General features: G+C 72.4%; 47 protein-coding genes, 7 tRNA genes and 3 pseudogenes (1 of these 57 running past the window's edge). 39 read left to right on the top strand and 18 right to left on the bottom strand.

Translation table 11 applies throughout. From position 1 onward, the window contains the following. The 3 genes from cobT to ACIQ9E_RS13760 all read left to right on the top strand — a co-directional run. A protein-coding gene (gene cobT, locus ACIQ9E_RS13770; protein ID WP_403706470.1) for a nicotinate-nucleotide--dimethylbenzimidazole phosphoribosyltransferase crosses the window boundary here: on the top strand, nt 1-1,862 show its 3' portion. Its footprint begins 2,020 nt before the window's first position; 1,862 of the gene's 3,882 nt are visible here — the last part of the coding sequence; the start codon falls outside the window, past its left edge; it ends in the stop codon at nt 1,860-1,862. A gap of 511 nt (nt 1,863-2,373) precedes the next feature. Then, nucleotides 2,374-3,645 carry a uroporphyrinogen-III C-methyltransferase gene (gene cobA, locus ACIQ9E_RS13765; protein WP_403706468.1) on the top strand — a complete coding sequence of 424 codons (1,272 nt, stop codon included), beginning with the start codon at nt 2,374-2,376 and terminating at the stop codon, nt 3,643-3,645. Nucleotides 3,646-3,699: 54 nt separating this feature from the next. Further along, nucleotides 3,700-4,518, top strand: a complete 819-nt coding sequence (locus ACIQ9E_RS13760) for a TrmH family RNA methyltransferase (RefSeq protein ID WP_403706466.1) — start codon at nt 3,700-3,702, stop codon at nt 4,516-4,518. A gap of 128 nt (nt 4,519-4,646) precedes the next feature. Here the strand turns inward: ACIQ9E_RS13760 and helR are convergent, their stop codons facing one another. Both helR and ACIQ9E_RS13750 read right to left on the bottom strand, forming a co-directional pair. Beyond that, entirely contained in the window at nt 4,647-6,803 is a 2,157-nt protein-coding gene (gene helR, locus ACIQ9E_RS13755; RefSeq protein ID WP_403706464.1) for an RNA polymerase recycling motor ATPase HelR, read from the bottom strand. A gap of 453 nt (nt 6,804-7,256) precedes the next feature. After that, nucleotides 7,257-8,471, bottom strand: coding sequence for a serine/threonine-protein kinase (locus tag ACIQ9E_RS13750; RefSeq protein WP_403706462.1), 1,215 nt, complete (start codon nt 8,469-8,471; stop codon nt 7,257-7,259). Nucleotides 8,472-8,771: 300 nt separating this feature from the next. Between ACIQ9E_RS13750 and ACIQ9E_RS13745 the strand changes: the two are divergent. From ACIQ9E_RS13745 to ACIQ9E_RS13730, 4 genes and pseudogenes are all read left to right on the top strand, one after another. Beyond that, a pseudogene (locus ACIQ9E_RS13745) lies at nt 8,772-9,026 on the top strand (hypothetical protein); the annotation flags it as partial. 193 nt (nt 9,027-9,219) lie between these two features. Then, nucleotides 9,220-9,426: a hypothetical protein gene (locus ACIQ9E_RS13740; RefSeq protein ID WP_403706460.1), complete on the top strand. Its 207-nt coding sequence runs from the start codon at nt 9,220-9,222 to the stop codon at nt 9,424-9,426. Nucleotides 9,427-9,750: 324 nt separating this feature from the next. Then, complete coding sequence (locus ACIQ9E_RS13735; RefSeq protein ID WP_403706459.1) at nt 9,751-10,773, top strand: aminoglycoside phosphotransferase family protein; 1,023 nt, start codon at nt 9,751-9,753, stop codon at nt 10,771-10,773. 67 nt (nt 10,774-10,840) lie between these two features. Next, nucleotides 10,841-11,134, top strand: a complete 294-nt coding sequence (locus tag ACIQ9E_RS13730) for a zf-TFIIB domain-containing protein (RefSeq protein ID WP_403706457.1) — start codon at nt 10,841-10,843, stop codon at nt 11,132-11,134. 124 nt (nt 11,135-11,258) lie between these two features. Here ACIQ9E_RS13730 and ACIQ9E_RS13725 read toward each other — a convergent pair. The 5 genes from ACIQ9E_RS13725 to ACIQ9E_RS13705 all read right to left on the bottom strand — a co-directional run bounded on the left by ACIQ9E_RS13725 (nt 11,259) and on the right by ACIQ9E_RS13705 (nt 11,724). Then, nucleotides 11,259-11,330: transfer RNA gene (locus ACIQ9E_RS13725), tRNA-Val, on the bottom strand. Between the two features lie 45 nt (nt 11,331-11,375). Further along, a tRNA-Val gene (locus tag ACIQ9E_RS13720) sits at nt 11,376-11,447 on the bottom strand. A gap of 19 nt (nt 11,448-11,466) precedes the next feature. Beyond that, a tRNA-Val gene (locus ACIQ9E_RS13715) sits at nt 11,467-11,541 on the bottom strand. A gap of 1 nt (nt 11,542) precedes the next feature. Beyond that, nucleotides 11,543-11,616 (bottom strand) — tRNA-Cys (locus tag ACIQ9E_RS13710). Between the two features lie 35 nt (nt 11,617-11,651). Next, a tRNA-Gly gene (locus tag ACIQ9E_RS13705) sits at nt 11,652-11,724 on the bottom strand. 232 nt (nt 11,725-11,956) lie between these two features. On the opposite strand from ACIQ9E_RS13705, the gene ACIQ9E_RS13700 reads away from it, so the two are divergent. From ACIQ9E_RS13700 to ACIQ9E_RS13690, 3 genes are all read left to right on the top strand, one after another. After that, the gene (locus tag ACIQ9E_RS13700) at nt 11,957-13,078 is read left to right on the top strand and encodes a chorismate-binding protein (RefSeq protein ID WP_403706456.1); all 1,122 of its coding nucleotides are present in this window, start codon (nt 11,957-11,959) and stop codon (nt 13,076-13,078) included. After that, nucleotides 13,075-13,908, top strand: coding sequence for an aminotransferase class IV (locus ACIQ9E_RS13695; protein ID WP_403706454.1), 834 nt, complete (start codon nt 13,075-13,077; stop codon nt 13,906-13,908). The genes ACIQ9E_RS13700 and ACIQ9E_RS13695 overlap by 4 nt, the downstream gene beginning before the upstream one ends. 62 nt (nt 13,909-13,970) lie before the next feature. Beyond that, a complete protein-coding gene (locus ACIQ9E_RS13690) occupies nt 13,971-14,645 on the top strand; it encodes a GNAT family N-acetyltransferase (RefSeq protein ID WP_403706452.1) in 675 nt (224 codons plus the stop codon). 72 nt (nt 14,646-14,717) lie between these two features. On the opposite strand, the gene ACIQ9E_RS13685 is transcribed toward ACIQ9E_RS13690, so the two are convergent. Then, nucleotides 14,718-15,254 carry a DsbA family protein gene (locus ACIQ9E_RS13685; protein WP_403706450.1) on the bottom strand — a complete coding sequence of 179 codons (537 nt, stop codon included), beginning with the start codon at nt 15,252-15,254 and terminating at the stop codon, nt 14,718-14,720. Nucleotides 15,255-15,440: 186 nt separating this feature from the next. On the opposite strand from ACIQ9E_RS13685, the gene ACIQ9E_RS13680 reads away from it, so the two are divergent. Both ACIQ9E_RS13680 and ACIQ9E_RS13675 read left to right on the top strand, forming a co-directional pair. Next, entirely contained in the window at nt 15,441-15,920 is a 480-nt protein-coding gene (locus tag ACIQ9E_RS13680; protein ID WP_403706448.1) for a hypothetical protein, read from the top strand. 216 nt (nt 15,921-16,136) lie between these two features. Beyond that, nucleotides 16,137-16,307: a hypothetical protein gene (locus ACIQ9E_RS13675; RefSeq protein ID WP_403706446.1), complete on the top strand. Its 171-nt coding sequence runs from the start codon at nt 16,137-16,139 to the stop codon at nt 16,305-16,307. 83 nt (nt 16,308-16,390) lie between these two features. Here ACIQ9E_RS13675 and ACIQ9E_RS13670 read toward each other — a convergent pair whose 3' ends face one another. Both ACIQ9E_RS13670 and ACIQ9E_RS13665 read right to left on the bottom strand, forming a co-directional pair. Beyond that, entirely contained in the window at nt 16,391-16,954 is a 564-nt protein-coding gene (locus ACIQ9E_RS13670) for a CGNR zinc finger domain-containing protein (RefSeq protein ID WP_403706444.1), read from the bottom strand. Between the two features lie 189 nt (nt 16,955-17,143). Next, nucleotides 17,144-17,557 (bottom strand): SsgA family sporulation/cell division regulator, encoded by a 414-nt coding sequence (locus ACIQ9E_RS13665; protein WP_003959770.1) that lies wholly within the window; start codon nt 17,555-17,557, stop codon nt 17,144-17,146. 191 nt (nt 17,558-17,748) lie between these two features. On the opposite strand from ACIQ9E_RS13665, the gene ACIQ9E_RS13660 reads away from it, so the two are divergent. Together ACIQ9E_RS13660 and ACIQ9E_RS13655 are read left to right on the top strand one after the other, a co-directional pair. Next, nucleotides 17,749-18,273, top strand: coding sequence for a TIGR02611 family protein (locus ACIQ9E_RS13660; protein ID WP_403706442.1), 525 nt, complete (start codon nt 17,749-17,751; stop codon nt 18,271-18,273). 56 nt (nt 18,274-18,329) lie between these two features. Then, nucleotides 18,330-18,401, top strand: a tRNA-Val gene (locus ACIQ9E_RS13655). A 137-nt stretch (nt 18,402-18,538) separates the two neighbouring features. On the opposite strand, the gene ACIQ9E_RS13650 is transcribed toward ACIQ9E_RS13655, so the two are convergent. Next, nucleotides 18,539-21,010, bottom strand: a complete 2,472-nt coding sequence (locus ACIQ9E_RS13650) for an SCO7613 C-terminal domain-containing membrane protein (RefSeq protein WP_403706440.1) — start codon at nt 21,008-21,010, stop codon at nt 18,539-18,541. Nucleotides 21,011-21,131: 121 nt separating this feature from the next. On the opposite strand from ACIQ9E_RS13650, the gene ACIQ9E_RS13645 reads away from it, so the two are divergent. Together ACIQ9E_RS13645 and ACIQ9E_RS13640 are read left to right on the top strand one after the other, a co-directional pair. Continuing rightward, entirely contained in the window at nt 21,132-21,593 is a 462-nt protein-coding gene (locus tag ACIQ9E_RS13645) for an SRPBCC family protein (RefSeq protein ID WP_403706439.1), read from the top strand. A gap of 39 nt (nt 21,594-21,632) precedes the next feature. After that, nucleotides 21,633-21,704: transfer RNA gene (locus ACIQ9E_RS13640), tRNA-Val, on the top strand. An 83-nt stretch (nt 21,705-21,787) separates the two neighbouring features. Here the strand turns inward: ACIQ9E_RS13640 and ACIQ9E_RS13635 are convergent. Next, complete coding sequence (locus ACIQ9E_RS13635; protein ID WP_403706437.1) at nt 21,788-22,513, bottom strand: 3'-5' exonuclease; 726 nt, start codon at nt 22,511-22,513, stop codon at nt 21,788-21,790. Nucleotides 22,514-22,685: 172 nt separating this feature from the next. Between ACIQ9E_RS13635 and ACIQ9E_RS13630 the strand changes: the two are divergent. After that, nucleotides 22,686-23,060 (top strand): annotated as a pseudogene (locus ACIQ9E_RS13630) (hypothetical protein); the annotation flags it as partial. 524 nt (nt 23,061-23,584) lie between these two features. Then, nucleotides 23,585-25,561, top strand: coding sequence for a threonine--tRNA ligase (thrS, locus tag ACIQ9E_RS13625; RefSeq protein ID WP_403706435.1), 1,977 nt, complete (start codon nt 23,585-23,587; stop codon nt 25,559-25,561). A 23-nt stretch (nt 25,562-25,584) separates the two neighbouring features. Here thrS and ACIQ9E_RS13620 read toward each other — a convergent pair whose 3' ends face one another. Further along, a complete protein-coding gene (locus ACIQ9E_RS13620; protein ID WP_403706433.1) occupies nt 25,585-26,346 on the bottom strand; it encodes a potassium channel family protein in 762 nt (253 codons plus the stop codon). Nucleotides 26,347-26,411: 65 nt separating this feature from the next. Here ACIQ9E_RS13620 and ACIQ9E_RS13615 point away from each other — a divergent pair, with 65 nt between their 5' ends. Beyond that, on the top strand, nt 26,412-26,969 hold the full coding sequence (locus tag ACIQ9E_RS13615) for an HIT family protein (protein ID WP_403706431.1): 558 nt from the start codon (nt 26,412-26,414) through the stop codon (nt 26,967-26,969). Between the two features lie 94 nt (nt 26,970-27,063). On the opposite strand, the gene ACIQ9E_RS13610 is transcribed toward ACIQ9E_RS13615, so the two are convergent. Next, nucleotides 27,064-28,716 (bottom strand): hypothetical protein, encoded by a 1,653-nt coding sequence (locus tag ACIQ9E_RS13610; RefSeq protein ID WP_403706429.1) that lies wholly within the window; start codon nt 28,714-28,716, stop codon nt 27,064-27,066. A 282-nt stretch (nt 28,717-28,998) separates the two neighbouring features. Then, on the bottom strand, nt 28,999-31,212 hold the full coding sequence (locus tag ACIQ9E_RS13605) for an elongation factor G-like protein EF-G2 (RefSeq protein WP_403706427.1): 2,214 nt from the start codon (nt 31,210-31,212) through the stop codon (nt 28,999-29,001). A 439-nt stretch (nt 31,213-31,651) separates the two neighbouring features. Between ACIQ9E_RS13605 and pgsA the strand changes: the two genes are divergently transcribed. The 15 genes and pseudogenes from pgsA to ACIQ9E_RS13530 all read left to right on the top strand — a co-directional run bounded on the left by pgsA (nt 31,652) and on the right by ACIQ9E_RS13530 (nt 47,631). Further along, nucleotides 31,652-32,341: a phosphatidylinositol phosphate synthase gene (pgsA, locus tag ACIQ9E_RS13600; RefSeq protein WP_403706425.1), complete on the top strand. Its 690-nt coding sequence runs from the start codon at nt 31,652-31,654 to the stop codon at nt 32,339-32,341. Further along, nucleotides 32,338-33,246 (top strand): annotated as a pseudogene (locus tag ACIQ9E_RS13595) (phosphatidylinositol mannoside acyltransferase); the annotation flags it as partial. The gene pgsA and the pseudogene ACIQ9E_RS13595, both read left to right, overlap by 4 nt. Nucleotides 33,247-33,623: 377 nt before the next feature. Further along, nucleotides 33,624-34,841: a glycosyltransferase family 4 protein gene (locus ACIQ9E_RS13590; protein ID WP_403706424.1), complete on the top strand. Its 1,218-nt coding sequence runs from the start codon at nt 33,624-33,626 to the stop codon at nt 34,839-34,841. A gap of 245 nt (nt 34,842-35,086) precedes the next feature. Then, entirely contained in the window at nt 35,087-35,632 is a 546-nt protein-coding gene (locus ACIQ9E_RS13585) for a hypothetical protein (RefSeq protein WP_403706422.1), read from the top strand. Between the two features lie 191 nt (nt 35,633-35,823). Beyond that, nucleotides 35,824-36,744: a pyridoxal 5'-phosphate synthase lyase subunit PdxS gene (gene pdxS / locus ACIQ9E_RS13580; RefSeq protein ID WP_006350315.1), complete on the top strand. Its 921-nt coding sequence runs from the start codon at nt 35,824-35,826 to the stop codon at nt 36,742-36,744. Continuing rightward, the gene (pdxT, locus tag ACIQ9E_RS13575; RefSeq protein ID WP_403706420.1) at nt 36,744-37,331 is read left to right on the top strand and encodes a pyridoxal 5'-phosphate synthase glutaminase subunit PdxT; all 588 of its coding nucleotides are present in this window, start codon (nt 36,744-36,746) and stop codon (nt 37,329-37,331) included. Before pdxS ends, pdxT begins: the two co-directional genes overlap by 1 nt. A gap of 75 nt (nt 37,332-37,406) precedes the next feature. Next, on the top strand, nt 37,407-38,159 hold the full coding sequence (locus ACIQ9E_RS13570; protein ID WP_006350317.1) for a YebC/PmpR family DNA-binding transcriptional regulator: 753 nt from the start codon (nt 37,407-37,409) through the stop codon (nt 38,157-38,159). 120 nt (nt 38,160-38,279) lie between these two features. Beyond that, nucleotides 38,280-38,831: a crossover junction endodeoxyribonuclease RuvC gene (gene ruvC / locus ACIQ9E_RS13565; protein ID WP_403706825.1), complete on the top strand. Its 552-nt coding sequence runs from the start codon at nt 38,280-38,282 to the stop codon at nt 38,829-38,831. Then, the gene (gene ruvA / locus ACIQ9E_RS13560) at nt 38,828-39,442 is read left to right on the top strand and encodes a Holliday junction branch migration protein RuvA (protein WP_403706418.1); all 615 of its coding nucleotides are present in this window, start codon (nt 38,828-38,830) and stop codon (nt 39,440-39,442) included. The genes ruvC and ruvA overlap by 4 nt, the downstream gene beginning before the upstream one ends. Before the next feature lie 196 nt (nt 39,443-39,638). Further along, complete coding sequence (ruvB, locus tag ACIQ9E_RS13555; protein WP_403706823.1) at nt 39,639-40,667, top strand: Holliday junction branch migration DNA helicase RuvB; 1,029 nt, start codon at nt 39,639-39,641, stop codon at nt 40,665-40,667. Nucleotides 40,668-40,835: 168 nt separating this feature from the next. Then, a complete protein-coding gene (gene yajC / locus ACIQ9E_RS13550) occupies nt 40,836-41,330 on the top strand; it encodes a preprotein translocase subunit YajC (RefSeq protein WP_403706417.1) in 495 nt (164 codons plus the stop codon). Between the two features lie 144 nt (nt 41,331-41,474). Continuing rightward, a complete protein-coding gene (gene secD / locus ACIQ9E_RS13545) occupies nt 41,475-43,259 on the top strand; it encodes a protein translocase subunit SecD (RefSeq protein ID WP_403706415.1) in 1,785 nt (594 codons plus the stop codon). Between the two features lie 2 nt (nt 43,260-43,261). Beyond that, complete coding sequence (gene secF / locus ACIQ9E_RS13540) at nt 43,262-44,383, top strand: protein translocase subunit SecF (RefSeq protein WP_403706821.1); 1,122 nt, start codon at nt 43,262-43,264, stop codon at nt 44,381-44,383. Beyond that, nucleotides 44,380-44,931, top strand: a complete 552-nt coding sequence (locus ACIQ9E_RS13535; RefSeq protein ID WP_403706413.1) for an adenine phosphoribosyltransferase — start codon at nt 44,380-44,382, stop codon at nt 44,929-44,931. The genes secF and ACIQ9E_RS13535 overlap by 4 nt, the downstream gene beginning before the upstream one ends. Nucleotides 44,932-45,078: 147 nt before the next feature. Continuing rightward, entirely contained in the window at nt 45,079-47,631 is a 2,553-nt protein-coding gene (locus tag ACIQ9E_RS13530; protein WP_403706411.1) for a RelA/SpoT family protein, read from the top strand. Nucleotides 47,632-47,899: 268 nt separating this feature from the next. Here ACIQ9E_RS13530 and ACIQ9E_RS13525 read toward each other — a convergent pair whose 3' ends face one another. Next, nucleotides 47,900-49,129, bottom strand: coding sequence for a DUF349 domain-containing protein (locus ACIQ9E_RS13525; RefSeq protein ID WP_403706409.1), 1,230 nt, complete (start codon nt 49,127-49,129; stop codon nt 47,900-47,902). Nucleotides 49,130-49,329: 200 nt separating this feature from the next. Then, nucleotides 49,330-50,127: a peptidylprolyl isomerase gene (locus ACIQ9E_RS13520; protein WP_403706407.1), complete on the bottom strand. Its 798-nt coding sequence runs from the start codon at nt 50,125-50,127 to the stop codon at nt 49,330-49,332. Nucleotides 50,128-50,399: 272 nt separating this feature from the next. Here ACIQ9E_RS13520 and ACIQ9E_RS13515 point away from each other — a divergent pair, with 272 nt between their 5' ends. The 4 genes from ACIQ9E_RS13515 to ACIQ9E_RS13500 all read left to right on the top strand — a co-directional run bounded on the left by ACIQ9E_RS13515 (nt 50,400) and on the right by ACIQ9E_RS13500 (nt 54,929). Further along, a complete protein-coding gene (locus ACIQ9E_RS13515) occupies nt 50,400-51,107 on the top strand; it encodes an MBL fold metallo-hydrolase (protein WP_403706406.1) in 708 nt (235 codons plus the stop codon). 13 nt (nt 51,108-51,120) lie between these two features. Continuing rightward, complete coding sequence (hisS, locus tag ACIQ9E_RS13510; RefSeq protein WP_403706404.1) at nt 51,121-52,383, top strand: histidine--tRNA ligase; 1,263 nt, start codon at nt 51,121-51,123, stop codon at nt 52,381-52,383. Nucleotides 52,384-52,848: 465 nt separating this feature from the next. Beyond that, a complete protein-coding gene (locus ACIQ9E_RS13505) occupies nt 52,849-53,490 on the top strand; it encodes a vitamin K epoxide reductase family protein (protein ID WP_403706402.1) in 642 nt (213 codons plus the stop codon). A gap of 89 nt (nt 53,491-53,579) precedes the next feature. Further along, entirely contained in the window at nt 53,580-54,929 is a 1,350-nt protein-coding gene (locus ACIQ9E_RS13500; protein WP_389885100.1) for a replication-associated recombination protein A, read from the top strand. Nucleotides 54,930-54,963: 34 nt separating this feature from the next. On the opposite strand, the gene ACIQ9E_RS13495 is transcribed toward ACIQ9E_RS13500, so the two are convergent. Further along, nucleotides 54,964-55,671: a DUF2470 domain-containing protein gene (locus ACIQ9E_RS13495; RefSeq protein ID WP_403706819.1), complete on the bottom strand. Its 708-nt coding sequence runs from the start codon at nt 55,669-55,671 to the stop codon at nt 54,964-54,966. Nucleotides 55,672-55,862: 191 nt separating this feature from the next. Between ACIQ9E_RS13495 and rpsD the strand changes: the two genes are divergently transcribed. Continuing rightward, complete coding sequence (rpsD, locus tag ACIQ9E_RS13490) at nt 55,863-56,477, top strand: 30S ribosomal protein S4 (protein WP_006350333.1); 615 nt, start codon at nt 55,863-55,865, stop codon at nt 56,475-56,477. Nucleotides 56,478-56,589 lie beyond the last annotated feature (112 nt).

The raw sequence follows: 56,589 nt of genomic DNA, 5'->3' as shown, positions 1-56,589 counted from the left end.
AAGCAGCACCGGCGACGGCCGACGCCACCGTGGAGCCCCCGGCCGAAGCCGTGCCGGGGACCCCCGAAGCCGTAGCCGCCCCCGGGCCCGAGCCGCTGCCCGGCGCCGAGGCCCCCGCCGAGCCCGCGGGCCCGCCCGCGCCCGCGTACGACGACGCCGAGCGCGAAGCCGTCCTGAAGGTGATGCGCGAACGCCGCGATATCCGCAACGGCTTCCGCAGCGACCCCATCCCGCACGATGTACTGCTGCGCGTTCTGGAGGCCGCCCACACCGCCCCCAGCGTCGGCCACTCCCAGCCCTGGGACTTCGTCGTCATCCGCTCCGCCGAGACGCGCACCACCATGCACGAACTCGCCCAGCGCCAGCGCGACGCCTACGCCGAGTCCCTGCCCAAGGGACGTGCCAAGCAGTTCAAGGAACTCAAGATCGAGGCCATCCTCGACACCCCGGTGAACATCGTGGTGACCGCCGACCCGACGCGCGGCGGCCGCCACACCCTGGGCCGGCACACCCAGCCGCAGATGGCCCCGTACTCCTCCGCGCTCGCCGTCGAGAACCTCTGGCTGGCCGCCCGCGCCGAGGGGCTCGGTGTCGGCTGGGTCAGCTTCTTCGACGAGCGCGAGATGGTCCGCGCCCTCGGCCTGCCCGAACATCTGGAGATCGTGGCCTACCTCTGTGTCGGCTACGTCGACGAGTTCCCCGAGGAGCCCGAGCTGACGCAGGCGGGCTGGTCCAAGCGCCGCCCCCTGTCCTGGGTCGTCCACGAGGAGACGTACGGCCGCCGGGCGCTGCCCGGCGAGGAGCCGCACGACCTCCTCCAGGAGACGGTCGCCGCGATCCGCCCGCTGGACGCCAAGGCGCTCGGCGAGGCCTGGGAACGCCAGAAGCGGATGACCAAGCCCGCGGGCGCCCTCGGCATGCTGGAGATCATCTCCGCCCAGCTCAGCGGGTTGTCCCGGGTCTGCCCGCCGCCCGTCCCGGAGCCCGCCGCCGTCGCGATCTTCGCGGGTGACCACGGCGTCCACGCCCAGGGCGTGACGGCCTGGCCCCAGGAGGTCACCGGCCAGATGGTCGCCAACTTCCTCGGCGGCGGAGCGGTCTGCAACGCCTTCGCCAACCAGGTCGGGGCCGAGGTCTGCGTCATCGACGTCGGTGTCGCGACCGAACTGCCCGCGCAGCCCGGTCTGGTGCCCCGCAAGGTCCGCCCCGGCACCGCCGACTTCACCACCGGCCCCGCCCTCACCCGCGAGGAGGTCCTCGCGGCCGTCGAGGTCGGCGTCGAGACCGCCCGCGATCTGGTGGCCGCAGGCAACAAGGCCCTGCTCACCGGCGAGATGGGCATCGCCAACACCACCGTCTCCGCCGCGCTGATCAGCGTCTACACCGATACCGACCCGTCCGAGATCACCGGCCGTGGCACCGGTATCAACGACGAGATGCACGCCCGCAAGGTCGATGTCGTCCGGCGCGGACTCGAACTGCACGCGCCCGATCCGGAGGACCCGATCGGGGTCCTCGCCGCGATCGGCGGCCTGGAGCACGCCGCGCTCGTCGGTCTGATCCTCGGCGGCGCGTCCCTGCGCGTGCCCGTCGTACTCGACGGGGTCTCCGCGGGCGCCGCCGCCCTGGTCGCCCGTGCCATCGCCCCCGAGGCCATCGCCGCGTGCATCGCAGGCCACCGCGGCGCCGAGCCCGGCCATGTCGCCGCCCTCAACAAGCTCGGTCTGCGGCCCCTGATCGACCTCGACCTCCGGCTCGGCGAGGGCACCGGTGCCCTGCTGGCCCTGCCCGTCGTCCAGAGCGCGGCCCGGGCGATGCACGAGGTGGCGACGTTCGATTCGGCGGGAGTGACCGAGAAGTAGCGGTCCCGGGGCCGGAGCCGGGACACCCCCGGCTCCGGCCCCCGGAGCCATTCCGGGCAGCTCCGCCGGGCCCGGCCGCCCTGCGCGGGCCCGACAAGCCCAGGCCACCCCTCCGGAACCAGGGCCCGACAAGCCCAGGCCACCCTTCCGGATCCAGGGCCCGAGAGGCATCCGGCCACCCCCCTACGGGCCCAGGGGGCTGCTCACCACCGGCGGGGCGGACCCGCGCGCCCCGCGCCGGACGGGAGCCACCCGGCTTCTGCCGGCCCCGCCCCGGTGACCCGCCCCCCCGCGCCGGACGGGAGCCACCCGGCTCCTGCCGGCCCCGCCCCGGTGACCTGCCGCGATGTGTGACCTTCGGCGTACCGCGGAGGAATCGCCGCATCGTAAAGTGGGCCCTGAACCGCCCGAAGCGGGCCTGGAACCGCCCACCGGCGCCGCCTCAGTGCCGATGCGGTCCGGACGCCCCGCCCGCCCCGTCATCAGCAGTGCCCGAGGGAGTCGTACCCACATGTCCGAGCAGCCGCCCGCGCACCCGCACCCCGCCTACCCCGTGGGCCTGCGCCTCACCGGCCGCCGCGTCGTGGTCCTCGGCGGCGGCCAGGTCGCCCAGCGGCGACTGCCCTGGCTGATCGCCGCCGGAGCGGACATCACGCTCGTCTCCCCCTCGGCGACCCCCTCCGTCGAGGCCATGGTCGCCGCCGGCGAGCTGGGCTGGGAGCGCCGCCGCTACCGCGAGGGCGACCTCGAAGGCGCCTGGTACGTCGTCGTCGCCTCCTCCGACGCCGAGGCCAACGACCGTGCCTCCGCCGAGGCCGAACGGCTCCGCGTCTGGTGCGTACGCTCCGACGACGCCGACGCCGCCACCGCGCTGACCCCGGCGACCGGCCGCTCCGCGGGCGTCACGGTCGCCGTGCTGACCACCGACGTCCACTGCCGCGACCCCCGCCGCTCGGCCGCCGTCCGCGACGCCGTCGTCGAAGGGCTGCGGGACGGCACCATCTCCGCGGGCCGGCACCGTACGAGAACCCCGGGCGTCGCCCTCGTCGGCGGCGGCCCCGGCGACCCCGATCTGATCACCGTGAAGGGCCGGCGGCTGCTCGCCGATGCGGACGTCGTCATCGCGGACCGGCTCGGGCCGCGCGATCTGCTCGACGAACTGCCTCCGCACGTCGAGGTGATCGACGCGGCGAAGATCCCGTACGGCCGGTTCATGGCCCAGGAGGCCATCAACCAGGCCCTGATCGAACACGCCAAGGCGGGCAAGGCGGTCGTACGGCTCAAGGGCGGCGACCCCTTCGTCTTCGGCCGGGGCATGGAAGAGGCCGAGGCGCTGGCCGCGGCGGGCATCGCGTGCACGGTCGTGCCCGGTATCTCCAGCTCCATCAGCGTTCCGGGCGCGGCCGGGATCCCGGTCACCCACCGCGGGGTCGCCCATGAGTTCACCGTGGTCAGCGGGCATGTCGCCCCCGACGACGAGCGGTCCCTGGTCGACTGGGTGGCCCTCGCCCGGCTCCGCGGCACCCTGGTGATCCTGATGGGCGTCGACAAGATAGGTGCGATCGCCCGGACCCTGATGGACCACGGCCGGGACGGCGCCACACCCGTCGCCCTCGTCCAGGAGGGCACCACGGCCGCCCAGCGCCGCGTCGATGCCACCCTGTCGACCGTCGCCGAGACCGTCGCCGCCGAGGACGTCCGGCCGCCCGCGGTGATCGTGGTCGGGGAGGTCGTCGCCGTCGGCGGCCACCCGGCCGCGACCCCGCCGGTTAACCTTCAGTAACCCGACCCCTGTCCAGGCGTTGGCACCCCTCCCTGGAGAAGGCAGTATCACCCTGTGGCTGATCTCATCACCGTCGAAGACCCCGACGACCCCCGCCTGAGCGACTACACCGGACTCACGGACGTCGAACTCCGCCGCCGCCGCGAACCCGCCGAGGGCCTGTTCATTGCCGAGGGCGAGAAGGTCATCCGGCGGGCGAAGGACGCCGGTTACGCGATGCGGTCGATGCTGCTGTCGGCCAAGTGGGTCGACGTCATGAAGGACGTCATCGACGAGATCCCCGCGCCCGTGTACGCGGTCAGCCCCGAGCTGGCGGAGCGCGTCACCGGCTACCACGTCCACCGCGGCGCGCTCGCCTCCATGCAGCGCAAACCGCTGCCCCCGGCCGCCGAACTGCTCGCGGGCGCCCGCAAGGTCGTCGTCATGGAATCCGTGAACGACCACACCAACATCGGGGCGATCTTCCGCAGCGCTGCCGCCCTCGGCATGGACGCCGTACTGCTCTCCCCGGACTGCGCGGACCCCCTGTACCGCAGGTCGGTGAAGGTATCCATGGGTGCGGTGTTCTCCGTCCCGTACGCCCGCCTCGACACCTGGCCCCGGGGCCTGGAGACGGTACGGGAGGCCGGGTTCACCCTGCTCGCCCTCACCCCCGACGAGAAGGCCACCTCCATCGACGAGACCGCGCCGCACCGGATCGACCGGGTGGCGCTGATGCTCGGCGCGGAGGGCGACGGGCTCTCCACCCCGGCGCTGGTCGCGGCGGACGAATGGGTGCGCATCCCGATGGCCCACGGCGTGGACTCCCTCAATGTGGGCGCCGCGGCGGCCGTCGCCTTCTACGCCGTCGCCACGGGCCGCCCCGGACTCTGAGAGCGCCCCGCGGCGACCGGGCGGCGGTGTCCCCGCCGCCCGGCCCGGGTCATCCGCAGGGAGCGACGAGTCGCCGGGCGGTCCCGCCCCGTCGCGGTTGAGGAGGACGAACTGCCGGGCCGTTCCGGTCAGTCGCGGGTGAGGACGACGAGTTGCCGGGTCGCCCGGGTCATCGCGACATATCGGTCGACGGCCCCCTCGATACCGCCCCCGAACGCATCCGGGTCGACGAGGACGACCAGATCGAACTCCAGCCCCTTCGCCAGCTCCGGGGTCAGCGACCGCACCCGGGAGGTCTCCCGGAACGAGGGGTCGCCGATGACGCAGGCCGTTCCCTCGCGGCGCGCGGCGAGCCACGCGCCGAGGACCGTATCGCGCTCCGCGACCGATCCGTGCACCACGGGCACCTCGCCGCTGCGGACGGAGACCGGCACATTCGCATCCGGCAGTACGGTCCGGATCACCTGCTCGGCCTCCGCCATGACCTCGGCCGGAGTCCGGTAGTTGATGGTGAGCGCCGCCACCTCGATCCGGTGGAAACCGATCCGGCGCAGCCGCTCCTCCCACGGCTCCGTGAACCCGTGCCGGGCCTGGGCCCGGTCCCCGACGATCGTGAAACTGCGGGACGGGCAGCGCAGCAGCAGCATCTGCCACTCCGCGTCGGTCAGCTCCTGCGCCTCGTCCACGACGATATGCGCGAACGGCCCGGCCAGCCGGTCCCGGACCGCGGCCGACGGTACGGACCCGTCGATCAGACTGTCCTGGAGGTCCTGCCCCAGCAGCATCGTCACCGCCCCCTCGCCGTCGTCGTCCGCCCGCACCACGCTGTTGATGACGGCGGCCATCCGATCGCGTTCGGCGGCGACGGCGGCCTCGCGCCGACGGCCGCGCAGGGCCGCCTTCGGATCCCCGAGCCGCTGCCGGGCCGCGTCCAGGATCGGCAGATCGGACACCGTCCAGGCCCGGGGGTCGGCCCGCTGGAGCCGGCGTACGTCGTCCGGCCCCAGCCAGGGGGCGCACAGCCGCAGATAGGCGGGTACGGTCCAGAGGTCCCCGACCAGGTCGGCGGCGTCCAGCAGCGGCCAGGCGCGGTCCAGCGCCCCGTTCAGTGCCCTGTCGTGCCGCAGGGCGGCCCGGAACCTTTCGGGCGGTACGTCCTCGTTGCCGAGCTTGTCCAGCAGGATGGTGAACAGCTCCGCCCGGACGAGTTCACGCGACTCGTTGTGCGGCGCTCCCGGCCCCGGCGCGTCGAAGGCCTCCGCCCAGTCGTCGGCCGTGACCCGGACCACGCCCCAGTCGGTCCGGACGGCCAGCCCCTCGATGGGAGGCTCCTCGTAGAACCGGACCGCCTTCTCGACCGCCCGCACGAGATCCGTGGCGGACTTCAGCCGGGCGACCTCCGGATCGGTCTCCGGCACCGCCCCCGGACCCTCGGGAACGAGGTCCCGCAGGGTGCACGTCAGTACGCCCTCCTCGCCCAGACCGGGCAGGACGTCGGCGACGTAGTTCAGATAGGGCTGGTGCGGGCCGACGAACAGGACGCCGCCGCGGCGGTGCCCGAGACGGGGGTCCGAGTAGAGGAGGTACGCGGAGCGGTGCAGCGCGACGACGGTCTTCCCCGTCCCCGGCCCGCCGTCGACCACCAGGGCACCGCGGGATCCCGCCCGGATGACGGCGTCCTGGTCGGACTGGATGGTGCCGAGGACATCCCGCATCCGAGCCGAGCGGGCGCCGCCGAGACCGGCGATGAACGCGGACTGGTCGTCGAGGGCGGCATGCCCCTCCAGCCCCTCGGGGGTGAACACCTCGTCCCAGTAGTCACCGATCCGGCCGCGGGTCCACCGGTAGCGGCGGCGGCTCGCCAGACCCATCGGATCGGCATGGGTCGCCCCGAAGAACGGTTCGGCGGCGGGGGAGCGCCAGTCGACCAGCAGCCGCCGCCCGGAGGCGTCGGTGAGACCGAGCCGTCCGATGTACACGGGCTCACTGCCGTCGGCGTGGACGATCCGTCCGAGGCAGAGGTCGAGGCCGAAGCGGCGCAGGGCCCGGAGCCTGGCCGTCAACTGGTGGATCCGGGTATCGCGGTCCATCGCCGCCCGGCCGGCGCCGCCGGGCGAGCGGAGTTCGGCGTCGAGACGCTCCGACAGTTCGGCGATCGCCTCCGCGAGGCTCCGGCCGACGGCCGCGAAGTGCCGCTCGTCATCGGCGATCAGCGCCGGGCCGGCCTTGGCGGCGAGCGGGCCGGACAGCTCGAAGGGGCTGGTGGCGGCGGTCGGGGGATTCATGACATCGGCTCCGATCAGGGGTCGCTCCGGCGAGGTCGGACGGTCCGCGACCGATGGATCGACAACAGCGCACATACTTCGTGAATCTCCCGTTTCCGCAGGTTCCGGCCTGAGGAGGTGATTCTGCGCCACGACAGGGGCCTTGCCGCAAGCCCCCCGGTGCGCTATAGGTTAAGAGTGGCGAGGAGGAGGAACTCCTTGCCTTTCTTTCTGCCCCGGTGCCTGGTCCGAGTGTGACCGCCGCGTCATTGCTGCGTCACGGGCGGCGGGAAGCGCCGGGCCCGGCCGGGACAACAGATCCCGGAGCCGGGAACAGGTCCCGGAGCCGGGAACAGGTCCCGGAGCCGGGAACAGGTCCCCGAGCCGGGAACAGGTCCCCGAGCCGGGAACAGGTCCCCGAGCCGGGAACAGATCCCCGAGCCGGGAACAGGTCCCGGAGGCGGTGCACAGGTCTCAGAGCTGCTGGGCCGCCGCGATGCCCAGCGCCACGATCAGCGTCACCACGAAGAAGACCACGATCCGCTGCCGCAGCAGCCGGGGGTTCGCCGGGCGGCGGCCCGTGGAGGTGGTGCGCACCCCCTGCCGCCCGGTCGGACGGCCCTGGGTACGCGAGGGGGCGCCACCGCGGGAGGGCACGGGGCGGGCGGAACCGCCGGTACGCGGAGCCTGCGAGCGCGGCCCCGCACCGGTCCGGCGGTCGCGAGGATCGCGCTCGGGCCGGTCGGAGCGCTCCAGCCGCTCCGTACGGTCCAGCTTCTCCGTGCGCTGCGGATGGCGTGGCGGCTGCCCCGTACGGAGTGTGTCGATCCGCTCCCGGGACACCGGGAGCCGTCCCTCCGCCGGGCCCTGGGCCTCCCGGGCGGCGATCTCCTTCAGCCGCATCGAGAGCTGGAGGGTGCTGGGACGCTCCAGCGGATCCTTCGCCAGACAGGCCCGCAGCAGCGGGGCGAGCGCGTCCGGGACCCCGTGCAGCTGCGGCTCCTCGTGCACCACCCGGTAGAGCATCACCTCGGAGCCGCCGTGCCCGAAGGGGGAGTCGGCGGTCGCCGCGTAGGCGAGGGTGGCACCGAGCGCGAAGACGTCGGTCGCCGCGGTGACGGCGACCCCGCGCACCTGCTCGGGGGCGAGGAAGCCGGGGGAGCCCACGGCCGTACCGACATGGGTGAGGGTGGAGGCACCGGTGGCCCACGCGATACCGAAGTCGATGATGCGCGGGCCCTTGGGCGAGAGCAGGATGTTCGACGGTTTGAGGTCGCGGTGCACGACCCCGGCCTCATGGACGGCGACCAGCCCCTCGGAGAGCGCGGCGCCGATCGCGGCCACCTCGGCGGCCGGAAGCACCCCGTCCTCGTTCACCTTGTCGTGCAGTGAGGGCCCCGGCACGTACTGGGTGGCGAACCACGGCCGCTCGGCCTCCAGATCGGCCGCCACCAGCCGGGCCGTGCAGCCGCCCCGGATCCGCCGGGCCGCCGATACCTCCCGGGCGAACCGCGACCGGAACTCCTGGTCCTCCGCCAGATCGGGACGGATCACCTTCAGCGCCACCCGCTGGCCGCGCCGGTCCGAACCCAGATAGACGACGCCCATCCCGCCCGCGCCGAGCCGCCGGTGAATACGGAACGAGCCGACGACACGCGGGTCCTCGCGCCGGAGCCGCATCATCGCCATCGTCCGTCCCCTGCCTACGGTGGGGAGTCCCCACCCCGTGTCTCTCGGTGGGAGGCCCCACTCGCTTGTTCCGGCCGGCCCGTTCCCGGACGGCCGCGACCGGTGGTGTCCGATCGTCCGTTTCGACGTGGCACAGCTTACGTACCGCCGCCCCGGTGCGCTCATAGGCCGCGCCCTCTCGGGAGGACCGATTGTCAGTGCCGGACGGGAGAATTGACCAGAGGTCAGGGAGCGCGGGGTCCGGCTCCTCCGGGCCGCGTGCCGTCTCAACCGACCGTCACCGGAGGGGGAGTTGGATCGGTGCAGGGTGATCGCGCGGAGACCGTGGCCGATGCGGGGGACAGCGCGCGGACGTACGAAGTCGTGGCAAGCCGGGCAGGCCGCCGGGTGGAGACCGCCGTCCGCAGGGGGGTGGTCGAAGTGAGCGAAGTCACCCGTACCGGGGCCGTGGTGCGGACGGCCCGTTTCCCGGCCAACCCGGTGCTCGCACTGGTGGAGCAGCCCGTTCCGCGGGACGGCGCCGTGGAGCGTCCCCTCAGGGAAACCCCTCAGACCCGAGCCGGCTTCTCCACCCTGGGGAGTACACGGGGGAGGCCCGGCTCATCCTCTCGGAGGCCCGCCAATAGGTACGCGGGCATGACGTTCGGCCTCCGCCGGAAATCTAGTGTTGAGGTCAAGCGGCGGGTGCAGTACTCGTCCCCCGAGGTCGGACACCCGCCGCTGTTTCGACCACGACAGGAGAGGAACCATGGCCGACACGGCAACGCGGACCGTGATCCGCACGCAGGAACGCAGGGCAGCCGCCGCGTTCGGCGGCCGGCGGCCCGGTCAGCGCCACCCGCTGGTGGCCACGGCCATGGTTCTTCCCCTGGCGGCACTGCTGCTCTATGTCATCGGTGGCTGGGAGGCAGTAGTGACACAAGCGTCGTCCGTGGGCGTGATGCTGGGGCGCTGAGCGGCGCCCCGGGCCCGGAAGAGCGGTCCGGGTCGGGGACATCCGGCCATAACCCCGTGGGGACGGGGGTGCGGCGGACGGCAGTGGTGGCCGGTTGGCTGGGGAGCTGACCGGCCTCCGCGTTTTCCGGTACGGGTACGGGGCCGGGCCCGCTTCCTTCGTCCGATACGGGGCCGGGCCCGGCAGCCTCCCTCCGTACGGAATCACCGCACGGGACCGGATCCGTCTCCGCTGCTCCGGCCGGGCACGGCCGGGCCCCGGCCCGCGGGCCGCCCCGCTCCGCCGCGTACCCTCGCACCGAGCCGTACCGCATCCGGGGGGAACGTGAGCACTGCCGTCGTCGACACCCTCGCCCGCGCCGCGCGGGCGGCGGCCCATGCGGGGACCGGGGCCGTGCCGCCCCCGGACTGCCGGGGCTGTGCCGATGGCCCGGAGGTTCTCGCGGACCGCCGCGACGGAACCGTCGTCCGGCACGGCCCGGCAGTCGCCAAGGCCCATGACCCATCCACCGAGCCCGCCGCCCACCGCGGCCGGCTCGCCCTCGCCGCCGACCCCCGGCTGAGCGGAATCCTGCTGGCACCGCTGCCGCTGCCGCCGGAGGTACGGGAGCCCTCCGGCCGCCCGGTCACGGTCTGGCCCCACGGCATACCCGTCGACCCGGCCGACCCCGCCGCCGCGCCCTGGGAGGAGACCGCCGTCCTGCTGGCCGCGCTCCACCGGTTCCCGGTGGACGGGCACCGGCCCGCGCCGTCCCGGGGGCAGGCGCCCCCCGTGATGCGCGGGCCCCTGAAGGCCGCCCGCGCGATGGCCCGGATGCGGCGGGAGTCCCGGCACCCCGCCGGCCGGGACGTGGAGCGGGCCTGGCACCGGCTCCCGGCCTGGGCCCGGGGCGAGACCCCGGCCGCCGCTCCGCCCGGCGGACCCGTCGGCCTCTGCCACGGCGATCTCCACCTCGGCCAGCTCGTCCGGCACCCCGCGCCCGACGGGCCCTGGCTGCTGATCGACATCGACGACCTCGGGCTCGGCGAGCGGGCCTGGGACCTGGCCCGCCCCGCGGCCTGGTTCGCCGCCGGACTCCTCGCACCCGCGGTCTGGCAGCGGTTCACCGGCGCCTACTTCGCCGCCGGGGGACCGGCCGCCGATCCGGCCGACCCCTGGGCCGCGCTGGATGTGCCGGCCCGCGCGCTGACCGTGCAGGGCGCCGCGCTCGCCCTGGCGCGGGCGGCCCGGGAGGACCGGGCACCCGACGAGACCGAGACGGCCGTCCTCGACGCCTGCGCCCGGATCGCCGGCCTGCCCCCGGAGCCCGCCGCACACTCCTCGTCCCCGGCCGGGGCCCCGAAGTAGGGTGCTGCTGCGGCCGGGCACCCCAACCGGCCTGCACGGAACGACAGGCGAGGAGCTGAGCCCGACGATGCAGTGCCCCAAGTGCCACGCGATGATGCACACGTACAACCGGAACGGCGTCCAGATCGAACAGTGCAGCGGCTGCCGGGGGATATTCCTGGACTACGGCGAGCTGGAGGCCCTCACCCGCCTGGAATCCCAGTGGACCCAGCAGGCGCCGCCGCCCGCCCCGCCCGCCGCCTACCCTCCGCCGCAGGGACCCGCCTGGGGCGCCCCGCACCACGGGGGCCACCAGAGCCACGGGCACCACGGCCACCACGGCCGCCAGCGGGGCTTCGGCCGGATGCTCTTCTCCTCCTGACCGCGGCAACTCCCGGTCCGCGGCGACTCCCGATCCCGTAAGCCACACCATCCGCCGGCGCACTCTGCGCGGACAGAACGACGGAGCCCCGGCCGCCGAGAAGGCGGCCGGGGCTCCGGACCTGTGCGCGATACTGGGATTGAACCAGTGACCTCTTCCGTGTCAGGGAAGCGCTCTCCCGCTGAGCTAATCGCGCGGGAACCGACCACGGGACGCATCCCGCGGAGGGCAGTGCACTGCGTGCGCGATACTGGGATTGAACCAGTGACCTCTTCCGTGTCAGGGAAGCGCTCTCCCGCTGAGCTAATCGCGCGGGGGATCCGGCAGGATCCTGGTGGACGATACTGGGATTGAACCAGTGACCTCTTCCGTGTCAGGGAAGCGCTCTCCCGCTGAGCTAATCGTCCTTGGAGGTGGAGACGGGATTTGAACCCGTGTAGACGGCTTTGCAGGCCGTTGCCTCGCCTCTCGGCCACTCCACCCGGAGTGCGGGGGTTCGGGAAGATCCCCCACGTCGAGCGGACGACGAGATTCGAACTCGCGACCCTCACCTTGGCAAGGTGATGCTCTACCAACTGAGCCACGTCCGCTTGTCGTTTCCGGCCCGCTTCCGCGTCCCGGCGACGTGTTGAACTCTAGCGGATTCCGGGGCCAGCACAAAAACGCGTTTCCGCAGCGTGCTGACGTATGCGCGTCCCGCAGTGGTCCCGGGGGCCGCTCCGGGACCACTGCGACCGCCGCCGGAGTCCGCGGGGGAGCCCGGTACCGGGCGTCCCGCCCCTTCCATCGGGACGGCATCCGCCCCGGTCATAGACTCGAACCGTGCACCACCACCCTCCGCTCGCCCGCTTCGGGCATCTGATCGCCACCGGACTGCGGGACGTCACCCACGACCCCGGGGCTCTCGACTCCGAAGGCTTCTGGGCCGTCGCCGCCGACTTCGAGGGCCGGATCACCTGCGCCCGGTTCGCAGAGGTCCGCACCGGGCCGGTGCCCGCACCCGTCCCCGGAGCGTGGCACGGCCCGGCCGCCGGTGACTGGACCTCCTCCCTGGACCGTGCCGCCTACACCGCGGGCGTCGCCCGGATCCGCGAGCACATCGCGGCGGGCGAGGTCTACCAGGCCAATCTCTGCCGGGTGCTCTCCGCGCCGCTGCCGGAGTCCGGCGGACCACCCGCCGATATCGACGCCCTCGGCGCACTCCTCGCCCGCGGCAACCCCGCCCCCTACGCCGGAACGATTCGGCTGCCCGGTCACGGGGTGGAGATCGCCACCGCGTCGCCCGAGCTGTATCTGCGGCGTACCGGTGGCACGGTGGAGTCGGGCCCCATCAAGGGCACCGGCCGGACCGCGGCCGATCTGCTGGAGAAGGACCACGCCGAGAACGTGATGATCGTCGACCTGGTCCGCAACGACCTGGGCCGGGTCTGCGCCACCGGCACGGTCACGGTGCCCGAGCTGTGCGCCGTCGAACCCCATCCGGGCCTGGTCCATCTGGTGTCGACCGTCCGCGGCGAACTGCGGCCCGGCGGAACCTGGCGGGACCTCCTCGGCGCCACCTTCCCGCCCGGTTCGGTCACCGGCGCGCCCAAGTCCAGCGCCCTGCGGATCATCGAGGCGCTGGAGACCGCCCCCCGCGGTCCGTACTGCGGCGGTATCGGCTGGGTCGACGCCGACCGCCACCGGGGCGAGCTGGCCGTCGGCATCCGCACCTTCTGGGTGGACCGGACCGAGCCCGGCCGCCCCCTGCTGCGGTTCGGTACCGGCGCCGGGATCACCTGGGGCTCGGACCCCGAACGGGAGTGGGCGGAGACCGAACTGAAGGCCCACCGGCTGCTCGCGATAGCGTCGGCCCCGGCAGGCTCCGGCGGAAGGACGCCGGCCGCCGGACGGCCGGCGAGTGAGACGGCGGCCGCGACGAGTGCGGAAGGAACAGTGAGATGAAGCTCTGGGTGGACGGCGGTCCGAAGGACGCCGAGGAGGCCCGGGTGTCCGTGCTCGACCACGGGCTCACCGTCGGCGACGGCGTCTTCGAGACCGTCAAGGCCGTGGCCGGACGGCCCTTCGCTCTCACCCTCCATCTCGAACGGCTCACCCGCTCCGCCCGCGGCCTCGGGCTGCCCGATCCCGACCTCGACGAGATCCGCCGGGCCTGCGACGTCCTCCTCGGCGCCGACCCCGTACCTCTCGGACGGCTGCGCATCACCTACACCGGCGGTCTCTCCCCGCTCGGCTCCGACCGCGGCACCGCGGGCCCGACCCTGGTCGTCGCCCTCGGCTCCGCGGAGGCGCGCCGCCCCGACACCACCGCCGCGGTCACCGTCCCCTGGGTGCGCAACGAGCGCGGCGCGGTCGCCGGGCTGAAGACCACCTCGTACGCGGAGAACGTGGTCGCTCTCGCCCGCGCCGCGGAGCGGGGCGCATCCGAGGCGCTCCTCGCCAACACCGTGGGCGCGCTCTGCGAAGGCACCGGCTCCAATGTCTTCGTCGTCGTCGAAGGGGAGCTGCTCACCCCGCCCCTCTCCTCGGGCTGCCTCGCCGGGATCACCCGCGCACTGACCGTGGAGTGGACCGGGGCGGTCGAGACCGAGCTGCCCTTCGACGTGCTCCGGCGCGCCGACGAGATCTTCCTGACCTCCAGCCTGCGGGACGTCCAGGCCGTGCACCGGATCGACGGCCGGGCGCTCGGCGAGGCGCCGGGACCGGTGACCGCGAAGGCCATGACGGTCTTCGACGAGCGTGCCGCCGCCGACCCCGATCCCGGGCTGCGCTGACGCAGGGACCCCCGCCGGGCGCGGTACGGTGACACGGGCCTCCCCCTGGGTAGAACACCCGGATGACGACCACCTTGCGGCCGGCCGGGCCGGACAGAACCGGCCCCGAGTCCTCGCGCGGCTACGACATCTGCGTCAACGGCCGCCGGGTCGGCGGCCTCGAAATCGAGACCGGGCCCCCGCCGGGACACCGGACCGGAACGATCCTGTCGCTCTTCGTCGAGCCGGCCGAGCGCCACCGGGGGAGGGCGACGGTGGCCGTGCTCGCCGCCGAGGAGGTACTGCGCAGCTGGGGCTGCGACGTGATCAGGATGTCCGTGGCCCCCACGGCCCGGGCAGCGACCAGACTGGTGCTGGCCGTCGGCTACGCCCCCGCCGGCCGGGTTCTTGAGAAGATCCTCGCCGTGCCTCCGCCCGCCCTGCCCGAGGGCCTCACGGTCCGGCCGGAGCGCCCGCAAGGCGGCTACGACCTGCTCGACGGGGATACGGCAGTCGGCTGGTACAAGCTGATGGCGGACGGGGAGAGCATGCGACTCGTGACCGTGGGCATCGGAGAGCCGTGGCGCGGCCGGGGGTACGGGCGGGCCCTGATCCGCCATGCCGAGGGCTCGGCCCTGGCGGCCGGGGCCCGGCGGCTCCTGCTGTCCGTCCCCGCGGACGACGACGCCGCCCTGCGGCTGGCCTCCGCCCTCGGCTACCGCACGACCCTGGTCCACTGGCGGAAGACCCTGCTGTGACGGGACGGATCCGGCCCGGCGGCCCGGCGGTCCGCCCGCCGAGGCCGGAAGCCGCCGTCCGCGGTTGCGGCGCTACGCGGACGCCTCCCCGGCCAGCAGCCGGTCGGCGATCTCCTCGATCCTGGCCCGCAGGCCCTCCTGGCTCTTGCCGCCGTCGAGGCGCTCGCCGCCGATGACATAGGTGGGAGTGCCGGTGACGCCGATCGCCTTGCCCTCCGCGTGATCGGCGTCGACGATGAGGATATGCCGGCCGTCGATCAGGGCGATCTCGAACTCGTCGGCGTCGAGACCCAGTTCACGGGCCGTCGCCACCAGGAAGTCCTCGCCCCGGCGCTCCAGCTCCGCCACCCCGTCGAGTACAGCCTCGATATAGCGCTGCTCCGCGCCCTGGGCCGCGGCCTCCTCGGCGGCCTGCGCCGCGGCGAACGCGTACTTGTGCTTCTCCAGCGGGAAGTGCCGGGTCCTGATCTCCAGCCGGTCGCCGTAGCGTTCGCCGAGGGCCCGCAGATCGGTGAGGGCGGTCCGGCAGTCGGGGCACTGGAGTTCGCACCAGACGTCGAGAACGGCGACGGAGGGTGCGGATCCGGGGGGCGGAGTGGAGTCGTTCATACGGTGAGTCTCCCAGCCCGGCCCGCCGGTACCGGCGCCGGGACCGGCACCTGGGGATGAACACAGCCCCTAGATCCCCCTGAGAGGGCACCACCCCCGTGGCACCCGGACCCCTCGGCGGTGCAGGATGGATGGGGACGTACCGCAATGCGCCCACCGAAACACCGCACCTGCAGGAGGAGCCGGATGATTGCCGAGACCGTATGTTCCGCGGTGTCCGCAGCGGGCCTGGGCATCGCCGCGGTCACGGCGTACCGCAAGCGGTTCCTGGCCGCCGCCAGGATCGCCGCGTACTCCCTGATCCCGCTGGGCCTGGTGCTCACCGGCGCCGTGGGCTGGGCGGTCGACACCGCCTTCAGTCCGACGGCGTGGCTCGGTTTCGGGCTGCTCGGCGGCGCCTGGGCGATGTTCCTGGGGATCCGGGCGGTGGAGAAGCGCAAGGGCATCCCCGGGCGCAAGGAGCGCCGGGCCGCGAAGGCGGCGGCCCGCAGCGGCGCCGTGGCCCCCACCGCTTCGGCGCCCTCGCTGGGCGGCGGCCGCCCGGCGGAGCCCGCCCGTCCGGCGGCCTCGCCGCAGTCGCAGCCCAAGGGCCGGAAGCAGGCGGCCGGCGGCGCGGGGGACGACTTCAGCGATATCGAGGCGATCCTGAAGAAGCACGGCATCTGACCACGGCGTCCGGGCGCGGCATCCGGATACGGCACAGGGGCAGTGCCGCGGGCCGCGTACCCGGGCCCGGCCCGCGGGGTGTCCCGCCGGATTTCTGTACTGCCCGGTCGGAACTTCTCAGTGGGTGAGACGGCCGGCGGGATGTGACGAACTCCCGCCCTCCATATGGGTATTGGGTGATCACAGGGCCGTGCTCTGCGTCATCATCACCCCGAGATGCTCGATACCTCCCGGGGCGTGAACCCGGTACCCGCACCAGAGCCGCAGCAGCCGCAGGAGCCCCGGGGCTGTCTCTTCGCGCTCTCCCAGCCACCGCTGATGATCTTCCTGACCGTGATCGGCGTGCTGCTCCTCATGGCCGCCGTCCATGATCTGTTCCTGTTGTGAGCGCCGTTCCCCCGCGGGAGCGGTCCGGCCGTCGACGCCCGGAGTCCGGTGGGTGTCCGGGTCCGGTGGGTGTCCGGTACGGCTCAGCTCGCCGCCTCCTTGCGGCGGGCGCGGTAGGCGGCCACATGGAGCCGGTTGCCGCAGGTGCGGCTGTCGCAGTAGCGGCGGGAGCGGTTGCGGGAGAGATCGACGAAGGCCCGGCCGCAGTCCGGTGCCTCGCAGCGGCGCAGCCGCTCCTGCTCGCCCGCGACGACGATGAACGCCAGCGCCATCCCGCCGTCCGCCGCGAGGTGATCGCCGACCGAGGCGCCCGGTGCGAAGTAGTGGACATGCCAGTCGTAGCCGTCGTGGTCGGTGAGCTGCGGGGTGGTGCCCGCGGCTGCGACCAGCTCGTTGACCAGTTCCGCGGCCCGCCGGCGGTCCGAGGCGGCGAAGATCTCGGCGAACCGCTCCCGTACCTGCCGGACCGCCTCCAGATCCCGTACGCCCAGCTCGCCGACGTCGCTGATGGAGTGGGCCCCGACGAAAGTGTCCAGGGCGGCCACGTCCGGCAGCCCGTCGCCCTGGTCCTGTCCGTCCTGCGGCGCCGTGTTCACCAGATCGACCACCATGTCGAGGGCGAATCTGGTGTCGTGAGGGATGAGCACGATGCACTCCATGGCCGGCCGCGGGCCGGTGCCCGCCGAATCCCGCCGACTCTAGCGGCTCGCCCCCGAAAACACCGGTGCCGTCATCGCGCGGGAAGCGCGATGACGGCACCGGTGCGAGCGGTATGCGGGGGTGCGCACGGCGCCGTCTCCCCGAGTAGGACGGCGCCGGGCGGCTCTCGGACTGCCTCAGCTCTCGGCCAGGATGTGCGACAGCTCCGTGTCGAGGTCGAAGTGGCGATGCTCGGTGCCCGGTGGCACCGCAGCGTCGGTCCGCTTCAGGAAGGATTCCAGGGCCCGGGCCGGGGCCTCCAGCAGCGCTTCCCCCTCCGGGGAGCTGAGCGCGATGCAGACGACGCCCTGACCGTGACTGCGCGACGGCCAGACCCGGACGTCACCCGTGCCGGTCGGCCGGTGCAGTCCTTCGGCGAGAAGGTCGCGGGCGAAGACCCATTCGACCGTCTCCTCGGCTCCGGTGTGGAAGGTGGCGTGCACGGCGTAGGGATCGGCCGTGTCATACCGCAGGCCCGCGGGTACAGGCAGTGATGACTCGCTGGATACAACGAGGCGCAGGTGCAGCTCGCAGCTGACCGTGGTGTTCATAAGCGCCATGGCCTTTCGCTCAGTGTGCGCTCGGGGATTCGCACGTCGGCGAAATCGACATGCCACCTACGGTGTCGTTGTAAACCCCTCTGACCGTTTTGTGATCCTTCATGTCGCTCGTACGGCCCTGCATTACTTTGCGTTATACGTCCGATCCGGTGAACGGGAGGCGATCCGGTACGTTTGAGTGCATGAAAACGGAGAGCGAGCGGGGGGAGGCCCTGGTGACTCAGGACTCGGCTTCCGTGACGGGGGCAGCGGCGGCGGGGGCCGCCGGCAGCGGCCCCGGTCCGGGGACGGACGCTGCGGGGGACGCTGCAGAAGGGGACAAGAAGTCCGATCAGGAGCTGGGATCGAAGGCCCCGGCCTTCATCAAGCGGTCCCGGGCGCTGCATCTGAGCTGGCAGGTCGGCGTGTTCCTGGTGGGCCTCGCGGTGGTCGGCGCGGGTGTCGCGATGCTGGTCCTGCCCGGCCCCGGCTGGGTTGTGATCTTCGCCGGTATGGCCATCTGGGCGACCGAGTTCGTCTGGGCCCAGCTGGTGCTCCGCTGGACCAAGCGGAAGGTCAGCGAGGCGGCACAGCGGGCGCTCGACCCGCGGGTGCGGCGGCGGAACCTCATCATCACCACGATCGGAGTGGTCATCTGTACCGCACTGGCCGCGGTGTACCTCTGGAAGTTCGGCCTCACCATGCCGTGGAAGATCCCCCAGCAGTGATCTTCGAGCTGGTCGGGAACCCCGCTGACATGGGGTAATGTTGGCGGCGCGTTCCCGGGCGATTAGCTCAGCGGGAGAGCGCTTCGTTCACACCGAAGAGGTCACTGGTTCGATCCCAGTATCGCCCACACACCGGCCGGGGCCGGTCCGCCACCATACGGACCGGCCCCGGCCGTCTGCGTACCGGGACCCGCCCGGCCCCGGCTGTCCAGTGCTGTGGCCGGAAAGGTTTGTCGCGGGCCGGTGAACCCTGCCGGTCACAGCACTAGCGCATCCGGTGGACGCTGTCGCGCAGTCTGCGGGCATCCCGCAGGCGCTGCTCGTAGGTGGCGCCGACGGTCAGCAGCAGCAGGCCCGCGAGCGCCGGGGGCAGCCAGCGCGGCAGGACGCCCACCATCTGCACCACGTACGGGGCCAGCTCGTGCAGCGCCACAAGCGCCAGGACGGTACCGCCGAGGACCAGCGGGGCCTGGAGCCGGGCCCGGGCGCCGTGGAGGGTGAGCGCGAGGGCGGCCCCGCCCAGCAGCAGCGGCCGGAGCCAGCCGGGGTCGCCCAGGGATGCGGTGAGGCTCGGCACCAGGGTCGCGGCCAGCCCGGGGCCGTACGCCGCCCAGGACGAGGTCCCCGGGACCCGGCGCCGATGCAGGACACCCACGGCGAGGGCGGGCACCGAAACGGGCAGGCTGTACGCCTCGGGAACGGTGACCTCCCAGGCCGCCAGCCGCGCCCAGGCGGCCAGCACGAACAGCGCGGCGGCTGTGGCCCCGGCCGGCCGGCGCCTCCCGGGGCGCAGCGCCGTCGCCGCGGCGATCACCCCCGCGAGCCCCAGCAGCACGGAGGTCATCGGCAGGTCCCCCGAGGCCAGCAGCACGGCCACCGCGCCCACGACCGCCGCCGTGGTCTCCAGCGCCACCGCCAGGGGGCCGGGCGTCGCACCCTCGTCCTCCGGGACCCCGGACCGCGGCCGCCGGGCGGCTGCCGCAGCCACCCCGCACGCCACCGCGGGCACGGCCATCAGCAGCAGCCCGGCCTCGGCAGCCGTCAGCGCCGCCGCCCGGGACACGGCCATCAGCAGCCAGCTCCCGAACCCGGCCGCTGCGACGGCGAGCACAGCCCGTACGGCCTCCCCGGCGCGGGTCGCCACGGCCGCCGCGACCAGCGCCACCACCAGCACCCCCAGCACGGTGAAGGTCGCGGTCCGGTCGGCCAGCGCCAGCCCGCCGAGGCCCACCGCCCCCGTGAGCCCGCAGCCCAGGACCAGGGGGACCGTCCCGCCCCGCCTCAGCACCGCCCAACCGAGCGTCCCCACCGCTGTCACCAGCCCGTACACCACCGTCGGCCCGTACCCCATCCGTACGGCAGCCGGAACCGTCACCACGGCCGCCCACAGCAGCCCCGCGGCGGCCCCCGGAGCCCAGGCCCGGACGGCGTCCCGCCCCGGCCGGGTACCCGGCGGCGTCCCCGCCGCCGTGCGGGCCCACCGGGCCCCCGCGGCCGCCGCGGCCGCGGCCGGCAGCAGGGTCAGTGGCGCGGCGGCGAAGAACGAGGGGCTCAGATCGACGCCCAGCGCCGCATAGGCATCGCCGGGCGCACCCCGCCACAGACCGGGCAGCGCGGTCACCGGACCCACCAGGGTCAGCGCCGTCAGTGGCAGCGTCAGCAGGGCCGCCGTACCGAGCACCCCCGCAGCCGCCGCGCCCAGGCCCCGGACCGTACCCCGCGGCAGCCGCAGCCCGGCAGCGGCCGCCGGTACCGCGGCGGCCAGCGCATAGGCCGACACCCCCCAGCCGGCGGGCAGCACCTCCCGCACCACCCCGCCCGCGCCCGCGACCAGCGCCAGGCCCGCGGCCGCCGACGCGGGCAGCGCGGCCCGGTCCGAACGCGCCGCGGCGAACAGCGCGATCACCGCGAGCGCCGCGAAGACCGCGGCCGGGCCGAGCGCGCCGCCGGGAGACTGCGCCGACGCGGAGCCGACGCCCGCCACGGCCGCCGCCGAGACACCCGTCACCGCGGCACAACCGGCCGCGAACCGGCGGACCGCCCGCCGGGACACCCACAGCGCGACCGCCACGTCGAAAGCGGCCGTCCCTGTCAGCGCCCAGTCCAGCAGCTCCCGCTCCGCCGCCGCCCACAGCAGCAGCGGCAACTGGGCCGCGCCCACCGCCGCGGGCCCCGGCAGCACCAGCCCCGGCAGCAGCCTGCCGTACCCGGCCCATACCGCCGCCAGTACGGCCGCCGCCCCGGCCGCGTACCCGACGGCGTCCCCGCCGCCGAACCCCACCTGCCGCAGGGCGTACGCGTCGAGCACCATCAGCAGCAGACCGAGCGCCGCCACCGACTCCGCGGTGGAGGCCAGCCCGCGGCGCAGCAGGACAACCGGGGCCGCGAGCGCGGCGCCCGTCACGGCCGCCAGCACGGCACCCCGCCCACCGATGCCCAGGGACCCCCAGCTCACCACCGTGAAGGCCACCGCCGCGACGGAGAGCAGCACCCCGCCGAGGAGCAGCAGCGCGTTCTGGGCGCCCCGCCCCGAGGCCTCGCCCGGGTCCCGGCCACCCGGGGCCGCGACCGGCCCGGCGGCGTCCCGGGCCCGTGCCGCGGCAGCGCCTTCGATCATGGACAGCAGCCAGGCCCGGCGGGTCAGCAGCCACGACCTCCGGTGCTCAAGACGGGCCAGTTCCCGGTCGACGAGTGCCAGTTCCTCGGCGGGCGGCAGGGGCGGTGTGGACGGAGTCATGCACCGGAGTGTGTCCCGGGCCACAGCGGCCGGCATGGGTGCGGGTACTCAGATACCGGGTGAGTACGGTCCCGGAGCGCCGCCCCGTGCCGCGGCCCGGGTTCCGGCCCAGACTGGACCCATGGACCGGTTCCGGTACCACTACCGCTTCCGCAGCGTCTGGCAGCTCGACGCCCCGCCCGGCGCCGTCCTCGCCGTGCTCTCCCGGCCCGGCGACTACCCCCGCTGGTGGCCCCAGGTGCGCGCGGTGACCCTGCTCGGTGCGGACCGGGGCACGGTCCGGGTCCGGTCCCTGCTGCCGTACGAACTGAACCTCACCGCCCACGCGGTGCGCCGCGATCCGGCCGCCGGGATCCTGGAGATCGCGATGCGCGGCGATCTCGACGGCTGGGCCCGCTGGACCGTCACGGCGCGGTGCCGCGGGAGCCGCGTGGTCTACGAGCAGGAGGTGGAGGTCCGGCGGCCGCTGCTGCGGAGACTGGCCGGGCCCGGCCGGCCGCTGCTCCGCGCCAACCACGCCCTGATGATGCGGGCGGGCCGCCGGGGGCTGACGGCCTACCTCCGGGCCGGACACCGGATTTGAAGCCGGACCGCCAAAACCTGTATGGTTCAGTCCGTTCCCGGGCGATTAGCTCAGTGGGAGAGCGCTTCGTTCACACCGAAGAGGTCACTGGTTCGAACCCAGTATCGCCCACCGGGAAAAGGCCGGTCCGTCGACGACGGACCGGCCTTCCGCATTCCCGGCGCCCCGGTCTCCCGGGCTCCGGGCGGCGGATATCAGGCGGCGGCGGGCAGTTCGGGGCGGAGCGGCCACGCCGGATCCACCGCTTCCGCCGACCCGGAGCGCGCGAACCACGCCTGGAGCCCGCGGGCCTGCGCCGCGTGCCACACCGCCTGCAACGCGTGCAGCTCCGCCGCCGAAAGCCGCTCCATCCGCGCCGCGAACCTGCGTCCCACCGCCCGGCACACCTCCATGGCCGCCATGGCGTCCGCCGCCGCCTCGTGCGCCCCGTCCAGCACCACCTCGTACTGCTCGCACAGATCCGTCAGCGTCCGGCGGCCCTTGCGGTAGCGGTCCAGCTGCCGGTCCAGCACTCGCGGGTCGAGCACGCACAGCGGCACGCTCTCCAGGCAGCGGGCGAGCGACGTGGCCCGGTGGCGGCGGAGTTCGCGGTCGAGCAGGGTCAGATCGAACGGCGCGTTCATCACCACCAGCGGGCGGGCCGCGGCGCACTGCTCCGCCAGCGCCCGCGCGATCTCCTCCATCACCGGCGCCGGCCAGCGCCCGTTGCGCTGGACGTGCTCCTCGGTCAGCCCGTGGACATCGGTGGCCGCACGCGGCACCGGCACCCCCGGATTGACCAGCCAGCGCGTCACCACGGGGCGTGCCCCGGCCGCGTCCTGCACCACCAGGGCCGCGGAGACGATCCGGTCCTCCTCGGCGTCCACCCCCGTGGTCTCCGTGTCGAAAGCGGCCAGCGGGCCCTCGAACCAGCACGTCATCCCCGAACTCCTCGCACGTGTACGGCAGATGGCGCTTCCTCTGCCGCATCGGTGATACCCGGACCGTTTGCCGTGTACGCAGGACGGCGACCAGGCACAGGGCGGGTGCGGAAGCTGACAGACCGCCATGAACAGCGGCACATCGGACGAATTTCGCGGAAGGCCGAAGAACATGGTGATCCCGCATCCCTCCTCCGCGGTCCCGGGCGCCGCGGGGGCTGCGGTGCGCCACGACGGTGCCCGGTCGGCGGCGCCGCGCGGCGCACTCGCCGTCACCGCCTGCGGGGAAATGCTTCAGATCGGCTCTCCGCACGCCGTCGCCGCCGCGGCGGGCTGCTCCCTTCTCCCAGCCGGTGCCCCGCGCCCCGGGGACCGGCTGCGGGCCGGCCGAGACCGGCTCGAACTCCGCCCCTGCCGCTACCGGACCCATCCGGCCGGGCGGCCCGCCACGGGACGGCGCCGGACGGCCGTACGGATCCCCACCGCGCGGACCTTCGACGACCGGGCGCCCGCCGAAGCCCTCTACCGGGCGCCGGCCGAGGCCCGGGACGCCGGCGGCTGCCGGCGGGCCACGGACCGTACCGAGGTGTACGTCGAGGCCGTCCCGGTCCGGGGCACCGGCACGGCCGCCGGAGTGCGGCGTCCGGGACCGCACGGCCCCGGCGCGGTCGAGCTGCGGATCCGGGCGGGTGCCGATGACCGCGGGCCGGGGCGGTGCCGGCGGGGACGCCCACCGGATCGCCGGGCAGGCGCATCCGGCCGGGTGCCGGTCAGGGCGACCGGCCGGCCGGAGGGCCGCGGCGGATTCACCGTCCCACCGGCGCCTCCGCCGCCATCGCGCGCCCGCCGAGGGCGCCGGAGCCGGGCGGCTGCCGAGTCGCTCCTCGCGCCCCCCGGCGACGACCACCGATCCGCCCCCGGGATATGCCCCGGGCAGGCCGGACCGCCCGCCGGGGCCGCGGTGCCCGGCCGGGCACCGATATCCGTTTCGCGAGGGCCGCCCCCGGCTCGGTACGATTCGGTGGTGCCCGGTGTCCGCCGTGGCGCCCCCTCGTCAGTCAGGAGAAACCGGTGTCCGACGTCCGTGTGATCATCCAACGCGATTCCGAGCGGGAAGAGCGCGTGGTGACCACGGGCACGACGGCCGCTGACCTCTTCGCCGGTGAGCGCTCCGTGATCGCCGCCAGGGTCGGCGGAGAGCTGAAGGACCTGGCCTATGTGCTCGGCGACGGCGAGCAGGTCGAACCGGTGGAGATCTCGTCCCCCGACGGTCTCGACATCCTCCGCCACTCCACCGCGCATGTGATGGCCCAGGCCGTGCAGGAGCTGTTCCCCGAGGCCAAGCTCGGCATCGGCCCGCCGGTCAAGGACGGCTTCTACTACGACTTCGATGTCGAGAAGCCGTTCACGCCCGAGGACCTCAAGGCCGTCGAGAAGAAGATGCAGGAGATCCAGAAGCGCGGCCAGCGCTTCGCCCGCCGGGTGGTGAGCGACGAGGCCGCCCGCGAAGAGCTGGCCGCGGAGCCGTACAAGCTGGAACTGATCGGGCTCAAGGGCTCCGCCTCCAGCGACGACGGCGCCGATGTCGAGGTCGGCGCCGGTGAGCTGACCATCTACGACAACCTCGACGCGAAGACCGGCGAGCTGTGCTGGAAGGACCTCTGCCGCGGTCCCCACCTGCCGACCACCCGCGCGATCCCGGCGTTCAAGCTGATGCGGAACGCCGCCGCGTACTGGCGGGGCAGCGAGAAGAACCCCATGCTCCAGCGGATCTACGGCACCGCCTGGCCGTCCAAGGACGAGCTGAAGGCCCATCTCGACTTCCTCGCCGAGGCCGAGAAGCGCGACCACCGCCGGCTCGGCAGCGAGCTGGACCTGTTCTCCGTGCCCGACGAGATCGGCTCCGGCCTCGCCGTCTTCCACCCCCGCGGCGGCACCGTCCGCCGGGTCATGGAGGACTACTCCCGCAAGCGGCACGAGGAGGAGGGGTACGAGTTCGTCTACACCCCGCACGCCACCAAGGGCGCCCTCTTCGAGAAGAGCGGACACCTGGACTGGTACGCCGAGGGCATGTACCCCCCCATGCAGCTCGACGGGGGTACGGACTACTACCTCAAGCCCATGAACTGCCCGATGCACAACCTGATCTTCGATGCGCGGGGCCGCTCGTACCGCGAACTGCCGCTGCGGCTGTTCGAGTTCGGCACGGTCTACCGCTACGAGAAGTCGGGCGTCGTGCACGGACTGACCCGGGCTCGCGGCTTCACCCAGGACGACGCGCACATCTACTGCACCCGCGAGCAGATGGCCGAAGAGCTGGACCGGACCCTCACCTTCGTCCTCAACCTGCTGCGGGACTACGGTCTGACCGACTTCTATCTGGAGCTGTCCACCAAGGACCCGGAGAAGTACGTCGGCTCGGACGACACCTGGGAGGAGGCCACCGAGGTCCTCCGCGGGGTCGCCGAGAAGCAGGGTCTGCCGCTCACCCCCGACCCGGGCGGCGCCGCCTTCTACGGCCCGAAGATCTCCGTCCAGGCCCGGGACGCCATCGGCCGCACCTGGCAGATGTCGACGATTCAGCTCGACTTCAACCTGCCCGAGCGGTTCAACCTGGAGTACACGTCCCCGGACGGCTCCCGGCAGCGGCCGGTCATGATCCACCGGGCGCTGTTCGGTTCCATCGAGCGGTTCTTCGCGGTGCTGCTGGAGCACTACGCGGGCGCGATGCCGCCGTGGCTGGCCCCCGTACAGGCCGTCGGCATCCCGGTCGGCGACGCGCACGTCGACTATCTGCACACCTTCGCCGCCGATGCCAGGAAGCTCGGTCTGCGGGTCGAGGTCGACGGCTCGTCCGACCGGATGCAGAAGAAGATCAGGACCCACCAGAAGCTCAAGGTGCCCTTCATGATCATCGTCGGTGACGACGATATGAACGCCGGGACGGTCTCCTTCCGCTACCGCGACGGCTCCCAGGAGAACGGCATCCCGCGCGAGCAGGCGCTGGCGAAGCTGGCGCAGGTCGTCTCGGACCGCGTCCAGGTCTGATCCGGCCGCGCCGCGCGCTCCGCTCAGCCGAGGCCCCCGGGGAATCCCCCCGGGGGCCTTCTGTCCTCGTCGAGCGCGAACCTCTGGATCAGCCAGGACGAGAACGAGCCCGTCACGGCGCCGAGCAGCGCCAGACCCCCGGCCATCATGAACGCCGCCACCGTCCGGCCCTTCGGCGTCACCGGTGTCACATCCCCGTACCCCACCGTGGTCAGCGTGGAGCAGGCCCACCACACCGAATCCCCGAAGGTCCTGATGGTGGCCCCCGGGGCGCCGCGTTCGGCCGCGTACACCGTGAGCGCGCCCGCGAAGCCGAGCAGCACGGCGGTCATGCTCGCGTACGACATCACCCGCGCGTACAGGGAGAGCCGGGCGTGCTCGTGGCGGTGCTGGACCGAATCGTAGATCTCCACGATCCGCAGCGGACGGAGCAGTGGCAGCACCACCACGATCGCGTCCAGCAGATGCCTCCGGACGAAGGAGAGGCCGCGGCCGCTGATCCGCCAGCGGACCGCGAAGTCGGCCACGAACATCGCCCACGCCGTGTACGTGACCGCGAGCAGCGCGTCCCGCCAGCCCTGCGGGAGATCGTCGTCGAGGATCCGCACCGCGTAGCAGCCGAGGAACACCGTCGACGCGACGAAGAGCGGGACCTCGGTCCGGCGGCGCCAGCGCCACATCCGCTCCTCGCGGCTCTCGGCCCGCTCGCCGTCCGTACCGTCTGCGCCGTTCGGATGCTGCTCGGGGGGCTCGCCGTCGCGGCCGGAGGTCCTCGGGGGGTTCACCGCACCAGCATCGCCAAGACCGCGGGCACCGCCCCCGGCGACACGCGGCGCACCGGCCACGCCATATGCTGCACAGCATGACGAACGAGCCGGAACAGCAGGTCGGGGTGGGGACGCCGGACGCGTTCCAGCGCTTGTGGACGCCGCACCGGATGGCGTACATCCAGGGCGAGAACAAGCCGAGCGGACCCGAGGCGGGCGACGGCTGCCCGTTCTGTGATATTCCCGGTAAATCCGATGAGGACGGGCTGATCATCGCCCGCGGCTCGGCGGTCTACGCGGTGCTGAACCTCTACCCGTACAACGGCGGGCATCTGATGGTGGTGCCGTTCCGGCATATCGCCGACTACACGGAACTCGACGACGCCGAGACGGCGGAGCTGGCGCTCTTCACCAAGCACGCCATGACCGCGCTGCGGGCCGCGTCCGGCGCGCACGGCTTCAATATCGGGATGAACCAGGGTGTGGAGGCCGGTGCGGGTATCGCGGCCCATCTCCACCAGCACATCGTGCCGCGGTGGGGCGGCGACACCAACTTCATGCCCGTCGTCGGGCATACGAAGGTGCTGCCGCAGCTCCTCGCGGACACCCGCACGATGCTCGCCGCCGCCTGGCCCGCCTGAGCCCCCCCGCGCCCGCAGTGGCGCTCGGCGCGGTGGCGAGTGAGCCGAAGGGGCGCGCCGGTGACCCCGGCACGCCCCTTCGAAGGAAGCCGCATCACGCGTCGTACAGGTCGGCCTTCCGCGGTGACGGATCCTGGACCGCGCCGCTGACCGCCATGGAGCGGCCGGCGAAGCGGTCGGTGTCCACGCCGTTCTCCTCCAGCACCCTCAGCGCCGCCGCATGGGCGACCCGCAGTACCGGGGTCGCGGCGCGCATCGCGTCGTCGGCCATGAACCGGTGCCGCCAGGGCTGCTCCGCCCAGGCGTGCCGCAGTCCGAACGGCTCCGGCAGTGCCAGCTTGCCGCCGAGGAAGTCCAGCAGCGGCGGATACCAGGTGAAGGGCGCCCGGACGGCGAGCCGGACCACTTCCTTCGCCTCCACCAGCGGCAGCACGATATCGCGGGTCTCCCAGAAGCGGATCGTCTTGTTCACGGTCTTCGTCTTCGGCGACGACTTGGTGGTGAACAGTCCGTGGACCGGGCCCAGCGCATGGCCGGTCACCTCGACGCGGAGCGTCTCGTGGAGCACCGTGACGTTGATCATCATGGTGATCACCAGCTGGCCGTCCCAGAGGACGAACTGCACTCCGAGATAGTGCCGGTTGCCCCCGCTGAACTGCTGGTGGTTGCAGATCCGCTGTATCTCGTGCGGTTTGACCTGGAAGGCTTCCACCTCCTGGCCTTCGGGGCGGGACACGCCGCCCGCACCTTCGGCGACCGGCGAGACGATCCAGTGCTTGACCGAAGGGGCCGGGAAACCGCCGGAGTTCAGCGGGCCGCGCTCCAGCAGCTTCAGCTTGTCGTGGATCGCCCGTATCACGTCCCAGCTGCGGAACTGGTTGATCTCCTTGGCCGGATCCCGGGAGACCAGTTCCTCGGCCATCTGCCAGCTGCCCCAGCGGGTACCCATGCCCAGTATGCCCTTGGGGCCCGCGTAGAAGACCGAGTTGGCGAGCTGCTCGGAGGAGAGCTTCTCCAGCCCCTGGCGCAGCTCCTCGCGCCCCTTCTCGTTGGGGTTCCCGGGCACCGTCCCCGGCACCTTGGCCGCGATTCCGCCGCCCGACAGCAGTCCGTCCCAGCGGGATCTCATATCGACCGCGGACTTCTCGCAGATCCGCTTGGCCAGGAACCAGCCGACCACCGGAGCGATGATCATTCCGCGGACGTAGTAGCCGAGGAAACCGGTGAACGGCAGTTTGATCAGGAAGATCACCGTCACCGCGGCGATGGCGACGAGCAGGGCCGTGCCGAACGCTCCGGCCTTCTTGTCCTGGGAGCCGGCCAGCGTACGGCGGAGCTGGAAGACGCCCATCCACAGCAGCATTCCGGGCAGGAACAGCAGTCCGCAGACGGCCGTGATCACCGTCAGCTTGACATCGCGCTCCTTGCGCAGCCCGCCGGCGGCCAGACAGTGTTCGACGATCATCCGGGCGTCCGTACCGAAGGACTGGATCAGCGCACCGCGCGCGCCGCCGAGCGTGCGCGCCTGCACCGCCCGGCAGAACGCCTCGCCGAGATTGGGCTCGAAGAGGGAGAACTTCCCCTTCTTCACATCGGACTTGTGCCACTCGTTGTTGGCGTCGAGGATCTGCTCGACCGGGCTGTCGCGGTACGCCGCCGAGGCCAGGGCGCTGGTCGCGGCCGTCTGGCCCGCCGAGCCCTGGATCGGGACCTGCGCCCCGGGAGTGAAGTCGAATCCGTCCGCCACTTGCCGCCCCCATCGCCCCGTCGCCGCCGCCTGCCGCGGCTCATTCCCAACTGCCCTGCTCCGCACACCTGCTGAACTGGGCACCTCAGCGTATCCGGGGTGTAGGCGCTTCGTCACGGGAGCGCGGAATCGGCCGGAAGCGTCCGCCGGAGCCGCCGGGTCCGCCCGGGAGCCGTCCGGCCGCCGCGGGCCCGCCGTACCGCTTCCGGCCTGCCCTCGTGCACCGTCCGGTCTGCCGCCCCCGCCCGGTTCCCGCGCGGACGGCATACCGGAGTCCTGCCGTTACGCGCCGCCGCTCTCCTGCCGCAGCCGGTCGGCCACCTGCTGCGGCATCGCCTCGTGCCGCGCGTACGCCCGGCTGAACCGGCCCGTGCCGTGCGAGATGGACCGCAGATCGACCGCGTACCGCCCGATTTCGATCTCGGGCACCTCGGCCCGTACCAGGGTCCGGGAGCCCGCCGACTGCTCGGTGCCCACGACCCGGCCCCGCCGTCCCGACAGATCGCTCATCACGGGGCCGACGTATTCGTCCGAAACCAGTACCCGGATCTCGGCCACCGGCTCCAGCAGATGGATCGCCGTCTCCGCGGCCGCCTCCCGCAGGGCGAGCGCGCCCGCGGTCTGGAAGGCCGCGTCCGAGGAGTCCACCGAGTGCGCCTTGCCGTCCCTGAGGGTGACCCGGATGTCGACGAGCGGATATCCGGCCGTGACCCCGCGGGCCGCCTGGGCCCGTACCCCCTTCTCGACGGAGGGGATGAACTGGCGGGGGACCGCGCCGCCCACGACCTTGTCGACGAACTCGATTCCGGAGCCCGGGGGCAGCGGCTCGACGTCGATCTCGCAGATCGCGTACTGGCCGTGCCCGCCGGACTGCTTGACATGGCGGCCCCGGCCCGAAGCCGCGCCGCCGAAGGTCTCCCGCAGCGCCACCCGGTGTGCGATCACGTCCACCTCGACGCCGTACCGGCTGCGCAGCCGTTCCAGCGCCACATCCGCATGGGCCTCGCCCAGACACCACAGCACCACCTGGCGGGTGTCCGGATTCTGTTCGAGGCGCATCGCGGGATCCTCGGCGACCAGCCGGTTCAGCCCGTGCGAGAGCTTGTCCTCGTCGGCCTTGCTATGGGCCCGGACCGCCAGCGGAAGCAGCGGGTCCGGCATCTGCCACGGCTCCATCAGCAGTGGATCGTCCTTGGCGGAGAGCGTATCGCCGGTTCCGGCCCGCCCCAGTTTGGCGACGCAGGCCAGATCACCGGCGATCACCCGGGGAAGCGGCCGCTGCTGTTTGCCGAAGGGTACGGAGAGCGCGCCGACCCGTTCGTCGGCCTCGTGCAGCTCCGGCGGCTCATGGCCCCGCTCGGCCGGCCCGTGGCCCGACACATGGACCGTCTCGTCGGGGCGCAGAGTCCCGGAGAAGACCCGGACCAGGGAGATCCGGCCCACATACGGATCGGACGACGTCTTCACCACCTCGGCGACCAGCGGTCCGTCCGGATCGCAGACCGGACGGGGACGGGTCTCGCCCCGCGGGGACGTCACCTGCGGACACTCGGTCTCCAGCGGGGTCGGGAAGCCCCGGGTGATCAGCTCCAGGAGTTCGACCGTGCCGAGGCCGTGCCGGGCGCCGTCGGCGGCGGGCGCCGCGGCCAGCACCGGGTGGAAGGTGCCGCGGGCGACCGCTTTCTCCAGATCGCCGACGAGGGTCTTGACGTCGATGTCCTCACCGCCGAGATAGCGGTCCATCAGGCTCTCGTCCTCGCTCTCGGCGATGATTCCCTCGATCAGCCGATTCCGGGCTTCCTCGATGAGCGGCTCCTGCTCCGGAACGGGCGGGATCTCCTCGCGCCGGCCGCCCGAGTAGTCGTAGATCTTCCGGGTCAGCAGACCCACCAGGCCGGTCGTCGGGGTGTGCCCGTCGGGGCCCGGCTCCCCGTACTGCGGCAGATAGAGGGGGAGTACGGCATCGGGGTCGTCGCCGCCGAACAGCTCGGCGAGGACCGCGGTCAGCTGTTCGTACCCCGCCCGCGCGGTCTCCAGATGCGTGACGACGATCGCCCGCGGCATCCCGACGGCCGCGCACTCGTCCCAGACGGCCCTTGTCGCCCCGCCGATGGCGTCCGGCTCCTGGGCCGCCGAGACCACGAACAGCGCCGCGTCGGCCGCCCGCAGCCCGGCCCGCAGCTCGCCGACGAAATCGGCGTACCCGGGGGTGTCCAGCAGGTTGATCTTGTACCCGTCCCAGTCGAGCGGGACGAGGGAGAGCTGTACGGAGCGCTGCCGGCGGTGTTCGATCTCGTCGTAGTCGGAGATCGTGCCGCCGTCCTCGACCCGGCCCGCCCGGTTCACCGCGCCCGCGGTGAGGGCCAGGGCTTCCACGAGGGTGGTCTTGCCGGAACCGCTGTGGCCGACCAGCACCACATTCCGTACGGATGCGGGCCGGTCGGCCGCTGTAGCCCTGCCGGCGGCTCCGGGGTGTGCGTTCGCCTTGTCGCCCATGATTCCTGCCTCCCGGTCGATACGGATCCGGATCGGTGCGCCGGGACCGTTCGCGTTCCGGCCGGCGCACGGGGAAGAGCGGAGGTGCCGGGCCGCGGGCGGGGCGGGAAACGGGGGCCGGAGAGGGGGCGAAGGGGGGTCGGGGCCGCTCCGTCGGTGCCCGCAGTCGCCCTTCGAGCTTTCCACCGACACCGGGAGGCGTCCATACATCGCGCACGGCGGGGCCCGGGCGCGGGGCGCCGATGGCGGGTTGTGATGCCGGCGGCCGCCGCCCGGCCGGTGCCGTACGGTCCCTTCCGTACCGCCGCCGCAGGCCGTACGGAACGGTCCGGGGCGGGCCGAGCCGGGTGCCCGGCCGGTGGGCCGCGCCGGTCGTGGCTACGATGGGCCAGCCGGTGGCCGTCGGGGCCGCACGGCGGAACCGAACCTCGGGAAGGCCATGCTGAACAAGTACGCGCGTGCATTCTTCACGCGTGTCCTCACACCGTTCGCCGCGTTTCTCCTCCGCCGGGGCGTGAGCCCCGACGCCGTCACCCTCATCGGTACGGCCGGAGTCGTCGCGGGTGCGCTGGTCTTCTTCCCGCGCGGGGAGTTCTTCTGGGGCACGATCGTCATCACCCTCTTCGTCTTCTCCGATCTGGTCGACGGCAATATGGCCCGCCAGGCGGGGATCTCCAGCCGCTGGGGCGCCTTCCTCGACTCCACGCTGGACCGGGTCGCCGACAGCGCGATCTTCGGCGGTCTTGCGCTCTGGTACGCGGGCAAGGGCGACGACAACATCCTGTGCGCCGTGGCGATCTTCTGCCTCGCCAGCGGTCAGGTGGTGTCGTACACCAAGGCCCGCGGCGAGGCCATCGGGCTGCCCGTCGCCGTGAACGGCCTGGTCGAGCGGGCCGAGCGGCTGGTGATCTCGCTGGTCGCCGCCGGACTCTCCGGACTGGCCGCCTTCGGGGTGCCGGGCGTCGAGATCCTGCTGCCGATCGCCCTGTGGATCGTCGCCGCGGGCAGCGCGGTCACCCTCGGCCAGCGCGTGGTGACCGTCCGGCGCGAGTCCGCCGAGGCGGACGCGGCGGGCTCGGCGGGTTCGGGGGGATCCGGGGGCCGGTCCAGCGGGGCCGGGGCGGCATGACCGGGAGTACGCCGGTGACCGCCCGCGAGCGGCTCGCCGACGGGCTGTACGGGTTCGGCTGGGCGGCGGTCAAGAGACTCCCGGAACCGGTGGCGGTCCGGCTGGGCCGCACCATCGCCGACACCGCGTGGCGGCGCCGCGGCGCCGGGGTGCTGCGGCTGGAGGCCAATCTGGCGCGCGTGGTGCCCGACGCCGGGCCCGAGCAGCTGGCCGAACTGTCGAAGGCCGGAATGCGCTCGTACATGCGCTACTGGATGGAGTCCTTCCGGCTGCCCGCGTGGAGCACCCGGAAGGTGCGCGACAGCGTCGTCATCCACGACGTCGAGCGGCTGACCGACGGCATCGCATCCGACCGCGGCGTGATCCTGGCCCTGCCGCACCTGGCGAACTGGGATCTGGCGGGCGTCTGGGTCACCCGGATCCTGGAAACCCCCTTCACCACGGTGGCCGAGCGGCTGAAGCCCGAATCCCTGTACGACCGCTTCGTGGCCTACCGCGAGAGCCTCGGCATGGAGGTCCTTCCGCACGCGGGCGGCTCCGCCTTCGGCACCCTCGCCAGGCGGCTGCGGGACGGCGGTCTGATCGCCCTCGTCGCCGACCGCGATCTGTCGTCCTCCGGCGTCGACGTCGAGTACTTCGGCGAGACCGCCCGGATGCCCGCGGGCCCCGCGCTCCTCGCCCAGCACACCGGGGCGCTGCTGCTGCCGGTGACCCTCTGGTACGAGGGCGATGCCATGCGGGGCCGGGTCCATCCGCCCGTCGAGGTGCCCGCAACCGGCACCCGCGCCGAGAAGACGGCCGCCATGACCCAGGCGCTCGCGGACGTCTACGCGGCGGGGATCGCCGAACATCCGGAGGACTGGCACATGCTCCAGCGGCTGTGGCTCGCCGATCTGGAGCCGCGGGAGCCGCAGGAGCCGAATGAGCGGCGCGAGCGGCGCTCCGGCCGGGATCCGGCGCCCGGCACCGGCGGACCCGGCTCTTCCCCGGCGGCCGCCGGTCCGCGCGGGCCCGGCGACACCCCGGCCGGTGGCCCCGGCGGCCGGGGTGACCTCGGCGGAACAGATGATTCCGGTACGGCTGCGGGGGAGCCGCGGGCCGGTGGGCCCGCGAGGACCCCGGCGCCCGACGGCTCCGCGCGAGCCGCCGGCCCGGATACGGCCCCGGCCGAGCGCGAGCCCGACGGCTCCGGGGGTGCCTCCGACGGCACGGGCGCGCCGCCGGAGGCGGCGGAGACCGGCACCGCGGCGAAGCCCGCCGACGCGCGGAACGGGGGCACCGCATGAAGATCGGCATCGTCTGCCCGTACTCCTGGGACGTCCCCGGCGGGGTCCAGTTCCACATCCGCGATCTGGCCGAACACCTCATCCGGCTCGGTCACGAGGTGTCCGTCCTCGCCCCCGCCGACGACGACACCCCGCTGCCGCCCTATGTGGTCTCCGCCGGGCGCGCCGTCCCCGTCCCGTACAACGGCTCCGTCGCCCGGCTCAACTTCGGCTTCCTGTCGGCCGCCCGAGTGCGCCGCTGGCTGCACGACGGCACCTTCGACGTGATCCATATCCACGAGCCGACCTCGCCGTCCCTCGGACTGCTCGCCTGCTGGGCCGCCCAGGGCCCGATCGTGGCGACCTTTCACACCTCCAACCCGCGCTCCCGCGCGATGATCGCCGCATATCCGATCCTCCAGCCCGCGCTGGAGAAGATCAGCGCCCGGATCGCGGTCAGCGAGTACGCCCGGCGCACCCTCGTCGAGCACCTCGGCGGCGACGCCGTCACCATCCCCAACGGCGTCGACGTCGCCTTCTTCGAACACGCCGAGCCCCGCAAGGAGTGGCAGGGTGAACCGGACGCCGGCGTTCTCGGTTTCATCGGCCGGATCGACGAACCGCGCAAGGGCCTGCCCGTCCTGATGAAGGCCCTCCCGAAGATCCTGGCGGCCCGCCCCGGCACCCGGCTGCTGGTCGCCGGGCGCGGCGACGAGGCGGAGGCCGTCGCCTCCCTGCCGCCCGAACTGCGGTCCAGGGTCGAGTTCCTCGGCATGGTCAGCGACGAGGACAAGGCGAAACTGCTGCGCAGCGTCGATGTGTACGTGGCGCCCAACACCGGCGGCGAGAGCTTCGGGATCATCCTGGTCGAGGCGATGTCGGCGGGCGCCCCGGTGCTCGCCAGCGATATCGACGCCTTCGCGCAGGTCCTCGACCAGGGCGCGGCGGGGGAGCTGTTCGCCAACGAGGACCCGGACTCCCTCGCCGACGCCGCGATCCGGCTGCTCGGCGACCCGGAGCGCCGTACGGCACTCCGGAAGCGCGCTCTGGCGCATGTCCGGCGCTTCGACTGGTCCACGGTCGGCGCGGACATCCTGGCGGTCTACGAGACGGTGACCGCGGGCGCGGCCTCCGTCGCCACCGACGACCGGCCGGGCCTGCGCAGCCGCCTCGGCCTGGCCCGCGGCGGCGCCTCGCGCGGCGGCGGCGGACAGGGCCCGCCGGGACGACAGTGACAACCGGCCGGGGCCGGGCCCGGAGACGGGACCCGTACCCGGCCCGTCCGGGGATGCCGGGCGGCCCCGGCCGCACCGGAGGCCGCCCCACCGCCTTCCGGCAGCGCACGGTCCACCCGGGGCGCACGGATCCGGGTTCCGGCCCACCGGGGCGCGAACCGGCCGGGCCCGCGCGGGCGCCGCTGTCGGAGGTCTCGCGGGGGAGCCCCCGGCGGGAGCGCAGCGGCCCGCTACGCTAGCGCAGCGTGACCGCAACACTCATCTGGATCCTTGTCGCGCTCGTCCTGGTCGGCCTCTATCTGAGCTGGACCGCCGGCCGGCTCGACCGGCTCCACACCCGGATCGACGCCGCCCGCGCCGCACTCGACGCGCAGTTGTTGCGCCGGGCCTCCGTGACCCAGGAACTGGCCACCTCCGGAGTTCTGGACCCCGCCGCGTCGATCGTGCTGTACGAGGCCGCGCACGCCGCCCGGCAGGCCGAGGAGGACCAGCGCGAGGTCGCGGAGAGCGAACTGAGCGCCGCGCTGAGGGCGGTGTTCGAGGAGCCCGCCCAGATGGAGGCCGTACGCGAGGTTCCCGGCGGGGAGGAGGCCGCCGACGAACTGGCGCACGCGGTACGCCGGGTGCCCATGGCCCGGCGCTTCCACAACGACGCCGTACGCGCCGCCCGCGCCCTGCGCCGCCACCGCAAGGTGCGCTGGTTCCGGCTCGCAGGGCACGCCCCCTTCCCGCTCGCCTTCGAGATGGACGACACGCCGCCGACCGCGCTCGCCGACCGCCCCGGCAGCTGACGCACTCCGGCCCCGGTGCCCACCCGCCCGGCTGACCAGCGAAAACGATCCACCGGCTACTCATTGGCCCTTGTCGTGGACTGATCCGGAGTTGTTCCATCGGTGTCGCGACCGTCCCCGCGGTTCGTGTCCTTGAGTCTTTTCAGGGTTTCCAGCGTTTTCGCAGCAATCCGTCACCGAGTGAGGTCTCCGTGTCCAGCACGCTCTCCAGCACCCCGCAGTCCGACGCCCCCGCGACCGGCACCGCCCGCGTGAAGCGCGGTATGGCCGAGCAGCTCAAGGGCGGCGTCATCATGGACGTGGTCAACGCCGAGCAGGCGAAGATCGCCGAGGACGCGGGCGCCGTCGCCGTCATGGCCCTGGAGCGGGTTCCCGCCGATATCCGCAAGGACGGCGGAGTCGCCCGGATGTCCGACCCCAATATGATCGAAGAGATCATCGAGGCGGTCTCCATCCCGGTGATGGCCAAGTCCCGTATCGGGCACTTCGTCGAGGCCCAGGTCCTCCAGTCCCTCGGTGTCGACTACATCGACGAGTCGGAGGTGCTGACCCCCGCCGACGAGGTCAACCACTCCGACAAGTGGGCCTTCACCACGCCGTTCGTCTGCGGCGCCACCAACCTGGGCGAGGCGCTGCGCCGGATCGCCGAGGGTGCCGCGATGATCCGCTCCAAGGGCGAGGCCGGCACCGGCAACGTCGTCGAGGCCGTCCGCCACCTGCGCCAGATCAAGAACGAGATCGCCCGGCTCCGCGGCTACGACAACAACGAGCTGTACGCCGCGGCGAAGGAGCTGCGCGCCCCGTACGAGCTGGTGAAGGAGGCCGCCGAGCTGGGCAAGCTGCCCGTCGTCCTCTTCTCCGCCGGCGGTGTCGCCACCCCCGCCGACGCCGCGCTGATGCGCCAGCTCGGCGCCGAGGGCGTCTTCGTCGGCTCCGGCATCTTCAAGTCCGGAGACCCGGCCAAGCGCGCCGCCGCCATCGTGAAGGCCACCACCTTCTACGACGACCCGAAGATCATCGCCGATGCCTCCCGCAATCTGGGTGAGGCCATGGTCGGCATCAACTGCGACACCCTGCCCGAGGCCGAGCGCTACGCCAACCGGGGCTGGTAGTGACCACCCCCCTGATCGGTGTCCTCGCCCTCCAGGGCGATGTACGGGAGCATCTGATCGCCCTGGCCGCGGCGGACGCCGTGGCCAGGCCCGTACGGCGGCCCGAGGAGCTGGCCGAGGTCGACGCCCTGGTGATACCCGGCGGCGAGTCCACCACGATGTCCAAGCTGGCGACCGTCTTCGGGGTACTGGAGCCGCTGCGCGAGCGGGTCCGCGCCGGAATGCCGGTCTACGGCACCTGCGCCGGGCTGATCATGCTGGCCGACAAGATCCTCGACCCCCGCTCGGGTCAGGAGACGATCGGCGGTATCGACATGATCGTCCGCCGGAACGCCTTCGGCCGGCAGAACGAGTCGTTCGAGGCGGCGGTGGACGTCACCGGTATCGACGGCCCCGTGGAGGGCGTCTTCATCCGCGCCCCCTGGGTCGAGTCGGTGGGCGCGGAGGCCGAGGTCCTCGCCGAACACGACGGCCATATCGTCGCCGTACGGCAGGGTCGTGCGCTCGCGACCTCGTTCCACCCCGAGCTGACCGGCGATCACCGGGTCCACGCGCTGTTCACGGAGATGGTGCGCGCGGCCGGGTGAACGGATCCCGGTAGGATCGCAGCCTGCGCACAGCAGCAGAGCAGCAGCAACGGGTTACGCGAAGGAGACAGGCAGATGTCCGGCCACTCTAAATGGGCTACGACGAAGCACAAGAAGGCCGTGATCGACGCCAAGCGCGGCAAACTCTTCGCGAAGCTCATCAAGAACATCGAGGTCGCGGCCCGGATGGGCGGCGCCGATGTGGAGGGCAACCCGACCCTCTTCGACGCCATCCAGAAGGCGAAGAAGCAGTCGGTGCCCAATAAGAACATCGACTCCGCGCTCAAGCGCGGCGCCGGCTTGGAGGCGGGCGGCGCGGACTACGAGACGATCATGTACGAGGGGTACGGCCCCAACGGTGTCGCGGTGCTCATCGAGTGCCTCACCGACAACCGCAACCGTGCCGCATCGGACGTACGCGTCGCGATGACCCGCAACGGCGGTTCCATGGCCGACCCGGGCTCCGTCTCGTACCTCTTCCACCGCAAGGGCGTGGTGATCGTCCCCAAGGGCGAGCTGACCGAGGACGATGTGCTGGGTGCCGTGCTGGACGCGGGCGCCGAGGAGGTCAACGACCTCGGTGAGTCCTTCGAGGTGCTCAGCGAGGCCACCGACCTGGTCGCGGTCCGCACCGCCCTCCAGGAGCAGGGCATCGACTACGACTCCGCCGAGGCCAACTTCGTCCCGACCATGCAGGTCGAACTGGACGAGGAAGGCGCGCGGAAGATCTTCAAGCTGATCGACGCCCTGGAGGACAGCGACGACGTGCAGAACGTCTTCGCCAACTTCGACGTCTCCGACGAGGTCATGGCGAAGGTCGACATCTGATCCGGCCGCGAAACAAGGGCGGGCCGGAGGGAGAAACACCCTCCGGCCCGCCCTTGTTCGCGTCCGATGTCGGTGCCGCCCGATAGCCTGCACAAACAGATGACCGAAGAAGGGGGCGGCGTGCGCGTGCTGGGGGTCGACCCGGGGCTGACCCGGTGCGGAGTGGGCGTGGTGGACGGAATCGCCGGCCGGCCGCTGACCATGGTCGGCGTCGGCGTCGTCCGGACCCCGCCCGACGCCGACCTCGGCGACCGGCTCGTCGCCATCGAGCAGGGCATCGAGGCCTGGCTGGACGAGCACCGCCCCGAACGGGTCGCCGTCGAACGGGTCTTCAGCCAGCACAACGTCCGTACGGTGATGGGCACCGCCCAGGCCAGCGCGGTCGCCATGCTCTGCGCGTCCCGCCGCGGCATCCCCGTCGTGCTCCACACCCCCAGCGAGGTCAAGGCCGCGATCACCGGCTCGGGCCGGGCCGACAAGGCCCAGATCGGCGCGATGGTGACCCGCCTGCTGCGGCTCGCCGCCCCGCCCAAGCCGGCCGACGCCGCGGACGCCCTGGCACTCGCCATCTGCCATATCTGGCGCAGCCCCGCCCAGAACCGCCTCCAGGAAGCCGTCGCCCGGCACCGCGCCGCCCCCTCCGCCCAGCCCCCGAAAGGCCGTACCGCATGATCGCCTCCGTCCGTGGCCAGGTCGCCGCACTCGCCCCGACGACCGCGGTGATCGAGGTCGGCGGCGTCGGCATGGCCGTCCAGTGCACACCCGACACCCTCGCCCGCCTCCGCATCGGCGAGGAGGCGGCCCTCGCCACCTCCCTCGTCGTCCGCGAGGACTCCCTGACCCTGTACGGCTTCGCGGACGAGGACGAACGCCAGGTGTTCGAGCTGCTCCAGACCGCGAGCGGAGTCGGCCCCCGGCTCGCCCAGGCCATGCTCGCCGTCCACGCGCCCGACGCCCTGCGCGCCGCCGTCGCCACCGGCGACGAGAAGGCGCTGATCGCGGTCCCGGGGATCGGGAAACGGGGCGCCCAGAAGCTCCTGCTCGAACTGAAGGACCGGCTCGGCGCCCCGGTCGGCGCGCCCGCCGCCCGCAGCGGGGGAGCCGCGGTGCCCCCGCCGTGGCGCGACCAGCTCCACGCGGCCCTCATCGGTCTGGGCTATGCGGCGCGCGAGGCCGACGAAGCGGTCGCGGCCGTCGCCCCGCAGGCCGAGGCCGAGAGCGGCACCCCCGCGGTGGGCCCGCTGCTGAAGGCGGCGCTCCGGACGCTCAACCGGACCCGATGACCCCGGCCCGGCGGGCCCCGGCCCGGCCGGGGCGCATCCGACCCACCGCGGCCCCGGCCGCCCGACGACACGAGGCACAGGCGCAGTGAACCGGTACGACACCACTTCCGACGACGGCGACCGGGCCGCCGGGGACCACCAGGGACCCGGGGCGTACGGGGAGCACGGGGACGGCGCGGACCCGGCGGCCGACCGGCTGGTCGCCGCGGCCGCCGACGGCGAGGACCAGGCCGTCGAGGCGGCCCTGCGCCCGAAGTCGCTGGCCGAATTCGTCGGCCAGGAGCGGGTACGGGAGCAGCTCGACCTGGTGCTGAAGGCCGCCCTCGCCCGGGGTGCCACCGCCGACCACGTACTGCTGTCGGGCGCCCCCGGCCTGGGCAAGACCACCCTCTCCATGATCATCGCCACCGAGATGCAGGCCCCGATCCGGATCACCTCCGGCCCTGCCATCCAGCATGCGGGTGATCTCGCGGCGATCCTGTCCTCCCTCCAGGAGGGCGAGGTCCTCTTCCTCGACGAGATCCACCGGATGTCCCGTCCCGCCGAGGAGATGCTCTACATGGCGATGGAGGACTTCCGGGTCGACGTGATCGTCGGCAAGGGTCCGGGCGCCACCGCCATCCCGCTGGAGCTGCCCCCGTTCACCCTGGTCGGCGCCACCACCCGGGCCGGGCTCCTGCCGCCCCCGCTCCGGGACCGCTTCGGCTTCACCGCGCATATGGAGTTCTACGAACCCGCCGAGCTGGAGCGGGTCGTCCACCGTTCGGCGCAACTGCTCGATGTGCAGATCGACACCGCGGGCGCCGCCGAGATCGCCGGACGCTCCCGCGGCACGCCCCGGATCGCCAACCGGTTGCTCCGCCGGGTCCGCGACTACGCCCAGGTCAAGGCCGACGGTGTGATCAACCGCGAGGTGGCCGCCGTCGCCCTCGGGGTGTACGAGGTCGACAGCCGCGGTCTCGACCGGCTCGACCGGGCCGTGCTGAAGGCCCTGCTGAAACTGTTCGGCGGCGGACCGGTCGGTCTGTCCACGCTGGCCGTGGCGGTGGGGGAGGAGCGCGAGACCGTCGAGGAGGTCGCGGAGCCCTTCCTCGTCCGTGAGGGGTTGCTGGCGCGCACCCCCAGGGGCCGGATCGCGACTCCCGCAGCCTGGGCGCACCTCGGTCTCACCCCGCCCGCGCAGGTCCCGGGCGCAAGCGGACAACAGGGCCTGTTCGGGGCGTGACGGCGCGGATACTGTCCCTGCCAGGAACTACGGTGGGATGCTGGGCGTTGTTCCATGCACGCGGACTCGCCTAGACTCCGCCGATGCCGCCCTTCTCAGGTCGGCGCGCCCACCCCCCGTAGATAGGCCGCCACAATCCACGCGGTCGTGTGAAGGAAGTTTCTTCCCGTGAGTCTCCTGACCTTCCTCCCCTTCATCGTGCTCATCGGGGCCATGTTCCTGATGACCCGCTCCGCCAAGAAGAAGCAGCAGCAGGCGGCGGAGATGCGCGACTCCATGCAGCCCGGCACCGGGGTCCGCACGATCGGGGGCATGTACGCCACCGTCAAGGAGCTTCACGACGAAACCGTGCTCCTTGAGGTTGCCCCCGGTGTTTACGCCGTGTACGCGAAGAACGCCATCGGCGCGGTCCTCTCGGACGAGGAGTACAACCACATCGTCCACGGCGACGACCCCGAAGCCGCCCCGGCCGACGAGGAGCTGCCGGCCGTGCCGGACGACGCCTCGTCGCTGACCGAGGCTGGCGAGCCCGCCGGGGACGCCAAGATCGACCTCGGCAAGAAGCCGGAGGCCGGCAAGGACGCCGAAGCGGACACCGCCGCCGAAGCCGCTCCGGAGGAGGCCGCTCCGTCCAAGGACGGCAAGGCGGACGGCGAGAAGTAGCCATCACCGGGACCGCCGGGCACAAGGGGTGCCCGGCGGTCCCGTGATCGTGTTGACTTCTGCGGGGGGCTGGGCCCCACAACACTTCGTGGCCGCCCCGTCGCACACCCGGCGCGGGACGGTTGGACAGGGAGAATCGAGAAGGTGGCAGCACCGAAGAGGGGCCGAAGGCCCACGGGGGCTCAGGGGAAGCCAGGACGCACCCTGGCGTTCATCCTGATCGTCATGGCCGCGCTGACCGGCGGCATGTTCTTGTCCGGTGACACCAGCCCACGGCTGGGCATCGACCTGGCCGGCGGTACGACGATCACGCTGAAGGCCAAGGCGGAGCCCGGCAAGGAAAGCGCCGTCAACGAGACCAACATGAACACGGCGGTCGGCATCATCGAGCGCCGGGTCAACGGTCTCGGTGTCTCCGAGGCCGAGGTCCAGACCCAGGGCTCGTCGAATATCGTCGTGAACATCCCCAAGGGGACGAACTCGGAAGAGGCGCGCAAGCAGGTCGGTACGACCGCGCAGCTCTACTTCCGGCCGGTGCTGAACGTCGCCGCGGGCGGACCGGTCAAGCAGGAGACCCCCGCCCCCTCGCCCAGCTCTTCGGCCTCCGCCGGGACCGGGGACAAGGGCAAGGGCGACGGCAAGGCGAGCCCGCCCGCGAAGGCCAGCGCCGCCGCCACCGCGCAGGGCCGGGCCGTCACCGAGGGTCTGAAGGCGCCGTCGCCCGGCACCTCGGGCTCTCCGGCGGCCAACGCTTCCGACAAGCCGGCGGACAAGCCTGCCGACAAGGAGGCCGCGGCCAAGACCCCGGCCCCCAGCACCCCGGCGGCCTCGGACCTGGAGCAGCGGTTCACCGCGCTGAACTGCACCAAGCCCGAGGAGCGCAGCGCGCTCAACGAGAACGTCAAGCCGGAGGACACGATCGTGGCCTGCGGCAAGAACAGCGCCGACCAGTGGGAGAAGTACATCCTCGGCCCGGCCGAGGTGGACGGCAAGGACGTCGACGAGGCCAAGGGCCAGCTCGACCAGCAGCGCGGTATGTGGATCGTGACCATGGACTTCACGAAGTCCGGCTCGAAGAAGTTCGAGAAGATCACCTCCAAGCTGTCCCAGCAGCAGGCGCCGCTGAACCAGTTCGCCATCGTGCTCGACGGTGAAGTGATGTCGGCCCCGAGCGTGCAGCAGACCCTCAGCGCCAACGCCGAGATCTCCGGCAGCTTCGACCGGGAGTCCGCCCAGAGCCTGGGCAACATCCTCTCCTACGGTGCCCTGCCGCTGAGCTTCGAGGAGCAGAGCGTCGACACCGTCAGCGCCGCCCTCGGCGGCGAGCAGCTGCGGGCCGGTCTGATCGCGGGCGCCATCGGCCTCGCGCTGGTCATCATCTACCTGGTGGTCTACTACCGCGGTCTGTCGATCGTCGCGATCCTCAGCCTCTTGGCCTCCGCGGTCCTCACCTACTCCCTGATGTCCCTGCTCGGCCCCGGTATCGGCTTCGCGCTGAACCTGCCGGCCGTCTGCGGTGCCATCGTCGCCATCGGTATCACCGCCGACTCGTTCATCGTCTACTTCGAACGGATAAGGGACGAGATCCGCGAGGGCCGCACCCTGCGCCCCGCGGTCGAGCGGGCCTGGCCGCGTGCCCGGCGCACCATCCTGGTCTCGGACTTCGTGTCCTTCCTGGCCGCCGCGGTGCTCTTCGCCGTCACGGTCGGAAAGGTGCAGGGCTTCGCCTTCACGCTGGGCCTGACCACCCTGCTCGACGTCGTCGTGGTCTTCTTCTTCACCAAGCCGCTGATGACGCTGCTGGCGCGGACCAAGTTCTTCGGCAACGGCCACCCGTGGTCCGGGCTCGACCCGGCGCGCCTCGGCGCCAAGCCCCCGCTGCGCCGCTCCCGCCGTACCACCGCCCCCACCGAACCGAAGGAGGCGTGAGCATGTCGCGTCTCGGCACCATCGGCGCCAGGCTCTACCGCGGCGAGATCGGCTATGACTTCGTCCGCCACCGCAAGTTCTGGTACGCCGTTTCGATCCTGATCACCGTCGCGGCCATCGCCGGCGTCGCGATCCGCGGTCTGAACATGGGCATCGAGTTCAAGGGCGGTGCCGTCTTCACCACCCCGAGCACCAAGGTGTCCGTCACCGATGCCCGGGAGTACGCGGAGGAGGCCTCCGGTCACCCCGCCATCGTCCAGAAGCTGGGCAACGGCACCATGCGTATCCAGGTGGCCGAGCTGAACACCAGCCAGGCCGCGCAGGTCAAGAGCGACCTGGCCCGCGATATGAAGATGGACGTCGACAAGATCGGCGCCGAACTGGTCGGTCCGAGCTGGGGCAAGCAGATCGCCAACAAGGCCTGGACCGGTCTGGCGATCTTCATGGTCCTGGTGGTGATCTATCTGGCCATCGCCTTCGAATGGAGAATGGCGCTGGCGGCACTGATCGCCCTGATCCACGACCTCACCATCACCGTCGGCGTCTATGCGCTCGTCGGCTTCGAGGTCACCCCGGGTACGGTGATCGGTCTGCTCACCATCCTCGGTTACTCCCTCTACGACACCGTCGTCGTCTTCGACGGTCTCAAGGAGGGGTCGAAGGACATCACCAAGCAGAGCCGCTTCACCTACAGCGAGATGGCCAACCGGAGCCTCAACGGCACCCTGGTCCGCTCCATCAACACCACCGTCGTCGCCCTGCTCCCGGTCGCCGGCCTGCTCTTCATCGGCGGCGGCTTCCTCGGCGCGGGCATGCTCAACGACATCTCGCTCTCCCTCTTCGTCGGCCTCGCGGCCGGCGCCTACTCGTCGATCTTCATCGCGACCCCGCTGGTCGCGGACTTCAAGGAGCGCGACCCGCAGATGAAGGCCCTGCGCAAGCGGGTCCTCGCCAAGCGGGCCAAGGGCGAGCAGACGGACGGCGAGCAGATCGAGCAGGACGGTCAGGACGGTGACGCGCAGGACGTGGTCCCGGGCGAGGCGGCGGTCGCAGCCGCCGGACCGGCCGGTGTCGTCGAGCAGCGGGGCCGCGGCCGGGGCCGCTCCTCGGGCAGGCGCCGATGACCCGCGCCCCCGGGGACGTCCGGGACCTGCTGCTCAGCCGGATCCGCGACGTTCCCGACCATCCCCAGCCCGGAGTGGTGTTCAAGGACATCACCCCGCTGCTCGCGGACCCGGCGGCGTTCACCGCGCTCACCGAGGCGCTCAGTGAGCTGTGTGTACGGCACGGGGCGACCAAGGTCGTCGGTCTGGAGGCGCGCGGGTTCATCCTCGCCGCACCCGTCGCGGTCCGGGCCGGCCTCGGCTTCATCCCGGTCCGCAAGGCGGGCAAGCTGCCCGGGGCGACGCTCTCCCAGGCGTACGACCTCGAATACGGCAGCGCCGAGATCGAGGTCCACGCCGAGGACCTGGACCCGGGCGACCGGATCATGGTCATCGACGACGTCCTCGCCACCGGCGGTACCGCGGGTGCCGCGGCGGAGCTGATCCGCCGCGGCGGCGCGGAGGTCGCGGGCGTCGCGGTCCTGATGGAGCTGGGCTTCCTCGGCGGCCGGGGCAAGCTGGAACCCGTTCTGCGGGGCGCTCCGCTGGAGGCGCTGCTCGCCCTCTGAGCGGCCCTGACACCACAGACCCCTGGAGCCCGGGAATGCCGGGCTCCAGGGGTCTGTTTTCAGCCTCGGGGGCATCCGCGGGGCCGGGTGGATACGATGGGCTCTCCGGACCTGCCCCGGGGGAACCGGACCGCACGAGGAGCTGTCTTGCCAGACGAGGCCCGTCCCGCCACCGCACAGCCCGGCCAGAAGGCCGACCAGGCCGCGGCGGCCGCAGCCGCGGCCGAGCCGACGCCCGATGCCCGCACCGGCCGGTCCGCTCCCGCCCGCGCGAGCGGAAATGGCGCGAATCCGGCCCAGGGCGCCGCTCCCGTACGGCCTGCCGCCCCCCAGCCGGGCCGTCGCGGCCCGGCCCCGGCGAATCGCCCCGCTCCCGCGCCGGCCGCCTCGTCCGCCCGCTCCGGCGGTTCGTCCAACCGGGTCCGGGCCCGTCTCGCCCGGCTCGGCGTCCAGCGGTCCTCCCCGTACAACCCCGTACTCGAACCGCTGCTGCGGATCGTCCGCAGCAACGACCCCAAGATCGAGACGGCGACGCTGCGGCAGATCGAAAAGGCCTACCAGGTCGCCGAGCGCTGGCACCGGGGCCAGAAGCGCAAGAGCGGCGACCCTTACATCACCCATCCGCTGGCCGTCACCACCATCCTGGCCGAGCTGGGCATGGACCCGGCGACCCTGATGGCCGGGCTGCTGCACGACACCGTCGAGGACACCGAGTACGGCCTCGACACCCTGCGCCGGGACTTCGGCGACCAGGTCGCCCTCCTCGTCGACGGTGTCACCAAGCTCGACAAGGTGAAGTTCGGCGAGGCGGCCCAGGCCGAGACCGTGCGCAAGATGGTCGTGGCCATGGCCAAGGACCCCCGGGTGCTGGTCATCAAGCTCGCGGACCGGCTGCACAATATGCGCACCATGCGCTTCCTCAAGCGGGAGAAGCAGGAGAAGAAGGCCCGCGAGACGCTGGAGATCTACGCTCCGCTCGCCCACCGGCTGGGCATGAACACCATCAAGTGGGAGCTGGAGGACCTCGCCTTCGCGATCCTCTACCCCAAGATGTACGACGAGATCGTCCGGCTCGTCGCCGAGCGGGCGCCCAAGCGCGACGAGTACCTCGCCATAGTGACCGACGAGGTCCAGTCCGATCTGCGGGCCGCCCGGATCAAGGCCACCGTCACCGGCCGCCCCAAGCACTACTACAGCGTCTACCAGAAGATGATCGTCCGCGGCCGTGACTTCGCGGAGATCTACGATCTGGTCGGCATCCGTGTCCTCGTCGACACCGTCCGCGACTGCTATGCGGCGCTCGGCACCGTCCACGCGCGATGGAACCCGGTCCCCGGCCGGTTCAAGGACTACATCGCGATGCCGAAGTTCAACATGTACCAGTCGCTGCACACGACGGTCATCGGACCCAACGGCAAGCCCGTCGAACTCCAGATCCGCACCTTCGACATGCACCGCCGGGCCGAGTACGGCATCGCGGCCCACTGGAAGTACAAACAGGAGGCCGTCGCCGGGGCCTCCAAGGTCCGTACCGACGTCCCCCGCAAGGGCGGCAAGGACGACCACCTCAACGATATGGCGTGGCTGCGCCAGCTCCTCGACTGGCAGAAGGAGACCGAGGACCCCTCGGAGTTCCTGGAGTCGCTCCGCTTCGACCTCTCCCGCAACGAGGTCTTCGTCTTCACGCCCAAGGGCGACGTGATAGCGCTGCCCGCCGGCGCGACCCCGGTGGACTTCGCCTACGCGGTCCACACCGAGGTCGGCCACCGCACCATAGGCGCCCGGGTCAACGGACGGCTCGTCCCCCTGGAGTCCACCCTCGACAACGGCGATCTCGTGGAGGTCTTCACCTCCAAGGCCGAGGGCGCCGGGCCGTCCCGGGATTGGCTGGGCTTCGTCAAATCCCCCCGGGCCCGCAACAAGATCCGCGCCTGGTTCTCCAAAGAGCGCCGCGACGAGGCCATCGAGCAGGGCAAGGACGCCATCGTCCGGGCCATGCGCAAGCAGAATCTGCCGATCCAGCGCATCCTCACCGGGGACTCGCTGGTCACCCTCGCCCATGAGATGCGCTACCCCGATATCTCCTCCCTGTACGCGGCCATCGGCGAAGGCCATGTGGCCGCCCAGGGCGTCGTCCAGAAACTGGTCTCGGCGCTCGGCGGCGAGGAGGCGGCCAGCGAGGAGATCGACGAGTCCGCACCGCCGTCACGGGCCAAGCGGGGCAAGCGGCGCTCCAACGCCGACCCCGGAGTCGTCGTGAAGGGCGTCGAGGACGTCTGGGTGAAACTGGCCCGCTGCTGCACCCCCGTGCCCGGCGACCCGATCATCGGCTTCGTCACCCGCGGCAGCGGGGTCTCCGTCCACCGGGCGGACTGCGTCAACGTCGATTCGCTGTCGCAGCAGCCGGAGCGGATCCTCGACGTCGAATGGGCGCCGACCCAGTCGTCGGTCTTCCTGGTCGCCATCCAGGTGGAGGCACTCGACCGGTCCCGGCTGCTCTCCGATGTGACGCGGGTCCTGTCCGACCAGCACGTCAACATCCTGTCCGCGGCCGTCCAGACCTCCCGCGACCGGGTCGCCACCTCCCGCTTCACCTTCGAGATGGGCGACCCCAAGCACCTCGGCCATGTGCTGAAGGCGGTACGGGGCGTGGAGGGCGTCTACGACGTCTACCGCGTGACCTCCGCGCGGCGCGGCTGACTAGGGTCGCGCCGTAGGAGCCGATGTGCTTCCCCGGCCGCGGCCCGTCGGTGGCCGTTCGCGCAGTTCCCCGCGCCCCTGAAAGACCCCACCTGCCGAGTGCGGGTGTTTGGGGGCGCGAGGAACTGCGCGAGCAACCGAAGACGGCGCGCGGCCGACAGACAACGGGTCCCGGCAGGCGCTTGGTCGCAGCGCGCAAGCCCGCGCAAGCGAAACCGCGGCCCCCGCCGACAGGGCGGGAGGCCGCGGTTGCGACAGCCCCCGGGACTCAGCCCCCGAACTCCTGGAGCCCCTTCAGCGCCTGGTCCAGCAGCGCCTGGCGGCCCTCCAGCTCCTTGGTGAGCTTGTCGGCCCTGGCGTTGTTGCCGGCCGCGCGCGCCGTGTCGATCTGGTCACGCAGCTTGTCGACGGCGGCCTGGAGCTGACCGGTCAGACCCGCGGCGCGGGCCCGCGCCTCCGGGTTCGTCCGGCGCCACTCGTTCTCCTCGGACTCCTGGAGCGCCCGCTCCACCGTGTGCATCCGGCCCTCGACCCGCGCCCGGGCGTCCCTCGGCACATGGCCGATGGCCTCCCAACGCTCGTTGATGCCCCGGAACGCGGCCCGGGCGGCCTTCAGATCCGTGACCGGAACGAGCTGCTCGGCCTCGGCCGCCAGCTCCTCCTTGAGCTTCAGGTTCTCGGTCTGCTCGGCGTCCCGCTCGGCGAAGGTCTCACTGCGCGCGGCGAAGAAGACGTCCTGGGCGCCGCGGAAGCGGTTCCACAGACCGTCCTCGGCCTCGCGCTGGGCCCGGCCCGCCGCCTTCCAGTCGGCCATCAGCTCGCGGTAGCGGGCCGCGGTGGCCCCCCAGTCGGTGGAGTGGGAGAGCGACTCGGCCTCGGTGACCAGCGCCTCCTTCGCCTTGCGGGCCTCTTCGCGCTGGGCGTCGAGGGACGCGAAATGCGCCTTGCGCCGCTTGGAGAAGGCGGAGCGGGCGTGCGAGAAGCGGTGCCACAGCTCGTCGTCCGACTTCCGGTCCAGCCGGGGGAGGCCCTTCCAGGTGTCGACCAGGGCCCGCAGCCGCTCCCCGGCGGCCCGCCACTGCTCGCTGGCCGCCAGCTCCTCGGCCTCCGCGACCAGCTCCTCCTTGGCCTTGCGGGCCTCGTCGTGCTGCTTGGCCCGCTGGACCTTGCGCTCCTCGCGGCGCCGGTCGACCGTCGCCACCAGGGTGTCGAGCCGCCGGCCGAGCGCGGCGAGGTCACCGACGGCGTGGTGCTCGGACACCTGCTCCCGCAGATGGTCGATGGCCGTCTGGGCGTCCTTGGCCGACAGATCGGTGGTCTTCACCCGCTTTTCGAGGAGATCGATCTCGACGACCAGGCCTTCGTACTTGCGCTCGAAATAGGCGAGGGCCTCCTCAGGGGTCCCGGCCTGCCACGATCCGACGACCTGCTCGCCGTCTTCAGTACGCACGTACACGGTGCCCGTCTCGTCGACACGGCCCCACGGGTCGCTGCTCACAGCGCCTCCTCCACCTGATGCCCACCGAGGGGTTCCCCCGGGCATCGTCCACAGTTTCCAGGGGCGAGCCGCGCCCGCCCTGCACAACGCCAATCTAGGCGACCGGTCGGCGCGCTGTCCGCACTCGGCGCCCACGCATTTCCGGTCCGCCGCGCTCCGCCTGCCGGCGCGGCGGAGCGGTACGGACCGCCGCCGGCCGGTTACCCCTTGGTCACGGCCGCCTTCGCCACGGTGACGGCCGTCTTCGGCGCCCCGTCCTTGGCGTTGCCCTCGACACCGCCGGCCGCGACCTTCTGGACCGCCTTCAGGCTCGCCGCGTCCATCGTCCCGAACGGCGTGTACGTGGGCGGGAGCCTGGTCTCCTTGTAGACCAGGAAGAACTGGCTGCCACCGGAGTTGGGCTGGCCGGTGTTGGCCATCGCGACCGTGCCCGCCGGGTAGGACACCGAACCGTCGGTGCCCGCCTTGCCCAGCGCGGTCAGGTTCTCGTCGGGGATGTTGTAGCCGGGCCCGCCGGTGCCGTCGCCCTTCGGGTCGCCGCACTGGAGGACGAAGATGCCCTCCGTGGTCAGCCGGTGGCACTTGGTCTTGTTGAAGTAGCCCTTGTCGGCGAGCGCCTTGAACGAGTTCACCGTACGGGGCGTCTTCGCCGCGTCCATCGCGATCGACACGGTGCCCTGGTCGGTCGTCATGGCCATCGTGTACTTCGCCTTGGCGTCGATCGCCATCTTCGGCTCGGGCCCCTTGGGCTCGCCGGCGGGCGGCGACGCGTCCTGCGACGGGTTGCTCTGGTCCCCGGCCACGGTCTGCTTGTCCTTGTCGTCCTTGCCGTCGACGACGGTCGCGGCCACGACCGCACCGCCGACCAGGACCAGCACCACCGCGGCGGCGATCGCGCCGATGCGCTGCCGCCGCTTGCGGGCCGCCGCCCGGCGCTCCTGCTGACGCTCGAACTTCTCCCGGGCGAGCTGCCGCCGCCGCTGATCGCTGCTGACCACCGAGTCCGCTCCTTCTCCGTCCGCGCAGCCCTGGTGTCGTGTGGGCTGCGCGGAGTGCTGTGATGGCCGCCGGCCGCCGTGGACTGCCGTCGTCACCTGGTTCTGTACGTCCACGGTTCACCGTACGGGTACGCGAGCCTGCTGCCGCGCGTGCCCGTACCGTATACGGGTTGGCTGTGGGAGCAGCAGGGCCGGTAGGCTCTGACCTGTCGCAATTCCGTGCCGTCCGGCACTCCGCCGGTCACTTCGCCGACCATCCAGCGAGGACATACGTGCTTATTGCCGGGTTCCCGGCCGGGGCCTGGGGGACCAACTGCTATCTGGTCGCCCCCGCCGCGGGCGAGGAGTGCGTGATCATCGACCCCGGCCATCAGGCCGCCGGCGGTGTGGCCGAGGCAGTCGCCAAGCACCGCCTGAAGCCGGTCGCCGTCGTCCTCACCCACGGCCATATCGACCATGTGGCATCGGTGGTCCCGGTCTGCGGGGCCCATGATGTGCCCGCGTGGATCCACCCGGCCGACCGCTACATGATGAGCGACCCGGAGAAGGCCCTCGGCCGTTCCTTCGGTACGCAGCTGATGGGCGAGCTGACCGTGGGCGAGCCGTCCGACGTGCACGAGCTGACCGACGGTTCGGTGCTGAACCTGGCCGGTATGCAGCTGACCGTGGCGCATGCGCCCGGCCATACCAAGGGGTCGGTGACCTTCGGGCTGCCCGAGGCCGGCGATGTCCCGCCGGTGTTCTTCTCGGGCGATCTGCTCTTCGCCGGCTCCATCGGACGCACCGACCTGCCCGGCGGGGATCACGCCGAGATGCTCGATTCGCTGGCACGCGTCTGCCTGCCGCTCGACGACTCGACCGTGGTGCTCTCCGGGCACGGCCCCCAGACGACCATCGGCCGTGAGCGCGCCTCCAATCCGTATCTGCGCGAAGTGGCGGCCGGCCTGGGGAGCAGCGACGCTCCCCGACGAGGAATGTGACGAGAGAACTGCCGTGAGTACTTTCCAGGCCCCCAAGGGCACCTACGACCTGCTGCCGCCCGTCTCCGCGACGTTCCTCGCGGTGCGCGAGGCGATCGCCGCGCCCCTGCGCAACTCCGGCTACGGCTATATCGAGACCCCGGGCTTCGAGGACGTCGAACTCTTCGCGCGCGGTGTCGGCGAGTCCACCGACATCGTCACCAAGGAGATGTACACCCTCACCACCAAGGGCGGCAGCCGGCTGGCGCTGCGCCCCGAGGGCACCGCGTCCGTTCTGCGGGCCGCGCTGGAGGCCAACCTCCACAAGCAGGGCGCGCTGCCCGTGAAGCTCTGGTACTCGGGCTCGTACTACCGCTACGAGCGCCCCCAGGCGGGCCGCTACCGCCACTTCTCCCAGGTCGGGGCCGAGGCCATTGGTGCCGAGGACCCGGCGCTCGACGCCGAGCTGATCATCCTGGCGGACCAGGCGTACCGCTCCCTCGGGCTGCGCCACTTCCGTATCCTGCTCAACAGCCTCGGGGACCAGGAGTGCCGGCCGGTCTACCGCGAGGCGCTCCAGTCCTTCCTGCGCGGTCTCGACCTCGACGAGGAGACCCGCCGCCGGATCGAGATCAACCCGCTGCGGGTCCTCGACGACAAGCGGGCCGAGGTCCAGCGGCAGCTCACCGGGGCGCCGGTGCTCGCGGACCACCTCTGCGACGCCTGCCGGGCGTACCACAAGCAGGTCCGGGAGCTGCTCGCGGAGGCGGGTGTCGCCTTCGAGGACGACGACCGGCTGGTACGCGGACTCGACTACTACACCCGCACCACGTTCGAGTTCGTCCACGACGGTCTGGGCTCCCAGTCCGCGGTGGGCGGCGGCGGCCGCTACGACGGCCTCTCCGAGATGATCGGCGGCCCCGCGCTGCCGTCCGTCGGCTGGGCCCTCGGGGTCGACCGCACGGTGCTGGCGCTGGAGGCCGAGGGCGTCACCCTCGACATCCCGCCCGCCACCAGCGTGTACGCGGTCCCCGTCGGCGAGGAGGCCCGCCGGGTGCTGTTCGGTGTGGTGACCCGGCTCCGCAAGGAGGGCATCGCCGCCGACTTCTCGTACGGCGGCCGGGGGCTGAAGGGTTCGATGAAGGCGGCGAACCGCAGCGGGGCGCGCTTCACGATCGTGGCCGGTGACCGGGATCTGGCCGAGGGGCATGTCCAGCTCAAGGACATGGAGTCCGGCGAGCAGACCCCCGTACCCCTGTCGGAGATCACCGACGTCCTCCGCACCCGCCTGTCCTGAGCCCCGGTCCCCGGGCGGGTTGCCGCACGGGACCTTCCCCGGTGTGACCGGCTCCCGGCGTCAACCCGGCGGGTGCCGGATCATCCCGCCGGACGACGCCGATTCGAGACCGCCGACGGCGGTTTCCGGCCGCCGGAGCGGGACCGGACCCGCCCCCTCCCGCAGCCGTCCCGCCGGCGCGGGACCCCGGGCCCGCCCACCGTGCCGCCCGGCCCCGTACAGCCCCGACGGGCCGTATTGCCCCGATGGATCCGCAGGTCGGGGAGTTCCCGTCCGCTTGCCGCGGACGGCGAACCGGCCCGCTCACCCCGCGGTCCGCAGGGGCCCCGGAGCGGCCGGCGGACCGGTACGTCCGGCCCCGCCGGAGGGCCGGTCGTACCCTCCGCCTGGGGCCGGCTCACAGGACCGTGCGGCACAATGACGCGTGCCCGAGCGGGCCCGGAGCGAGGGAAGCGGCGAGATCTTATGGCGACTGTGGCGGTGGACGACGTGATCGCGGACGAGGAGACCGGGACCGGCGGTGCCCGGGAAGGGATCGGCGGCAGCCGCCCCTTTGCCTGGCTGCTGATCATCACGGGCGCGGCGGGGCTGCTCGCCGCCTGGGTGATCACGCTCGACAAGTTCAAACTGCTGGAGGACCCGTCCTTCACCCCCGGATGCAGCCTCAACCCGGTGGTCTCCTGCGGCAACATCATGAAGAGTGAACAGGCCTCGGTCTTCGGCTTCCCCAACCCGATGCTGGGGCTGGTCACGTACGCGATGGTGATCGCCATCGGCGCCGGACTGCTCGCGGGCGCCCGCTACCGGCGCTGGTACTGGCTGGGGCTGAACGCCGGCACCCTCTTCGGCGCGGGCTTCTGCATGTGGCTGATGTACCAGTCGCTGTACAACATCGGTTCGCTCTGTCTGTGGTGCTCCCTCGCCTGGGCCGCCACGATCGTGATGTTCTGCTACGTCACCGTGCACAACGTCCGGCACCGGATCGTGATGGTGCCCGAAGGGCTGCGCAGCGGTCTGCTGGAGTTCCACTGGGTGCCGCCCGTGCTGTGGATCGGCATCATCGGCATGCTGATCCTGACCCGCTGGTGGGACTTCTGGACCAGCTGATCCCCTGCGTTCCCGCAGCCCGCGCCCCCGACAGTCCGCGCCTCCGGCCGGCCGGGGGCGCTGTCGGTGGTCTGGCATAGGCTTCCCGTGTGGAGCCCGATCTCTTTACCGCCGCCGCCGAAGAACGACTGGAGAAGGATCCGTCCGCCGGCCCCCTCGCCGTGCGGATGCGCCCGCGCACCCTCGACGAGGTCGTCGGGCAGCGGCATCTGCTGCGGCCCGGCTCCCCGCTCCGCAGGCTCGTCGGCGAGAGCGGGGGAAGCCCCGCCGGTGCCTCGTCGGTGATCCTCTGGGGTCCGCCGGGCATCGGGAAGACGACCCTGGCGTATGTGGTCTCCCGGGCGACCGAGAAACGCTTCGTCGAGCTTTCGGCGATCACCGCGGGCGTCAAGGAGGTGCGGGCCGTCATCGAGGGCGCCCGCCGGGCGGCGGGCGGCTTCGGCAAGGAGACCGTCCTCTTCCTCGACGAGATCCACCGCTTCTCCAAGGCGCAGCAGGACTCCCTGCTGCCCGCCGTGGAGAACCGCTGGGTCACCCTGATCGCCGCCACCACCGAGAACCCCTACTTCTCGGTGATCTCCCCGCTGCTCTCCCGCTCGCTGCTGCTGACGCTGGAGCCGCTGACCGACGACGATCTGCGGGGTCTGCTGCGGCGGGCGCTGGGGGAGGAGCGCGGGCTCGGCGGTGCGGTGACCCTGCCCGAGGACGCCGAGGCGCATCTGCTGCGGGTCGCGGGCGGCGACGCCCGCCGGGCTCTGACAGCCCTGGAGGCCGCGGCGGGCGCCGCGCTCGACAAGGGCGAGGCGGAGATCACCCTGGCGACGGTCGAGGAGACGGTGGACCGGGCCGCGGTGACCTACGACCGCGACGGCGACCAGCACTACGACGTGGCGAGCGCGCTGATCAAGTCCATCCGCGGCTCGGACGTGGACGCCGCGCTGCACTATCTGGCCCGGATGATCGACGCGGGCGAGGATCCCCGGTTCATCGCCCGGCGGCTGATGATCTCGGCCAGCGAGGACATCGGACTGGCCGACCCCACCGCGCTGCCGCTGGCGGTGGCCGCCGCCCAGGCCGTGGCGATGATCGGTTTCCCCGAGGCCGCGCTCACCCTCAGCCATGCGACGATCGCGCTGGCGCTGGCACCGAAGTCGAACACCGCGACGACGGCGATCGGCGCGGCGCTGGCCGACGTCCGGGCCGGGCTGGCCGGTTCCGTACCGCCCCATCTGCGGGACGGGCACTACAAGGGGGCGGCGGCGCTGGGGCATGCCCAGGGCTATGTCTATCCGCACGACGTCCCCGGCGCCATCGCCGCCCAGCAGTACGCGCCGGACGCCCTCCACGGCAAGCGGTACTACGAACCGACGCGGTACGGGGCCGAGGCCCGCTACGCGGATGTCGTGGAGAAGGTGCGGGAGCGGCTGCGCGGCGGCTGAGCCGCGGCCGCCGCGGTATCCGCCGGGAGCCGGCTCAGTGCGCGGCCGCCTCGAAGAGGGTGTGCATGGCCCGGCGCAGCCCGGTGATATCGCTTACGGGCTCGGGGAAGTCGAAGCGGGCGTCGAAGCAGTGGCTCCCGGTGAACCGCACCCGCAGTCCGAAGCGGTCCAGGGCCAGCGGGACCGCCCGCGGCGCGGGCCCGTCGCCGTCCGGTCCGGAGAGTGCGGCGGCGCGCTCACCGAGCAGTCCGCACAGCTCCTGCATCTGCGGTCCGTGCGCCGCGTGGAGATGCTGGAGCAGTTCCGCCTCGTGACCGGCGAGCGGATCGGCGTCGGCCCGCGCGAAGTCGTCGGGGTCGACCGGGGCGGTGCCCCAGAGATCGTCCACCCGCAGCTCGCCGACCTCCAGCCGGAGCATCGCGGTGCCCGGATCGGCCGCCCCCGGCGTCGTGGTCAGCCAGCCGGAGACCCAGGCCCGGCCGCGGATCCGGTGCGGGACGGCGACCGGCGCGACATCGGTGATCTCCAGTACGGCGCTCAGCTCGTCGTCCTGGGCATGGGCGGCGGCCCGTACGACGGGGGAGTCGGCCGGCAGCAGCAGGAACACCTCGCCGTCGGGGCCCACCGCGCGGGCGGTGGGCATGAGCTGCTCCGTACGGGTGGTCTCGACGCCCGTGACGAGCAGCACCGCGGAGCATGTACCCTGTACGAGAGTTCGTGTGCGCTCGGCTGCTGACGGCATCCGGGCGGATTCAAGTCCGCTGGGACGCGGCTGACCATGAGCTGATCGGACCTCCGTCGCCTCGACACCCGCAGCAGCGGGGTCGACGTCTTTTGTGCTGTCCGCGATGCGCTTGGTGTTCCCAGGGCGAGACATGCGATCTCCTTGAGTAAGGTGAGCCTAACCTAACCTATATCGGAGGTCTGGAGAACGTGCCTAACCAGTCGCGTCCCAAGGTCAAGAAGTCCCGTGCGCTCGGTATCGCGCTGACGCCGAAGGCCGTCAAGTACTTCGAGGCCCGCCCCTACCCGCCGGGCGAGCACGGCCGTGGCCGCAAGCAGAACTCGGACTACAAGGTCCGTCTGATGGAGAAGCAGCGCCTGCGCGCTCAGTACGACATCAGCGAGCGGCAGATGGCGCGCGCCTACGACCGCGCCCGCAAGGCCGAGGGCAAGACCGGCGAGGCGCTGGTCGTCGAGCTGGAGCGCCGTCTGGACGCCCTGGTGCTGCGTTCGGGCATCGCCCGCACCATCTACCAGGCCCGTCAGATGGTCGTCCACGGCCACATCGAGGTCAACGGCGGCAAGGTCGACAAGCCGTCCTTCCGCGTCCGCCCGGACGACGTCATCACGGTGCGCGAGCGCTCCCGTGAGAAGGCGCTGTTCCAGGTCGCGCGTGAGGGTGGCTTCGCCGCCGACGGCGAGACCCCGCGCTACCTCCAGGTCAACCTGAAGGCCCTGGCCTTCCGCCTGGACCGCGACCCGAACCGCAAGGAAATCCCGGTCATCTGCGACGAGCAGCTCGTCGTCGAGTACTACGCGCGCTGATCCACCGCGCCCGGGAAGCCTCCCGGGCACCCGGTACGGGCATGCGCCCCGGCCCGTCGTACCCCCGCCGTTCGCGGCGGGGGTACGACGGGCCTTCGCGTACCCCCGGGAG

Origin of the sequence: Streptomyces sp. NPDC094448 (assembly GCF_044763775.1) — a bacterium.
Classification (GTDB): domain Bacteria; phylum Actinomycetota; class Actinomycetes; order Streptomycetales; family Streptomycetaceae; genus Streptomyces.
This window is presented reverse-complemented; position numbering and strand designations above follow the sequence as displayed.

Excerpts from the sequence above, each read along its gene's own strand:
- cobA (WP_403706468.1), top strand. The coding sequence starts at position 2,374 with ATGTCCGAGCAGCCGCCCGCGCACCCGCACCCCGCCTACCCCGTGGGC.
- helR (WP_403706464.1), bottom strand. The coding sequence starts at position 6,803 with ATGAATCCCCCGACCGCCGCCACCAGCCCCTTCGAGCTGTCCGGCCCG.
- ACIQ9E_RS13750 (WP_403706462.1), bottom strand. The coding sequence starts at position 8,471 with ATGGCGATGATGCGGCTCCGGCGCGAGGACCCGCGTGTCGTCGGCTCG.
- ACIQ9E_RS13740 (WP_403706460.1), top strand. The coding sequence starts at position 9,220 with ATGGCCGACACGGCAACGCGGACCGTGATCCGCACGCAGGAACGCAGG.
- ACIQ9E_RS13730 (WP_403706457.1), top strand. The coding sequence starts at position 10,841 with ATGCAGTGCCCCAAGTGCCACGCGATGATGCACACGTACAACCGGAAC.
- ACIQ9E_RS13695 (WP_403706454.1), top strand. The coding sequence starts at position 13,075 with ATGAAGCTCTGGGTGGACGGCGGTCCGAAGGACGCCGAGGAGGCCCGG.
- ACIQ9E_RS13690 (WP_403706452.1), top strand. The coding sequence starts at position 13,971 with ATGACGACCACCTTGCGGCCGGCCGGGCCGGACAGAACCGGCCCCGAG.
- ACIQ9E_RS13685 (WP_403706450.1), bottom strand. The coding sequence starts at position 15,254 with ATGAACGACTCCACTCCGCCCCCCGGATCCGCACCCTCCGTCGCCGTT.
- ACIQ9E_RS13680 (WP_403706448.1), top strand. The coding sequence starts at position 15,441 with ATGATTGCCGAGACCGTATGTTCCGCGGTGTCCGCAGCGGGCCTGGGC.
- ACIQ9E_RS13675 (WP_403706446.1), top strand. The coding sequence starts at position 16,137 with ATGCTCGATACCTCCCGGGGCGTGAACCCGGTACCCGCACCAGAGCCG.
- ACIQ9E_RS13665 (WP_003959770.1), bottom strand. The coding sequence starts at position 17,557 with ATGAACACCACGGTCAGCTGCGAGCTGCACCTGCGCCTCGTTGTATCC.
- ACIQ9E_RS13660 (WP_403706442.1), top strand. The coding sequence starts at position 17,749 with ATGAAAACGGAGAGCGAGCGGGGGGAGGCCCTGGTGACTCAGGACTCG.
- ACIQ9E_RS13650 (WP_403706440.1), bottom strand. The coding sequence starts at position 21,010 with ATGACTCCGTCCACACCGCCCCTGCCGCCCGCCGAGGAACTGGCACTC.
- ACIQ9E_RS13645 (WP_403706439.1), top strand. The coding sequence starts at position 21,132 with ATGGACCGGTTCCGGTACCACTACCGCTTCCGCAGCGTCTGGCAGCTC.
- ACIQ9E_RS13635 (WP_403706437.1), bottom strand. The coding sequence starts at position 22,513 with ATGACGTGCTGGTTCGAGGGCCCGCTGGCCGCTTTCGACACGGAGACC.
- ACIQ9E_RS13615 (WP_403706431.1), top strand. The coding sequence starts at position 26,412 with ATGCTGCACAGCATGACGAACGAGCCGGAACAGCAGGTCGGGGTGGGG.
- ACIQ9E_RS13605 (WP_403706427.1), bottom strand. The coding sequence starts at position 31,212 with ATGGGCGACAAGGCGAACGCACACCCCGGAGCCGCCGGCAGGGCTACA.
- pgsA (WP_403706425.1), top strand. The coding sequence starts at position 31,652 with ATGCTGAACAAGTACGCGCGTGCATTCTTCACGCGTGTCCTCACACCG.
- ACIQ9E_RS13590 (WP_403706424.1), top strand. The coding sequence starts at position 33,624 with ATGAAGATCGGCATCGTCTGCCCGTACTCCTGGGACGTCCCCGGCGGG.
- ACIQ9E_RS13570 (WP_006350317.1), top strand. The coding sequence starts at position 37,407 with ATGTCCGGCCACTCTAAATGGGCTACGACGAAGCACAAGAAGGCCGTG.
- ruvA (WP_403706418.1), top strand. The coding sequence starts at position 38,828 with ATGATCGCCTCCGTCCGTGGCCAGGTCGCCGCACTCGCCCCGACGACC.
- secF (WP_403706821.1), top strand. The coding sequence starts at position 43,262 with ATGTCGCGTCTCGGCACCATCGGCGCCAGGCTCTACCGCGGCGAGATC.
- ACIQ9E_RS13535 (WP_403706413.1), top strand. The coding sequence starts at position 44,380 with ATGACCCGCGCCCCCGGGGACGTCCGGGACCTGCTGCTCAGCCGGATC.
- ACIQ9E_RS13505 (WP_403706402.1), top strand. The coding sequence starts at position 52,849 with ATGGCGACTGTGGCGGTGGACGACGTGATCGCGGACGAGGAGACCGGG.
- ACIQ9E_RS13495 (WP_403706819.1), bottom strand. The coding sequence starts at position 55,671 with ATGCCGTCAGCAGCCGAGCGCACACGAACTCTCGTACAGGGTACATGC.